The organism is Psychrobacter cryohalolentis K5, assembly GCF_000013905.1.
GTDB lineage: Bacteria > Pseudomonadota > Gammaproteobacteria > Pseudomonadales > Moraxellaceae > Psychrobacter > Psychrobacter cryohalolentis.
Genome location: NC_007969.1, coordinates 230,687 through 288,357, shown reverse-complemented (window position 1 = coordinate 288,357; position 57,671 = coordinate 230,687). Strand labels below are relative to the sequence as shown.

The 57,671-nt window shown below is 42.8% G+C and carries 52 protein-coding genes (2 of these 52 running past the window's edge); 28 read left to right on the top strand and 24 right to left on the bottom strand.

Annotation, left to right across the window (positions count from 1 at the left end; translation table 11 throughout):
* Positions 1–874, bottom strand: partial view of a 1-deoxy-D-xylulose-5-phosphate synthase gene (gene dxs, locus PCRYO_RS01275; RefSeq protein WP_011512617.1) — the start only. The gene continues 1,169 nt to the left of window position 1, outside the view; 874 of the gene's 2,043 nt are visible here — the first part of the coding sequence; it begins with the start codon at positions 872–874; the stop codon falls past the left edge of the window.
* A gap of 563 nt (positions 875–1,437) precedes the next feature.
* Here dxs and ribA point away from each other — a divergent pair.
* The 3 genes from ribA to PCRYO_RS01260 all read left to right on the top strand — a co-directional run bounded on the left by ribA (position 1,438) and on the right by PCRYO_RS01260 (position 4,186).
* Positions 1,438–2,112: a GTP cyclohydrolase II gene (ribA, locus tag PCRYO_RS01270; RefSeq protein ID WP_011512616.1), complete on the top strand. Its 675-nt coding sequence runs from the start codon at positions 1,438–1,440 to the stop codon at positions 2,110–2,112.
* 18 nt (positions 2,113–2,130) lie between these two features.
* Positions 2,131–3,141: an oxygen-dependent coproporphyrinogen oxidase gene (gene hemF / locus PCRYO_RS01265; RefSeq protein ID WP_011512615.1), complete on the top strand. Its 1,011-nt coding sequence runs from the start codon at positions 2,131–2,133 to the stop codon at positions 3,139–3,141.
* A gap of 574 nt (positions 3,142–3,715) precedes the next feature.
* Positions 3,716–4,186 carry a c-type cytochrome gene (locus tag PCRYO_RS01260; protein ID WP_011512614.1) on the top strand — a complete coding sequence of 157 codons (471 nt, stop codon included), beginning with the start codon at positions 3,716–3,718 and terminating at the stop codon, positions 4,184–4,186.
* A gap of 80 nt (positions 4,187–4,266) precedes the next feature.
* Here PCRYO_RS01260 and gloA read toward each other — a convergent pair whose 3' ends face one another.
* Positions 4,267–4,833, bottom strand: coding sequence for a lactoylglutathione lyase (gloA, locus tag PCRYO_RS01255; RefSeq protein ID WP_011512613.1), 567 nt, complete (start codon positions 4,831–4,833; stop codon positions 4,267–4,269).
* A 96-nt stretch (positions 4,834–4,929) separates the two neighbouring features.
* Positions 4,930–5,568 (bottom strand): carbonic anhydrase, encoded by a 639-nt coding sequence (locus PCRYO_RS01250; RefSeq protein ID WP_011512612.1) that lies wholly within the window; start codon positions 5,566–5,568, stop codon positions 4,930–4,932.
* Positions 5,569–6,017: 449 nt separating this feature from the next.
* Here PCRYO_RS01250 and potA point away from each other — a divergent pair, with 449 nt between their 5' ends.
* From potA to PCRYO_RS01230, 4 genes are all read left to right on the top strand, one after another.
* Positions 6,018–7,226, top strand: coding sequence for a spermidine/putrescine ABC transporter ATP-binding protein PotA (gene potA / locus PCRYO_RS01245; RefSeq protein WP_011512611.1), 1,209 nt, complete (start codon positions 6,018–6,020; stop codon positions 7,224–7,226).
* Positions 7,226–8,104 carry a spermidine/putrescine ABC transporter permease PotB gene (gene potB / locus PCRYO_RS01240; RefSeq protein ID WP_011512610.1) on the top strand — a complete coding sequence of 293 codons (879 nt, stop codon included), beginning with the start codon at positions 7,226–7,228 and terminating at the stop codon, positions 8,102–8,104. The genes potA and potB overlap by 1 nt, the downstream gene beginning before the upstream one ends.
* Positions 8,104–8,934 carry a spermidine/putrescine ABC transporter permease PotC gene (gene potC, locus PCRYO_RS01235; RefSeq protein WP_011512609.1) on the top strand — a complete coding sequence of 277 codons (831 nt, stop codon included), beginning with the start codon at positions 8,104–8,106 and terminating at the stop codon, positions 8,932–8,934. Before potB ends, potC begins: the two co-directional genes overlap by 1 nt.
* A gap of 133 nt (positions 8,935–9,067) precedes the next feature.
* Entirely contained in the window at positions 9,068–9,958 is an 891-nt protein-coding gene (locus PCRYO_RS01230) for a LysR family transcriptional regulator (protein ID WP_011512608.1), read from the top strand.
* Positions 9,959–10,031: 73 nt separating this feature from the next.
* On the opposite strand, the gene PCRYO_RS01225 is transcribed toward PCRYO_RS01230, so the two are convergent.
* From PCRYO_RS01225 to PCRYO_RS01210, 4 genes are all read right to left on the bottom strand, one after another.
* Positions 10,032–10,403 carry a CrcB family protein gene (locus PCRYO_RS01225; RefSeq protein WP_011512607.1) on the bottom strand — a complete coding sequence of 124 codons (372 nt, stop codon included), beginning with the start codon at positions 10,401–10,403 and terminating at the stop codon, positions 10,032–10,034.
* Between the two features lie 58 nt (positions 10,404–10,461).
* Positions 10,462–11,520 (bottom strand): tRNA (adenosine(37)-N6)-threonylcarbamoyltransferase complex transferase subunit TsaD, encoded by a 1,059-nt coding sequence (gene tsaD, locus PCRYO_RS01220; protein WP_011512606.1) that lies wholly within the window; start codon positions 11,518–11,520, stop codon positions 10,462–10,464.
* 96 nt (positions 11,521–11,616) lie between these two features.
* Positions 11,617–12,132: a c-type cytochrome gene (locus PCRYO_RS01215; protein WP_011512605.1), complete on the bottom strand. Its 516-nt coding sequence runs from the start codon at positions 12,130–12,132 to the stop codon at positions 11,617–11,619.
* 66 nt (positions 12,133–12,198) lie between these two features.
* Complete coding sequence (locus tag PCRYO_RS01210; protein ID WP_011512604.1) at positions 12,199–12,585, bottom strand: hypothetical protein; 387 nt, start codon at positions 12,583–12,585, stop codon at positions 12,199–12,201.
* A gap of 392 nt (positions 12,586–12,977) precedes the next feature.
* On the opposite strand from PCRYO_RS01210, the gene rpsU reads away from it, so the two are divergent.
* Complete coding sequence (gene rpsU, locus PCRYO_RS01205; protein WP_010195908.1) at positions 12,978–13,193, top strand: 30S ribosomal protein S21; 216 nt, start codon at positions 12,978–12,980, stop codon at positions 13,191–13,193.
* Between the two features lie 191 nt (positions 13,194–13,384).
* A complete protein-coding gene (locus PCRYO_RS01200) occupies positions 13,385–13,834 on the top strand; it encodes a GatB/YqeY domain-containing protein (protein WP_011512603.1) in 450 nt (149 codons plus the stop codon).
* Between the two features lie 74 nt (positions 13,835–13,908).
* On the opposite strand, the gene PCRYO_RS01195 is transcribed toward PCRYO_RS01200, so the two are convergent.
* Positions 13,909–15,570, bottom strand: a complete 1,662-nt coding sequence (locus tag PCRYO_RS01195; protein WP_011512602.1) for a M48 family metalloprotease — start codon at positions 15,568–15,570, stop codon at positions 13,909–13,911.
* A 409-nt stretch (positions 15,571–15,979) separates the two neighbouring features.
* Between PCRYO_RS01195 and PCRYO_RS01190 the strand changes: the two genes are divergently transcribed.
* The 4 genes from PCRYO_RS01190 to thiS all read left to right on the top strand — a co-directional run bounded on the left by PCRYO_RS01190 (position 15,980) and on the right by thiS (position 18,298).
* The gene (locus PCRYO_RS01190; RefSeq protein ID WP_041752920.1) at positions 15,980–16,447 is read left to right on the top strand and encodes a sulfurtransferase TusA family protein; all 468 of its coding nucleotides are present in this window, start codon (positions 15,980–15,982) and stop codon (positions 16,445–16,447) included.
* A 241-nt stretch (positions 16,448–16,688) separates the two neighbouring features.
* Positions 16,689–17,552, top strand: a complete 864-nt coding sequence (gene rpoH, locus PCRYO_RS01185; RefSeq protein ID WP_011512600.1) for an RNA polymerase sigma factor RpoH — start codon at positions 16,689–16,691, stop codon at positions 17,550–17,552.
* 65 nt (positions 17,553–17,617) lie between these two features.
* Complete coding sequence (locus PCRYO_RS01180) at positions 17,618–17,986, top strand: DUF423 domain-containing protein (protein ID WP_011512599.1); 369 nt, start codon at positions 17,618–17,620, stop codon at positions 17,984–17,986.
* A gap of 111 nt (positions 17,987–18,097) precedes the next feature.
* Complete coding sequence (thiS, locus tag PCRYO_RS01175) at positions 18,098–18,298, top strand: sulfur carrier protein ThiS (protein ID WP_011512598.1); 201 nt, start codon at positions 18,098–18,100, stop codon at positions 18,296–18,298.
* Positions 18,299–18,595: 297 nt separating this feature from the next.
* On the opposite strand, the gene hpf is transcribed toward thiS, so the two are convergent.
* Entirely contained in the window at positions 18,596–18,964 is a 369-nt protein-coding gene (gene hpf / locus PCRYO_RS01170; protein ID WP_011512597.1) for a ribosome hibernation-promoting factor, HPF/YfiA family, read from the bottom strand.
* 402 nt (positions 18,965–19,366) lie between these two features.
* Positions 19,367–21,094 carry an RNA polymerase factor sigma-54 gene (rpoN, locus tag PCRYO_RS01165; RefSeq protein ID WP_011512596.1) on the bottom strand — a complete coding sequence of 576 codons (1,728 nt, stop codon included), beginning with the start codon at positions 21,092–21,094 and terminating at the stop codon, positions 19,367–19,369.
* Between the two features lie 331 nt (positions 21,095–21,425).
* Between rpoN and PCRYO_RS01160 the strand changes: the two genes are divergently transcribed.
* The gene (locus tag PCRYO_RS01160; RefSeq protein ID WP_011512595.1) at positions 21,426–22,322 is read left to right on the top strand and encodes a carbon-nitrogen hydrolase family protein; all 897 of its coding nucleotides are present in this window, start codon (positions 21,426–21,428) and stop codon (positions 22,320–22,322) included.
* A 75-nt stretch (positions 22,323–22,397) separates the two neighbouring features.
* Here PCRYO_RS01160 and PCRYO_RS01155 read toward each other — a convergent pair whose 3' ends face one another.
* The 4 genes from PCRYO_RS01155 to PCRYO_RS01140 form a co-directional block, all read right to left on the bottom strand.
* On the bottom strand, positions 22,398–23,447 hold the full coding sequence (locus tag PCRYO_RS01155) for a tyrosine recombinase XerC (RefSeq protein ID WP_011512594.1): 1,050 nt from the start codon (positions 23,445–23,447) through the stop codon (positions 22,398–22,400).
* 57 nt (positions 23,448–23,504) lie between these two features.
* The gene (dapF, locus tag PCRYO_RS01150) at positions 23,505–24,392 is read right to left on the bottom strand and encodes a diaminopimelate epimerase (protein ID WP_011512593.1); all 888 of its coding nucleotides are present in this window, start codon (positions 24,390–24,392) and stop codon (positions 23,505–23,507) included.
* Positions 24,393–24,592: 200 nt separating this feature from the next.
* Complete coding sequence (gene lysA, locus PCRYO_RS01145; RefSeq protein ID WP_011512592.1) at positions 24,593–25,924, bottom strand: diaminopimelate decarboxylase; 1,332 nt, start codon at positions 25,922–25,924, stop codon at positions 24,593–24,595.
* Between the two features lie 95 nt (positions 25,925–26,019).
* Complete coding sequence (locus tag PCRYO_RS01140) at positions 26,020–26,331, bottom strand: LPS translocon maturation chaperone LptM (RefSeq protein WP_011512591.1); 312 nt, start codon at positions 26,329–26,331, stop codon at positions 26,020–26,022.
* Between the two features lie 601 nt (positions 26,332–26,932).
* On the opposite strand from PCRYO_RS01140, the gene PCRYO_RS01135 reads away from it, so the two are divergent.
* The 10 genes from PCRYO_RS01135 to PCRYO_RS01090 all read left to right on the top strand — a co-directional run bounded on the left by PCRYO_RS01135 (position 26,933) and on the right by PCRYO_RS01090 (position 38,185).
* Positions 26,933–28,165, top strand: a complete 1,233-nt coding sequence (locus PCRYO_RS01135) for an acetate/propionate family kinase (protein ID WP_011512590.1) — start codon at positions 26,933–26,935, stop codon at positions 28,163–28,165.
* 110 nt (positions 28,166–28,275) lie between these two features.
* On the top strand, positions 28,276–30,432 hold the full coding sequence (gene pta, locus PCRYO_RS01130; RefSeq protein ID WP_011512589.1) for a phosphate acetyltransferase: 2,157 nt from the start codon (positions 28,276–28,278) through the stop codon (positions 30,430–30,432).
* A gap of 218 nt (positions 30,433–30,650) precedes the next feature.
* Entirely contained in the window at positions 30,651–31,559 is a 909-nt protein-coding gene (locus PCRYO_RS01125; protein WP_011512588.1) for a nicotinate-nicotinamide nucleotide adenylyltransferase, read from the top strand.
* Positions 31,560–31,699: 140 nt separating this feature from the next.
* Positions 31,700–32,113, top strand: coding sequence for a ribosome silencing factor (gene rsfS / locus PCRYO_RS01120; RefSeq protein WP_011512587.1), 414 nt, complete (start codon positions 31,700–31,702; stop codon positions 32,111–32,113).
* A gap of 222 nt (positions 32,114–32,335) precedes the next feature.
* Positions 32,336–33,136: an MOSC domain-containing protein gene (locus PCRYO_RS01115; protein WP_011512586.1), complete on the top strand. Its 801-nt coding sequence runs from the start codon at positions 32,336–32,338 to the stop codon at positions 33,134–33,136.
* Positions 33,137–33,142: 6 nt separating this feature from the next.
* Positions 33,143–34,027 (top strand): N-acetylmuramoyl-L-alanine amidase, encoded by an 885-nt coding sequence (locus PCRYO_RS01110; protein ID WP_011512585.1) that lies wholly within the window; start codon positions 33,143–33,145, stop codon positions 34,025–34,027.
* Between the two features lie 29 nt (positions 34,028–34,056).
* Positions 34,057–34,251: a hypothetical protein gene (locus tag PCRYO_RS01105; protein ID WP_041752917.1), complete on the top strand. Its 195-nt coding sequence runs from the start codon at positions 34,057–34,059 to the stop codon at positions 34,249–34,251.
* A 362-nt stretch (positions 34,252–34,613) separates the two neighbouring features.
* Positions 34,614–35,750 carry a hypothetical protein gene (locus tag PCRYO_RS01100; RefSeq protein ID WP_011512584.1) on the top strand — a complete coding sequence of 379 codons (1,137 nt, stop codon included), beginning with the start codon at positions 34,614–34,616 and terminating at the stop codon, positions 35,748–35,750.
* Between the two features lie 6 nt (positions 35,751–35,756).
* A complete protein-coding gene (locus PCRYO_RS01095; protein ID WP_011512583.1) occupies positions 35,757–36,206 on the top strand; it encodes a three component ABC system middle component in 450 nt (149 codons plus the stop codon).
* Positions 36,203–38,185 (top strand): DUF3732 domain-containing protein, encoded by a 1,983-nt coding sequence (locus tag PCRYO_RS01090; protein ID WP_011512582.1) that lies wholly within the window; start codon positions 36,203–36,205, stop codon positions 38,183–38,185. Before PCRYO_RS01095 ends, PCRYO_RS01090 begins: the two co-directional genes overlap by 4 nt.
* Before the next feature lie 279 nt (positions 38,186–38,464).
* Here PCRYO_RS01090 and purL read toward each other — a convergent pair whose 3' ends face one another.
* On the bottom strand, positions 38,465–42,487 hold the full coding sequence (gene purL / locus PCRYO_RS01085; RefSeq protein ID WP_041752915.1) for a phosphoribosylformylglycinamidine synthase: 4,023 nt from the start codon (positions 42,485–42,487) through the stop codon (positions 38,465–38,467).
* 436 nt (positions 42,488–42,923) lie between these two features.
* On the opposite strand from purL, the gene PCRYO_RS01080 reads away from it, so the two are divergent.
* Entirely contained in the window at positions 42,924–43,418 is a 495-nt protein-coding gene (locus PCRYO_RS01080) for a pyridoxamine 5'-phosphate oxidase family protein (protein ID WP_011512580.1), read from the top strand.
* A gap of 147 nt (positions 43,419–43,565) precedes the next feature.
* Here the strand turns inward: PCRYO_RS01080 and pgsA are convergent, their stop codons facing one another.
* The 4 genes from pgsA to acs all read right to left on the bottom strand — a co-directional run bounded on the left by pgsA (position 43,566) and on the right by acs (position 48,861).
* Positions 43,566–44,246 carry a CDP-diacylglycerol--glycerol-3-phosphate 3-phosphatidyltransferase gene (gene pgsA / locus PCRYO_RS01075; RefSeq protein ID WP_011512579.1) on the bottom strand — a complete coding sequence of 227 codons (681 nt, stop codon included), beginning with the start codon at positions 44,244–44,246 and terminating at the stop codon, positions 43,566–43,568.
* A 591-nt stretch (positions 44,247–44,837) separates the two neighbouring features.
* The gene (locus tag PCRYO_RS01065; RefSeq protein WP_011512578.1) at positions 44,838–45,269 is read right to left on the bottom strand and encodes an MgtC/SapB family protein; all 432 of its coding nucleotides are present in this window, start codon (positions 45,267–45,269) and stop codon (positions 44,838–44,840) included.
* Between the two features lie 98 nt (positions 45,270–45,367).
* On the bottom strand, positions 45,368–46,537 hold the full coding sequence (locus PCRYO_RS01060; protein ID WP_011512577.1) for an NAD(P)/FAD-dependent oxidoreductase: 1,170 nt from the start codon (positions 46,535–46,537) through the stop codon (positions 45,368–45,370).
* Between the two features lie 356 nt (positions 46,538–46,893).
* Positions 46,894–48,861: an acetate--CoA ligase gene (gene acs / locus PCRYO_RS01055; RefSeq protein ID WP_011512576.1), complete on the bottom strand. Its 1,968-nt coding sequence runs from the start codon at positions 48,859–48,861 to the stop codon at positions 46,894–46,896.
* A 386-nt stretch (positions 48,862–49,247) separates the two neighbouring features.
* On the opposite strand from acs, the gene PCRYO_RS01050 reads away from it, so the two are divergent.
* The gene (locus PCRYO_RS01050; protein WP_011512575.1) at positions 49,248–50,549 is read left to right on the top strand and encodes an NAD(P)/FAD-dependent oxidoreductase; all 1,302 of its coding nucleotides are present in this window, start codon (positions 49,248–49,250) and stop codon (positions 50,547–50,549) included.
* 74 nt (positions 50,550–50,623) lie between these two features.
* Here PCRYO_RS01050 and PCRYO_RS01045 read toward each other — a convergent pair whose 3' ends face one another.
* The gene (locus PCRYO_RS01045) at positions 50,624–51,727 is read right to left on the bottom strand and encodes an alkene reductase (protein WP_011512574.1); all 1,104 of its coding nucleotides are present in this window, start codon (positions 51,725–51,727) and stop codon (positions 50,624–50,626) included.
* A gap of 234 nt (positions 51,728–51,961) precedes the next feature.
* On the opposite strand from PCRYO_RS01045, the gene PCRYO_RS01040 reads away from it, so the two are divergent.
* Positions 51,962–52,213, top strand: a complete 252-nt coding sequence (locus PCRYO_RS01040; protein ID WP_011512573.1) for a hypothetical protein — start codon at positions 51,962–51,964, stop codon at positions 52,211–52,213.
* A gap of 84 nt (positions 52,214–52,297) precedes the next feature.
* Here PCRYO_RS01040 and PCRYO_RS01035 read toward each other — a convergent pair whose 3' ends face one another.
* Positions 52,298–53,194 (bottom strand): DMT family transporter, encoded by an 897-nt coding sequence (locus PCRYO_RS01035; RefSeq protein ID WP_011512572.1) that lies wholly within the window; start codon positions 53,192–53,194, stop codon positions 52,298–52,300.
* Between the two features lie 100 nt (positions 53,195–53,294).
* Positions 53,295–54,521, bottom strand: coding sequence for a tryptophan synthase subunit beta (gene trpB, locus PCRYO_RS01030; RefSeq protein WP_011512571.1), 1,227 nt, complete (start codon positions 54,519–54,521; stop codon positions 53,295–53,297).
* 289 nt (positions 54,522–54,810) lie between these two features.
* On the opposite strand from trpB, the gene PCRYO_RS01025 reads away from it, so the two are divergent.
* Entirely contained in the window at positions 54,811–55,830 is a 1,020-nt protein-coding gene (locus PCRYO_RS01025) for a lipoate--protein ligase (RefSeq protein WP_011512570.1), read from the top strand.
* A gap of 47 nt (positions 55,831–55,877) precedes the next feature.
* Here the strand turns inward: PCRYO_RS01025 and PCRYO_RS01020 are convergent, their stop codons facing one another.
* The gene (locus PCRYO_RS01020; RefSeq protein ID WP_011512569.1) at positions 55,878–57,077 is read right to left on the bottom strand and encodes a serine hydrolase domain-containing protein; all 1,200 of its coding nucleotides are present in this window, start codon (positions 57,075–57,077) and stop codon (positions 55,878–55,880) included.
* Positions 57,078–57,212: 135 nt separating this feature from the next.
* Positions 57,213–57,671 carry the 3' portion of a hypothetical protein gene (locus tag PCRYO_RS01015; RefSeq protein ID WP_011512568.1) on the bottom strand. The gene runs 177 nt beyond the window's last position, so only the last 459 of its 636 coding nucleotides appear in the window; its start codon lies off the right edge, out of view; its stop codon occupies positions 57,213–57,215.

The following is a 57,671-nucleotide window of genomic DNA, read 5'->3' as shown; positions in this document are numbered from 1 at the left end:
GACCATCAAAAGGACCAAAATAGGTAAAGCCTATCGCCTTAAATAGATTGTCTTCTAGTTGCGGTACATCGCGCTGCTCTTTATGACGCTTACGTCGGTCAAAGGCTTGCATATCAGGGCGTTGACATAATATTGGCTCGCCTGCATCAGAGATATCAACTTGATACCCTGACTCCCAAAGCATTGCTAAATGCCGTGAAAAGCCACCGATCGAGCAGGATATAGACATGTCATTGTCATTCAAAATCACCATCAAATCAGCGTCTTGTTGCACCGCGTCATTCATCGCTTCAAACGCCATGCCACCTGTCATCGCCCCATCGCCGATAATACAGGCAACCGTCTGCGCGCGCCCTTGATAGCGTAGCGCTAAGCTCATGCCTAAACCGGCTGAGATGGACGTTGATGAATGCCCAACCCCAAAGGTATCATAGACAGATTCGGCACGTTCGGGAAAAGCCGTTAAGCCAGTTTTAGAGCGGATAGTACCTAACTGATCACGGCGACCTGTCAGTACTTTGTGCGCATACGCTTGGTGACCCACATCCCAAACGATCTGATCTTGTGGGGTGTCTAGCAAATAATGTAGCGCAATAGTCAATTCAATCACGCCTAAATTGGCACCGAAATGACCACCGCTTTGACCCGCTGAATACAATACAAACAGCCTTAGCTCATCGGCTAAAGTAATCAGCTCAGCACTGCTAAAAGTCTTGAGATCAGCAGGACTATCCACACTGTCGAGCAATGGCGTCTGCGGACGCTCACGTGGAATCACTGCATACGTTTGTTGCAGTTTTGATAGCGGTACAGCAGAATCAACAGCTGACGCAGATAATGACTGAGACTGTGGGGAATGAGGTGACTGCTGCATAAAACGTACGATACCTACCAATCTGCTGACCAGATGCTACCTTAGACAAGGTCTAGCAATAGCAATAGTCTAAGTGGCGTTAATAATAGCCATGCCATCCTTTGTATCATTGCTAATACAAGGGATGGCATCGACTATACAATTAGTGATACAGCTTTTATCGCTGCAATAACCCAAAATACGCTATTTGATATAAAGATAATAACGTTCAATGACAACCCTAAAGACTGCTCTAATAGCTGCCTCAAAGGTCATAATAATGGCTATTATGCCTTATTATTTTGTATCCATACCGGACGTTAGTGACGACATAGTAATGTAAGGGCAAAGACTTGTCACTGTATCCGTCAAAATAGTATGGCATAATAGCATTTATTTTTAATTGTCGCTTTAATCATCGTGCGCCGTCTGTGAACTTTGTGTGTTTTTATAATTTGTGGTTTTTATAATAAATATAATTAGCATACTATCTTGCAAACCCGCTAGCTTACAAGAACTTAGCTATTATAATAAAGCTATGTCAGACAGTGAGCGCCACGATGATCAGCTTATGCAGGGCATTAATGTCATATCAATTTATTACTAGCGCCAAATTGCCTACTCGTCACGGCGAGTTTGATATTCATATCTTTGAGAATGATGAGGGTCAAGAGCATGTGATGCTGACGGTAGGTCTGCCTGTGTTTGATCAAACGGATATTGCCGACAGCAGCTTAAATCAAAAAGATGATGCTTTATCAGAACGCCCTATTCCTTTAATAAGAATTCATTCTGAGTGCTTAACTGGTGACGCTTTTAGCTCCTTAAAATGTGATTGCGGCCCACAGCTAAATACCGCTATGGATGCGATACAAAAAACGGGCTGCGGGGCGATTTTATATCTGCGCCAAGAAGGGCGCGGCATCGGTCTGACCAATAAAATCCGTGCTTACGCCTTACAAGATCAAGGTCACGATACTCTAGATGCCAACCTTATGTTGGGGTTGCCTGCTGATGCGCGTATCTATGATATGTGCGGACCGATGCTTGCTCATGTAGGCGTTAATGCTGTGCGCCTTATCACCAATAATCCTAGTAAAGTCGCTTACTTAACCGAGCATGGTATCGATGTCATTGAGCGGGTGCCATTAGTCGTTGGGGTGAATGATATGAATGCTGAATATCTAGCGACCAAGCGCGATCGTATGGGTCATCTATTAGACACAGATTTTAATACCACCCTACACCTTAATAAATAGCAAATAATCAGATATTTTATGAGCATTCCAAATATAGATAACGATATCAATGTGTCGGCGACCGATACAACAACAACACCAAGCCATCATGACATCATGCGCGTGCGTGAATTTCTAGTCGATTTGCAAGCGCGTATCTGCCAAGCCCTAGAAGCGCAAGAAAGTGATGGCTGCACTGATGCACAGAAAGCCACTACCTTTGTCCCTGACGATTGGGAGCGCCCTGAAGGTGGTGGTGGTCGCTCGTGCGTGTTGGCAGACGGCGAAGTGATAGAAAAAGCCGGCGTTATGTTTAGTCATATACACGTCCAAAACCTGCCTGCTTCAGCAACTGCGCGTCATCCTGACATTGCTGGTCGTAAAGCACAGGCAATGGGCGTATCTCTTGTTGTGCACCCCAAAAACCCTCACGTTCCCACTAGTCATGCCAATGTACGCTTGTTTATTGCCGAAGCAGAAGGCAAAGACCCTATTTGGTGGTTTGGTGGCGGTTTTGATTTAACGCCATTTTATCCTGTGCTTGCTGACTGCGTGCATTGGCATCAAGTCTGTCATGACCTCTGTGCACCTTTTGGCGACAGTATTTATCCTGATTTCAAGCAATGGTGCGACGAGTATTTCCATTTGCGTCATCGTGATGAGCAGCGCGGTATCGGCGGCTTATTTTATGATGACGTCAATACTGAAAGTCGCGGTTGGGATTTTGAAACCTGCTTTAAATTTATGCAAGCGGTCGGTAATGGCTATCTTGAAGGTATGCTACCAATTTTTGAGCAGCGTAAAAATCTGTCCTATACTGAAGCAGAGCGTGAATTTCAGCTCTATCGCCGAGGTCGCTATGTTGAATACAACCTCGTTTATGACCGCGGCACTCTATTTGGTCTACAAAGTAATGGGCGTATTGAATCTATCTTGGTCAGTATGCCGCCGCTTGCCAGTTGGCACTATCGCTTTGAACCAGATCAGGGCACGCCTGAGTTTGAGTTGACTGACTTCTACCTAAAACCGCGTGATTGGTTGACTTTATAATCGGGATTGGCATAATAACTTACTAGTATTTATTGGTTTTGATATAAATCATTTTATTGTTCAAAAGGTCAGCTAATCATGCTGACCTTTTTTATTTTAAATAAAGCATTATTCAAAATAAGTAATGATAATTTTTAGGACGGCAATTTATATAGTCAGTCTTGAATAAAAGAAATACAAAAATTATAAGGTACTACTGGTATCAATTTTTCTTGCTTACTGTGCCTATGTAGACAGAGGCTGCGAATAATTAATCCCAGTAGCACTGTATTCTTTTAAAAGTGTATCTACTATAGCTTAACGAAAGCGATTATTTAAAACCAATTTATGAGAATATTTAATCTATTTTACAAAAACTCACGGTTTCGCCCTATGCTACTTAAGCTGCTTGCTGTTTAATATAGGATAGTACGTAATTTAAGCATCATGAAAAACAATATTTTCGAATGTTAATAAAGAAAATATATTAAAAATATCGGATAAAATTTATTTTAATAGTAGCCATTTAATCAGGTGACGAGCATGCATATGCTACGCCACCTTTTTATTAGCAACGTAAAAAGGAGCACTACTCATGACTCAGGTATCGAATCAAAAATCATTAAAATCTATCTTTGCTATTACTTTGATGGCAGCCACTTTAGGACTGACGGCTTGTAGTACACCAGTAGACCCTGATGTCAAAGCTCGTCAGGACATCATGAAGAACTTCGGTGATGCAATGAAGGTTATGGGTGGCATGGCAAAAGAGCCGGATACTTTTGATGCTGACGTTTTCAAAGAGCAGGCGGCATTTTTAGCAGAAGAGTCTAAAAATCCTTGGAGCCATTTTAATAATAAAGACGCCGCTGGCAATGCCAAAGCAGAGGTTTGGTCAAATGTTGATGGCTTTAAAGCTGAAGCAGAGAATTTCCAAAAGGTCACTGCTGAGCTAAGCGCTGCTGCACAGACAGCAACTAGCATTGACGATGTGATGCCAGCTTTTAAACCTGTTGGCGACAGCTGTAAATCTTGCCATACGGATTTCCAAGTCGAAAAAGACTAAATAAGAATCCTTTAGCAATATAAAAAGCCACCCTATCAAACAATAAGGTGGCTTTTTTATTCGCTTAACTTATGAATCAATTAAGCCATCAAGTCTGCTTGTACGATTTCAATCCAATAACCATCAACATCTTTAATAAAGACAATATTTTTCATGCTGCCTTCATCTGGACGTTTTTTGAATTCGACATTGTTTTCATCAAACCAAGCTACCGCTGCATTGAGATCAGGCACATTAAAACAAATATGACCAAACCCTTGTGGTTCTTGATTGCCATCATGATAGCTAAAGTCCACTTTTGTTTCGGTACCATAGTTATGAGTCAATTCCAAAATGCCACGCTGACGGAAGGCAAAAATCTCTAAATCATTACCTGACGGCAAGTTTTCACGTTCACTCTCAGTCAGCTTGGCTAAAAAGTACAAATCAAAACCCATGGCTGGGAATTTTTTGACTGCCAGTAACGTCATACCTAAGACACCAGTATAAAACGCTAAAGACTTCACAGGATCTTTAACACGCAGCATCGTATGGTTAAAGGTATAACCTGTCGTCTGCGCTGAGATAGGCTGTACGCCATTAGCCTTTACGCTGCTTTCAGGTTGCTCTTGTATTGAATGGTCGTTGTTAAAAGTATCATTACTCATGATTATTCCTATATGTAAATATTTTTAATCACTAATAGATTAAATGATCATACCTATAACACTTAGTCTTTCTAGCATAGCCTCTATAGAACACTATTAAGTATCTAAAAACCGCACTTTACCTGTTTCTAAGTCGTACTCGGCACCAACGATCAATAGCTGACCACTACTGGTTAAATCCTCTAACGCACGCGAGCCATGCTTTAATTGACTGACCGACATACGCACATTTGCACGTATAGAGCGATCAACCAGCTCGTCTGCATCCACATCTTGCCCATTGGCGGTCGCAAGTTCATGCAGATTATAGACACTTGGACGGATACGGTCGACGATAGATTGTAGATTGGGTGAGTAGTTTTGCTCAGGATTGATTAATGTTTCAACACAGGCGGTGACAGCGCCGCAGTGCGAATGTCCAAGCACCACGACCAGTTTAGTATTGAATTTTTCGGCAGCAAATTCTATCGAACCAATTTGTGAAGGAGCTACTACGTTACCTGCGACGCGTATGACAAATAAATCACCTAAACCTTGATCAAAAACGATCTCAACCGGTACCCGTGCGTCCGAACAACCCAAAATAATCGCTAAAGGGTCTTGATCTTTGATTAATTCTGGACGCCTTTGCATACAGGGATCGGTATTGGTCAAGCTGTCTACATAGCGTATATTACCTTGCTTAAGCAGCTCCAGTGCTTCCTGACCTGTTTTAGGGCGTGTATTGTTAGGCATAAGAAATCCTTGATAATTTAACGGGTTAACATAGTAAATTGCTCTATAACTATCCTGTCATAGAGTCTAAGTCTTCGATATCGTTTGGCGCTTTCAGCAAACCTCACTTAAGTTCTTACTTTTATAAATCACTCTATATTTATCATACGCAAACCAATTGTATAGGAATAAATTCAAAAAAATGGTAAAAATTATTTAATTTAAGGGTGGTTACTTGGTCTATTTAACAAAGCATAGACTCATCTCTAATCGCTATTTCAAGATAGCTATAGGGTCAACCAACCAACAAGGAACTTGCGCTAACTTATAGTGAAGGTTTGTTATAATAGCCTGCGACCAACCCCTGTTAAACTCATCGCTTTAACATACTAAATCATCATGTCTAACGTATACAGCGTTCAGACTGACACTGATATTTTAGTATGTATGTCGGTAATCTAGGAATCATTATGACCGAATCACTTTTAACGCCACTGACTACTCCTGCATCAGCAAACACTGATAAGGTATTGCTACAACTGACCGGTCTAAAGAAAACCTATGATAATACTGAGGTCTTAAAAGACATCAATCTTGATATCAAGCATGGCGAGTTTATTACCTTACTCGGTCCTTCAGGCTGCGGTAAAACTACCTTACTACGACTGATTGCAGGATTTGAGCAGCCAAGTGCAGGGGCGATTTATTTGGATGGCGTACAGATGGCAGGCTTGCCCGCTGATAAACGTCCAGTCAATACCGTGTTTCAGCAATATGCGCTGTTTCCGCATATGACCGTCGCGCAAAATGTGGCGTATGGTCTAAAGCTACGAAAAGTCCCTAAAGTTGAGATTCAAACGCGGGTACGTGAGATGCTAGCGATGGTACAGCTAGAACATTTAGCCAATCGTCGCCCGCAGGATTTATCCGGTGGGCAGCAGCAGCGCGTTGCGATTGCACGTGCAGTCATCAATCGTCCTAAATTACTATTGCTCGATGAGCCTTTATCGGCGCTCGATCATAAGCTGCGTCTACAAATGCAGTCTGAGCTCAAACGCCTGCAACGTGAGCTTGGCATTACTTTTGTCTTCGTTACCCATGATCAAGAAGAAGCGCTGTCGATGTCAGACCGCATTGCAGTGATGAAAGACGGCAGATTCCAACAAATTGGTACGCCTATTGAGATTTACGAAACCCCTGCCAATTTATTTACTGCTAAGTTTATTGGCGAGACCAATTTATTTAAAGCGGAAGTCAAAGGTGTTTATCCTGAGCAGCCAGATCGTGATGGTCGCGTGACCAATGGTCGTATTGAGGTTGAAGTCTGCGAAGCACAAGTTCAAGACGGACCAACGCCTGTGCGTAATCTGCGTCGACCCGATTTTGCCAACGATGTCCAAGTCGGCGATATCGTCAATTTATTGCTACGTCCGGAAGATTTGCGCATTTATGATCCCAATGATAAAGAGCATGGCGGCCTACTGGGGCGGGTAATTGAAAGTAATTATAAAGGCAGCACCTTAGACTCGATTATTGAGCTAACGAACGGTCATATTATTAAAGCATCAGAATTCTTTGATGAAGATGACCCAAGTTTTGACTATAAGCTTAATGAAGGTGTAAAAGTGTCGTGGGTCGATGGTTGGGAATGGGTATTGCCAGAAGAGGATATCCACTAATGGCACATACTGGCATCAGCAATAAAAGCCCTTTTCGTACGGCAACGCTATGGCTGATTTGGGGTTGGCTTCTTATCTTTGCGCTATTACCCAATATATTGGTCATTGCCGTCAGTTTTCTGACCCGTGATAGCACAGCTTTTATTAGTTTGCCGGTCACTATCGACAGCTACGTGCGCATGATTGACCCGCTTTATTTTGATGTCTTTGTGCATTCATTATGGATGGCGGGCATCACTACGGTCATCTGCTTATTACTCGGCTACCCCTTTGCTTGGTTTGTATCTCGAGTCAGTAAACGCTGGCAGCCACTGTTGATGCTCATGCTAATATTGCCATTTTGGACCAACTCTTTGGTACGAACTTATGCGCTAAAACTCTTATTTGCTAGTAACGGTTTGATTAACAAATCCTTATTAGCAATCGGCATCATTGATGCGCCCATTGATATTTTGTATACCCAAGGCGCAGTGATTGCTGGTTTAACGTATTTATTGTTTCCGTTTATGGTGCTGCCGCTATATGCCGTGTTTAGCGATTTGCGCAATGATATGCTGCTTGCCTCGCAGGATTTGGGCGCATCGAAACCGCAAACCTTTTGGCATGTGGTACTACCCTTAACCACACCTGGTATTATCTCAGGGGTGCTGTTGGTACTATTGCCAGCAATGGGTATGTTTTATGTTGCCGATATTTTGGGCGGTTCACGCAACTTACTCGTTGGTAATATTATCAAAAACCAGTTTTTAGATGCCCGTGATTGGCCATTTGGCGCGGCCGCCAGTGTGCTATTGACGCTTGCTATGGCGGTATTATTGCTTGCCTATCGCGCTAGTAGTCGCCGTATCGGCAAGACTGACTTTAGCGAGGTGGCCTAATGTCTGATAGTTCACTAAATGGCTCAACAAATAACAAATCGCCGAAAAACAAAAATCCCATAAGGTTTGGCAATATCGTCGCCAAAGGCTACCTTGGGCTGATTTATACTTTATTATATCTACCCATCATAGTATTGGTAGTGATGTCATTTAATAAGTCAAAAATTGGCTATAATTGGGGCGGCTTTAGTTTAAAGTGGTATGAGTCATTACTCAATAATCAGGCGATGTTAGATGCTTTTTGGCATTCGATTTTATTAGGTTTGGTTGCCGCTACAGTCTCAACCATCATCGGTACACTGACCGCACTGGCGTTACATCGCTATGACTTTCGTGGTAAAGGGCTGCTAAATGGCTTGTTATTTGTGCTAATGATGTCGCCTGAGATTGTCTTAGCGATATCGCTCCTGGCACTGTTTTTATTAATTGGGCTACAGCTGGGTTTTGTCTCGCTATTATTGGCGCACATTACGTTTTGCTTGCCGTTTGTCGTTATAACTGTCTTTGCGCGCTTAAGTAGTTTGGATGAGCGTTTAATGGAAGCGGCGCGAGATTTGGGTGCTAGCGAATCAACAATGGTACGGACAGTATTGATTCCGGTGATTTTCCCTGCGGTGATGGCAGGTTGGCTCCTTGCTTTTACCTTATCGCTCGATGATGTGGTGGTATCGACCTTTGTCACCGGTCCTAGCTATGAGATATTGCCGCTACGTATTTATTCTATGGTACGTGTGGGTCTTAAACCCGAGGTCAATGCCATTGGGACGATTTTACTCGTCGCTTCGTTAATTTTGGTGGTTATCTCGCAATTGCTCCTACGTCGGCGCTGATGTTAATTTTACTTTAATAACAGCTTTAACATCATATTAGATAAAAAGTTTTTAACAATTTTTCAGCCTTTATTTTTAGGCCTTTATAAGTCGCAACTTTTTATTTCTTTAACTTCAGTGGTTAGGTCATTTTATGCTAGAGCTTCGTCATCTTAATACGCTAACTGCGCTGCGAGCACATGGCTCATTGGCTGCTGCCGCCGATGAGCTGCATGTCACCGCCTCTGCGGTCTCCCATCAGTTAAAAGAGCTAGAGAATTATTACGATATTAGTTTGGTCAATAGGCGCACACGTCCGCTAACTTTTACGCCAGCTGGCAAAACGGTATTGGCACTCGCTGACAGCATTTTACCTCAGGTCACGCGCACCAAGTCAAACTTAAAACGCTTAGCCCATGGTCAAGCAGGCAGATTGCGCTTGGCGTCTGAATGTCATAGCTGCTTTGATTGGCTGATGCCGATTCTCAATCATTATCGCCGTGAGTGGTCAGATGTGGAGCTAGATTTTGCTACTGGTTTTGAGCCCGAGCCGCATCATTTATTGATGGAAGGTGATATTGATTTATTGATTACTACAAGTAATTTACCGATAGAAGGTATCAGCTATCAGCCATTATTTGAGTATGAAAGTCGTTTGGTACTGTCGCCGACTCATGACTTGGCTGAGCAACAATTTATTCATGCCAAAGACTTAGTCGATGAAACCTTGATTGCTTATCCAGTGGAAGCTAAGCGCCTTGATATTATTGCCAATTTTATGACCCCAGAGCAGGTCAGCTTTAAAAGTATGCGTACCACCGAGCTAACCGCTATGCTTATTCAGTTGGTTGCTAGTGAACGCGGGGTGGCAGCACTCCCCGACTGGGTGGTGGCTGAATATGAGAGAAAAGGTTGGGTAGTTTCACGTCCATTAGGTAGCGGCGTCTACTGTCAGCTGTATGCGGCAACGCGCACCTCGAGCCAAGAGATTGCCTATATGCAAGGGTTTGCGAGTTTATTAGAAGGTATCGTAAAACCTGTCTAGAAGTAATTATCACTAAAAAAAGAGCCGTATTAAAAAATTAATATGGCTCTTTTTTATTGCTGCATTTTTATTATTATAAAACCAACTTAAAGAAATAAAATCCAAGTGCCGTTGCTAATAACGTCAGCCCCACATGTAGCCCAATCAGTCCTAAGCCCGCAAGCAGTTTACCATTATGGATAAAGGTAAATACTTCGACGCTAAAGGTACTAAAAGTCGTCAAACCACCCAAAAAGCCAGTTATCACAAACAATCTAATATTGGGAGACAAGCCGCTGCCCACACGTTCAAACCACACCAAGGCCAGCCCTATCAATAGTCCACCTAAAACATTGGCGCCAAGCGTCCCAAGTGGTATCCAGTGGTGCATCGGGTTAAAACGCGCCAACCACCCTCGCAGGCAAGCGCCAATGGCAGCACCTAATCCAATCGCAAGCCACTGCATAAGTTATCCTTGAGTGATATAAAGTTTAATAAATTGGATACAAGCGACTTTCTAGCGCTTATACCGCTGGCAACTCGGTCATTGGCCAACGTGGCACGCAGCTGACAGCCAAATCATCTGCTTGACCCGCTTGCAAACGCTCGTAGCCCGCATACGCAATCATCGCACCATTATCGGTACATAAAGCAGGAGGTGCATAATGTACGGTCGCATTTATCTTAGCAAGCTCCCGCTCGAGAGTTTTACGCAAATGACTATTGGCACTGACACCGCCTGCGATAACCAATCGGCTCATATTCACTTGCTTAAGCGCTTTGACGCATTTTTTCACCAAGGTATCGACCACGGCATGCTGAAAACTGGCGGCAATATCAGCACGGACTTGCGGGTCGCTATCAGAGCCATTTCCTGAACCCCCTGAGCATGGGGTGTCCTTGATAAGATTATGTACGGCTGTTTTCATACCGCTAAAAGAGAAATCCAAACCACGATGTAACATTGGTCTTGGTAAACTATAAGCGTCCGAATTACCACTTTCCGCTAATTTAGCGATATTAGGACCACCCGGATATGGCAAGCCCAACATCTTCGCCGCTTTGTCAAAACACTCACCTGCCGCATCATCAATGGATTCGCCAAGGATTTCATATTGACCAATACCATGCGCAGCAATGAGTAGCGTATGCCCACCAGAAACAAGTAAGGAGACAAACGGAAACGCTGGTGGATTCGCACCCATCAGCGGTGCCAATAGATGCCCTTCCATATGATGAACACCAATCGCTGGAATATCTAACCCATAAGCCAAGCTACGACCAAACAATGCACCTGTCATCAAGGCGCCGATAAGCCCCGGACCCTTGGTATAAGCGACGGCATCAATCTCATCTTTAGTGATATTGCATTGCTGCAAAAGCTCATTAAATAAAGGCACTAACTTACGGATATGATCGCGACTAGCAAGCTCAGGCACCACGCCGCCATAAAGGGCGTGCAGCTCTATTTGTGAATACAATACTTGCCCAAGTAGACCTTTATTGTCGCTCGTTACCTGTTCGCTATCAAAAATCGCTAGACCCGTCTCATCGCAAGAGGTTTCTAATCCCAATACTTTCATCTATGTGCCTTTATATTTTGCCTTGTAGCGTGAATAAAAAACCGCCACTGTAAGCTTACAATGACGGTCAGTTTAGCAAATTTCAATCAATAATATTTAGCTAGCTGCAGCAACCATATAATCAACAGCCGCATGAACTTGCGCCTCACTGACTTCAGCGCTTGCCTGCGCAGGCATTTTGTTAAAGCCTTTGGCAGAGTGCATATGTAATGTATCGATACCTTTGGCGATTCGTGGTGCCCATGCTTCTTTATTACCGAATACTGGCGCGGCTAATAAACCTTTTTCATGACAGACTTTACATTGTTTTTCATACAATGCAGCACCTGCATCAGCAGCCAACACTTCAGGCTCAGCAGCGGCAGCACTTACTTCTTCCGCTTTTACTTCTGACACCTCAACTGTTTCTACCTCAACGACAGGCTCAGCTTCAGCAGGCGCTGCTGGCTCCACAACCACAGCTTCGGTTTCATTAACCACCGCAGGCTCATCAGTGGGAGCGTTATCACCACCGCTACAGGCGCTAAGTGTCAATAACACACTAAGACTTAGACCAGACAGCGCTAACTTAACAACTGATTTTTTCTTTATTACAGCTTGTTTAACAGTCATGGTTATTTCCTTATCTATAGATGGTTAGTGACACCGCTCATTATTGAATACTGCCTTCAAGCAGGATTAATTGGTTGCAGGTTCAGCTGAATCTGTCGCCGGCACTTCAGTACTATTGGCAGTATCGGCAGTCGCCACAGCGGTATCAGAACTATCGGCGCTTACCGTTGCATCAGCTGCTGTTTCCTCTACTGCGACAGCCCCTTCTTCAGTACTCATCGTCGCATCTGTTGTCGCATCAACTGCTGGCATTGGCGCTGTTGCTGGGAAATCTATCTTTTCTGCTGCAGGTGCATTCGCGCGAGCAATCTCTGCTGCCTCATCAACACGATCGACAGCTAAAATGTGATCTGACTCTTCACCTTCTTTCTCACTACTACAAGCACTGACACCAAAACCAAGAGCGACGATAAATGCTGTACTTAGCGCCGTATTGAGTACTGATTTTTTCATTCCAACATCCTTAATAAAGTGCACATAAAACGATTGATATTATGCAAATTATCATAGCATAAACTTGGCCTAAACCGTTATAGACAGTAGGGGGTTTATTTATACTGATGCTATTTATTAAATAACCCGTTTATCCTTCCTAAAGAACGTTTAGCTATAAATGACTTACGACCCTTATTACTGGCAGCAGTTTGCAACTTAATGATAGTTATAGATTAATAAGTAAAAGCCTTTGACTTTATTGCGATTTTTTATTAAAATAGGCGCCCTTGTGCTATTGCGCAAGATTGTCCTAGTTTGAGCTGATGCCAGTAATCTTGAGATATTACGGCTAAATACTAATACACAGCCAAACTAATGCCCTTATATCTCATCCTAATCGAGGAGTCTTCATGCCTGCAGTTAAGGTTAAAGAAAACGAACCAGTTGATATCGCTATCCGTCGTTTTAAACGTGCTTGTGAAAAAGCTGGCGTATTGTCAGATGTACGTAAGCGTGAATTTTATGAAAAACCAACGCAAGTACGCAAGCGCAAAAAAGCTGCTGCAGTAAAGCGTTATAAGAAAAAATTACAACGCGAAACTATTCGTACCACTCGTATGTACTAATCGATAAGTCGATTAGCTAAGTACCAGCGCTACACTAACGCCACTGTTATCCGATGATATCAGTGGCGTTTTTTATGCTACAATTTTTGTTATTACTATCATTGGTTCTAACACTTTCTATTATAAAGCTTGTTCTGATTAGTAGACTTTTTACACAAACTTTTTACCTATAATCATAAGGAATAACAACAATGAGCCAAATTAAACAGACGCTAACTGACACCATCAAAGTCTCTATGAAAGCACGTGAGATTGAACGGGTCAAAGTACTGCGTAACGTACAAGCGGTTATCAAACAAATTGAGATCGACCGTCGAATCGAGCTTGATGATGCCGAAGTTTTGGAGATATTACAAAAACAGCTCAAACAGCGCCATGAGTCATTGACTATTTTTACCGAAAACGGTCGTGATGACTTGGCAACCAAAGAGCAGTTTGAGATTGATATTATCAATGAATATATGCCAAAACAGATGGATGATGCGGAGATTACTGCCTTGGTAAACGCAGAAATCGCCGAGCAAGGCGCAACGTCAATGCGTGATATGGGTAGCGTGATGGGTATATTAAAAACGAAAACTGCGGGTCGTGCTGACCCTGCCTTAATCTCAAAGCTGGTCAAAGACGCGCTACAAGGTTAATCGCTACAGCATATTGATAAAATCAACGCTTTTTCTATATAGCGCTTTATAGCAGTTAATTATCAGAGAACCGCCTAAGGCTTAAAGTCTTTGGCGGTTTTTACGGCTTTGATTTCGGCGTTAATATTAGCAAGTAGAGGGCGAGCGCTATTAGCTTGAGCCGTATTTTGCAAATTTTCTGTCAATTTTTTGGCTTGCGTTAAAGAAGTCAGCGCGCGCTCGTAGCTTCCACTCCATAGTTGGTCATGACTGCGGTAGCGTAGTGCATTAATAGTAGCAATACTTTTTAGCGGTGCAGAATTGGTGGTCTTTGCCAATTTTTCATTGGCCAATTGCAAACTTTGCCAAGCATAACGGTCGCTTGGTTGCTGTTCAGTCAATGGCTTAAGCAATGCTTGGGCTTTAGTTGGCTGATTGCTATTGGTCAATGCTTCTGCCAGATAAAGTCGTAAGTCACGGCGCTCAGGATAGAGCCGCTGCTGGCTCTCTAATATTTCAGCAGCTTGTTGCCATTTATTTTGTTCCGTCAAAATCTGGCTTTGGGTAATGGACAATAATGGCTCTAGTACTTGGCGCTTTGCGACCGGCAATGCAGACAGCTCGGCAAATAAATCATTTGCCTCTTTAAAGCGCTGCTGCTCGCCATACCAATGCATCAGTGCAAGCTTTGCCCCGACGCTGTTTTTTGCTGCAGTCATCAAGGCGGTCTCTGAAGCATGCTTGCCGGTACTTTGTACGCGCCAATACAGCAGATCAAACAAAGCTTGATGACGCTGTTGCTGATTTAACGGCAGCGTATTATAACGCTGCGCACGGCTTTGAGATTCACTCAAGCGCTCATTGCTCAGTGGATGAGAGCGGATAAAGCTTGGCAAAAACTGATTGGCGGTTTGATTCATCTGACTTTTTTGATTCATGGTCGCAAAGAAGCGCGGCATCGCCCGTGGGTCATAGCCAGCTTGGTTCATGATTTGCATACCGACCCGATCAGCATCACGTTCATTATTACGACTAAACGCCATACTACTATTCATAGTGGCGGTTTGGCTACCCATCATCACTGCTGCTGCCGCATCACCATCGACGGTCGATGCAGCAATCGCGGCGAGCATGCCACCTATTTGCATCAGCAAGGCTTTTTTGCGCTCATCAGCGCCGCTTTCATAATGACGCTGACTGATGTGCGCAACCTCATGAGCCACAACGCTTGCCAGCTCATCCATGCTGTTTGCAGCCAATATAGTGCCGGTATTAAGACCAATTACGCCGCCTGGAGCCGCAAATGCATTAATACTTGGGTTATCGATAATGACCAAACCAAGCGGTGCTTGCTGGCGTGCTTGGGCATTGAGCCGCCATGTTAGTTCTTTGACCGTTTCTTGAATCCAAGGGTCATGCTCCATCTTTACACGACCATTGATGTTTCTTAATGACCATTCACCCAGCAATTTATTTTGATATTGCTCATCAAAGCTCAGCCCTTGCCCGCGTAAACTGGGCAAACTTAGCTCTTCTGTGTTAGTGGTTTGCCATGAATCATAGCTCAATGGCATCGCTTGGCTTTTGCTATAGGCGATGCTTGTACAGGCCAATAATATCGTTGACAGTGCTAATTTTATTGCAAATGATCGCGACAGATGATGGTTTATCTGCTTAGAGAATAACCCTGTCTGTACGCTTACATAGTGAGTGATAGCACGTTTATTCCGTGCATTTATTAGCGGCTTATCAAGCATTGATTGTCTTTTAGAATAATCCAAGTGCGTACCCTATATGCATAATCATAACGTGCTTTGACTATACGAGCTTGTCTATTGAACGTCAATTGCCGTCTGCCTGTCGCTACCAATAACTCCGCAGGGCGTCACTATTGCGCAACATGGTTATGTGAACCTATTAGATAAGTCTAATATAAAAATACGAAGATCAATACTACTCAGCTGTTCTGATTGATCAAACGCGATGATGACTATATTCAACTGCAATTGAATACAGGCAATTTGCTATAATGGTTGCTTATAAAACCGTCGGCGTCGCAGCACAATCGCCATATTGTATTAAGATAGTATTATCCATAAATATTGCAATGCTAAGCATTAGACTGAAACACAAGGTTTAATATTAGCCATGTTAAAGGTTTATTTTATGTCTGCTGATAGTCCATCCATCATGGTACGAGCCGCTTATCCAATATATCTGGGAGAGACTTTGTCTAAGAGCGAGCAGCAATCAATCAGGCAGCTCCTAGACTTATTACCAACAGATGACATCAACTTAAATCATAAAACAGATTTGAGTAAACCAGTACTTGTTATCAAAGATATGGTCGATGGTCGCGGACTTGCCTGCCCGATGCCACTGTTAAAAACTAAGGTCGCATTACGCAGTGTCGTCTCTGGGGAGTCATTGTACGTTGTGGCAACTGACCCAAATTCTCAAGCTGACATTATGGCTTTTTGTCAGCAAAGCTTACAAACAAAAGCCACGAACCCGCTATTGCTTAGTATTAATCAAGCCACCGTATCAGACAGTGGAGAACTGAGCGCTAGCCAATCTAAATATTCTGTTGATACAATATATCACTTTATCATTACCAAAACTGATAGCAACTAAGCGTCGCTATCCTTTACAATTACAACTATAAAGATTTTTATCTGACTGTTTGCTTATCTATTTAACCAAGGTCAAGAATATGGCTAATACCACTACTAACGCTGCAAATAACCGTAAAAAAGACAGCGCTGTTCCTGAAATAAACGAAGCGCGCGATGCAGCACTGAAAGCGGCAGCTGAGCGTCCGCCTTATGATGCCAGCGCGCTTGGCGATACCAGTACCCGTGATTTGGTACCTGCCATGCCGACGCATTTGTCCGCACCTGGGGTGAATTTGGGTGCTTATATTAATACCGTGCACCAAATCCCTATCTTGACTCCGACGCAAGAGCAAGAGCTTGCCCATCGCTATTATGATGAAGGCGATGTAGAAGCGGCGCGTTTACTGGTCATGTCGCATTTGCGTTTTGTCATTCATATTGCCCGCAGCTATTCAGGCTATGGGTTACCGCAAGCAGATTTGATCCAAGAAGGTAATTTGGGACTTATGAAGGCGGTAAAGCGTTTTGATCCTAACAAAGGCGTACGTCTAGTATCATTTGCAGTGCATTGGATCAAAGCAGAGATTCATGAATTTGTCATCCGTAACTGGCGTATTGTAAAAGTTGCTACAACCAAGGCGCATCGTAAACTGTTCTTTAACTTACGCAGTTTAAAAAAGACCAACAATCAGTTGACCCTCGAAGAAGCCGATGCGATTGCCAATGACTTAAACGTTACTCGTAAGCAAGTGCTTGAGATGGAGTCGCGCCTGACCTCTTATGATGCGTCATTTGAGGCGCAATCAAGTGACGATGACGATGGACGTTATGCGCCACAGCTATTTTTGGAAGATGGCATTGACCCTGCCGAAATCGTCGAAGAATCTGACTGGGAAGAAAATAATTCATCAGCCTTGATTGCTGCAATGGAAACCTTGGATGATCGCTCACGTGATATTGTCGAGCAGCGCTGGTTATCTGAGCAAAAATCAACCTTGCATGAGTTGGCAGCGGTCTACTCTATCTCTGCTGAGCGCGTACGCCAAATTGAGAAAAATGCCATGGATAAAATCCGTGAAGCGATGACCATCGACAGTGTGATTTTACCTGATGATATTCAATAAGTTGCTTATCGATAAGACAACTGTCTTTGCTTAGTAAGCATTTATTCAACAATACGAGTACAACCATGTTCAATTGGATAAGTATCGCGGCGATCAATATGGCTATCGCCGTTGCTTTAGGCGCGTTTGGCGCGCATGGTCTCAAAGATATGGTCAGCACTCAACAGCTAGAATGGTGGCAGACAGCAACCCTATATTGGTTCGTCCATTCGCTTGGATTATTACTTGTTGGTATCCTTATTCGCTTAAACTATGCAACCCAAACCGCCGCATGGTTATTACAAATTGGTGTCATTATTTTTGCGGGTAGTTTATACGCCATGACACTTGGTGCGCCACGTTGGTTCGGTGCCATTACGCCTATTGGCGGTGTGCTGATGATTGCAGGTTGGTTATGGCTTGCGCTATCTTCAGCACGCTTAACAAATAGCTGATTGATTGATTTTAGTAAGAAACAATCTTATTTTATTTAGCTACGTTAGTGCTAGTAGTAGTGAAAATAGTAAGGCTAAATAGGAATTTTGGATTATTAGGGAGTACGATTTATGAGCAATATTAGTGTCAATGGTAAGAAGTTACAGACGACTCATCAAACGGTACAATTGGTTGTCAATGAGCTTGGGCTTAGTAACGGTCGTTATGCGGTAGAAGTCGATGGTGAACTGATTCCTAAAAGTGAGCTTGATAAGCTACATATTGTTGAAGGCATGACTATTGAAGTAGTACAGGCTGTAGGCGGTGGCTAAGGTTTTTAACCATTGAAATAGATAGTCGTTTTTGATACATAGAATTTTAGAAAATCACACTGTAAAACCTAATGTTTACAACCCTTTCCTTTTAAAATTTATTATAAAAAAGACCTAAACGGTTATTCGTTTGAGGTCTTTTTTTACTTAGCGTCTTAGGCTTGCTGAATTGCTCATTTTTGAGCATGTCACGTATTCAAATTACTCAGGAATACTGTTCAATTTAATAACCGTGCTATTTGTGCATTTATTTATTGGCTAATAATTATTAAAATTTTATGACACAGCAAACTATCATTAAACTGCAGGCTCAGCTTCAGCCGTCATCAAATCTTCATAGCGAGAATCACGCCCTGCACCCTGTGTTTTTTTGCTCTCCATTTTTGTTTTATACTTGCGTACTTGTCTATCAAGTTTGTCTGCCATCTCATTTATGGCTTTATACATATCATCATCAAGAGCTTGGACAAACATCTCTTTACCCGAGACTCGCATGATAGCTTCAGCCTTATGGCTCTTTTTAGCACCGCTATTATCTAGCGATAGAATCACTTGAATACTTTGAATCTGATCAAAGTGACGCTCGACTTTTTCAAGTTTTTCGCGAACTGCGGTGTCCATGGCATCGGTAATACTGATATGGTGACCACTGATAGAAACATTCATATTATTGTCCTCTTATTAGTACTTACAATCAACAGATGAGGTCGCATCGCTGCTCTTATCATCCTGCCTTACCACAAAATAATCTTGTATCTTTATCCTCAACGTCTTTAATAGCAGCACTTTTAATAAAATATCGACGTATCCTTTTATCGTCTTTTTTATCTCATCCCTAATGACTGACTACATAAATTTGCTAAATCGACACTTTGATTTTGTTGTTGGTATGACTCTAATTTGTCATGAAAACCCGCTAGTAGCAAGGTTTTATATTGTAATTAAATGTAATAAAATCGGTTGTTTCTTTAATGTTTCTATATAATCAGAAAATTTTATTTTTTATATTTCCTATAGAATATTTTGATTATTAATCACCTCTTTAGATAACTTATTGAATTCAGACCATTAATATTTTTGTTTGCGCTGTGTAGATGAGCCAATATTCATTGCTTCACGATATTTGGCGACTGTTCTTCTGGCAATATCGATACCTTCTGCCAACAAATAATCTTTTATCTTACTATCAGACAATGGCTTTTTGGGCTCTTCATCAGCGATAAGCTGCTTAATCATCGCACTGATAGCAGTTGATGAGATATCGCCATCGCTGCTGCTAACATGTGATGAAAAGAAATGCTTGAGCGAAAACAGTCCTTGCGGTGTCAAAATGGTCTTGCTAGTGGTCAGGCGCGAGACCGTTGATTCATGTAAATCAACTTCGTCTGCAATCACCTTTAAAATAAGCGGTTGCATAGCAGTGGCGCCATACTGCAAAAAAGATTGCTGGTAGCGCACGATACTAGTGGCTACCTTTAAAAGGTTCTGATTACGCTCTTCGATACTGCGAATAAATAAGCGCGCATCAGTGAGATTTTCACGCAGATATTGATTATCAGGGCTATTATCGCCGCGCTTAACAAGGTTGGCATATTCTTGGTTGACTCGTAGTTTTGGCAAGGTTTCAGGGTTTAGACGTACCTGCCAGCCATCTTCTTGAGTAGATATGGTGGTGTTTTGATGAGCATCATGGCGACGGATAGGCGTCACCAATACATCAGGGATATCATAGCTGTCGGGCGACTGAGTATAATCCGGTTGGCGGCTTTGAAATAGCAATCCTGGTGAAGGATTTAAAGTACGCAACAGCGTAAGCGCAGGGGTAATCTCATGAGCCGCAAGTCCTGTGCGCTCAGTTAAGGCTTTAATATTATTACTGACCAGATGCTCACTGGCAGATAAGAGCGCTTGGGCTTGTTTTAGATAAGGCGTGTCAGTGTCGAGCTTAGATAGCTGAATCGCTAAGCATTCACTTAGATTTCGTGCGCCAACCCCAAGCGGATCACAGGATTGAATCATGCGCAGTACTGCCATTACTTCATCCTGCTCAACGCGCTGATCCCACTGATAAAAGCTCGCAATGGTATCAAAGCTCTGTAGCAACTCCTCGATATCGAGCCGTACAAAACCCATGTCGTCCATAGAATCCATCAAATACTCAGCGATAAGAGTATCTGTCTCTGAGAGACGTTTAAAATTCAGCTGCCAACGCACATGGTCTTGAATCGTCGCATTGGTACTGCCCTCATAGCGATCAAAGTCCTCAGAATCTGGACGCGCTGATATGCTGCCTGAACCAGTACTGGCGGTGTTAAAACCGTCATAATCTGCATTAGGGCTATCATAGTTTGAGCTTTCATAGTTTGAGCTTTCATAGTTTGAGCCTTCAAAGTCTTCAAGCGTATAACTGTCGATGGCATCCGTATCAAAACCGTCTTGCTGCAATTTATCTAGACTATCATTAGTAAGGCTATCGCTAGTACTGTCATCATAGTCAAATACATCTTCATTATTTGATGGAGGAGATATAGAAAACGTATCAGAAGCAGTACTCTGATTCCAACTGTCTAACGTTAGTGGCTCGCCAAACTCATCTAATGCGTCTTTATCCATACTTTCGTACTCATCTTCATCGTTTTCGATGCGTTCTAGTAATGGATTACTGTCCAGCTTCGCTTGAACCTCTTGCGCCAGCTCAAGACTAGAGAGCTGCAGCAATTTAATAGCTTGCTGCATTTGCGGGGTCAGTTTTTGTGAGGTGCTTAGCGTGGTCGCCAATCCGAACGACATACTCATGGGCAGTTTATTACACTCCAGTCTTGGTAATATTGTCTTTGTAATGCTGATTAATGAGCGGTTTACCCTTAACAGGACATGACGATAGCATTTTTTGCGACAATTTTGCTATGATAATTTATGCCCTTGCCAGATAAGTGAATGACAAACCTCTGTCCGTAGCTTTCTGGTAGCTTCTAAAGAATACTTTAATAAAAATTTATACCTGTGCATAGTTGCATAGTTGCATAGAATGACTTGCGGAGTAAGGTTCAAATAAACCATTAATAATGACAAACCTGAAAACGTTTTATAAGAGATATATAATATTAACAATATTGAGAAGCCTGCTATGAATGAACATATAAATAACATACAGCTGACCGTTGCTGCCATCCAAATGAATAGTCAGCAAAGCATTGAAGACAATCTGTCAGATATAAAATCTGCTATTATAGATGCTCGTGCACAAGGCGCGCAGCTTGTCGTACTACCAGAAAACTGCTGTAGCATGGGTAGACAGTTTGCGACAGCAGAGCGCTTTGATGCGCTGTCAGCGACGATAGCAGAGTATGCACGTACATATGGTATATACGTGCTAGCAGGCTCTCTGCCCTGCCCGTATCGCCCTGATGGTATGATTGTGCCTGATGGTAGATTGCGCCAAGTAAGCCTATTGTTTGCGCCGGATGGTACACAAGTGGCGCGCTATGACAAGATTCACTTATTCACCGCGACCGTCGCCGATAAGCAAGGCAGTTATAACGAAGCGGCGACGTTTGAGCCAGGTACGCAGACGGTCGTGGCAGCGCTCGAAGTAAATGATGATATTTATCAGCTCGGTATGATGGTTTGCTTTGATCTACGCTTTCCTGCATTGGCGCAGCGTCTGCGGCAAGCAGGCGCAGAACTATTAAGTGCGCCATCTGCTTTTACGTATCTAACAGGACAAGCCCATTGGTCGCTCTTACTGCAAGCGCGAGCTTTAGACAGTCAATGTATGGTAATTGGAGCAGCACAAGGCGGTGAGCATGCGTATAAAGACGGTCATACACGTCAGACGTGGGGACATACGACGATTAGCGCTTATGATGGAACTGTAATGAGCAGCTACAATAATAGCGAATTGACCCCATCTTTGAATAAAGACCATAAAAATTATGCTTTGGTCTTAGCGACGTTAGATAGACAAGCGCAAAATCAGGGACGACAAAAGATGCCTATCTTTGATTGTCATCGTTTGGCATAAAATAATTTTTATAAAAGCGTCTTGATAAAAGGTTTTTTTAATCAAAGCAATTTGCTATGAAAGACACTTTTAAAATTAAAGGGTTGAATCGCTGTCTTTGGATACGTGAGTGGCTCGAGGATGGGCACGGTCATAGACTTGGGTCAATTTAGCAAAATCGACATGGGTATAAATTTGCGTGGTACTGATATCGCTATGCCCAAGCATCTCTTGGACAGCGCGCAAGTCGCCACTTCCTGACAACATATGTGATGCAAAGCAATGGCGCAATAGATGCGGATACATGTTTTGAGCAATACCAGCACGAGTAGCAGCAACTTTAAGACGCTGCTGCACAGCCCGTGTTGATAAACGCGTACCCAGTTTTTCACTAATAAATAATGCTTGGTCCATCTGCTCTACCCACAGATTACGGTGCGGTAAATAACGACGAATGGCGTCAGCCGCTTTTATTCCTAAAGGTACTAGGCGTGTCTTATTACCTTTGCCGGTCACGCGTACGCGCAGATCAGCTAAGTCGACATCTACTATATCTAACGCGACGAGCTCACCGACACGTAGACCACTGCTATAAAGCAATTCAAACATCGCCTTATCACGTAGCCATAATCGCGCTTGTTCAGGTGTATCAGGTATTTCTTGGTCGAGCAATTGCGTCAATAAATCCACATCAGCGATAGAGGGTAATGGTCTAGGACTACGCTTAAGCTGATAGCCTGTGGTTGGATTAATACGTGCCAAATCCTCTTCTATCAGCCAGCCATAAAAATGACGAATAGCTGATAACTCTTGCTGAACGCTGGCGAGGGATAGTTTGTCTTCATCAAGGCGTTGGCTGATATGCTGGGCTAATTGGCGCTTATCACAACGTGTCCATGTCAGGCGTTTACCTCGCAGGAATAACGCCAACTGGTTTAAGCCAGCAAAATAAGCCGTCAATGTATGCGGTGAGTGATTGCGCACAGATAAGACATTTAGCCAACGATGCACAGGGGCTAATAATTCACTTAACGCGGCATCCGCTTCTATGGTGATTGCCAATTCTGCTGATAGCCATGACGGTGAAACGGATTGTTTATCAGATCGTGCGTCTATCACTTGAGATTTTTTATAAGACATCACCATATTGAAAACAACCCCATTACTTATCCAGTAAAAATAACTGTCACTTATGTTTTACTATTAACTTTCTGGATTGGGCTTGATACCGGCTTGTGCCATCAAGCCATCTGGACTAAAGACACCTTCATACACAAATGCGGTTGGTCCGGTCATCATGACCGAATAGCCCGGCTGCCATTTAATTACCATGCTGCCGCCATAGAGCTGAGCACGCACATCTTCACCTTCGTCAAGCCAACCTTCGCGTATACCGATGGCAACGGCTGCACAAGCGCCCGTACCACAGGCTTGCGTCTCACCGACACCACGTTCGAATACTCTTAGACGAATATGACGTTGATTCATTATTTGCATAAAACCGACATTGACACGTTCTGGAAACGCTGGATGCGATTCGATGGCTTTACCCAAGGTTTCAACGTCAGCATCAAGCACATCGTCAACTTTTATCACCGCATGCGGATTGCCCATATTGGCAACATAAAGCTGCACCGGCGTACCATTCACGTCCAGATGATAAGCATTTTGGATTTTGGTGATGGCTCTTGGGGTAAATGGAATCTCACTTGGCTCAAACTTGGGCTTGCCCATATCAACCTCTACCCAGCCATAACGATCGGTCGTGAGCGAAATAATGCCGCTTGCCGTCTCAACACGGAGACGTTGTTTAAAGGATAACTTGCGCGCTTGCACAAAACGGGCAAAACAGCGGGCGCCATTACCGCATTGCTCAACTTCTGTGCCATCCGTATTAAAAATACGATAACTAAAATCAACGTCGGGGCGCATCGGCGGCTCAACGACGAGCAATTGATCAAAACCAATACCTAAATGACGATCACCCAGTAACTGCACCAAATCCTTGGTCAAGTCCAAACGCTGAGTCACCAAATCGATGACCATAAAGTCATTGCCCAACCCATGCATCTTAGTAAATTCTATTAGCATATCCCTGATATCCTATCCTATTTTTATGTATGTCTTATATTAGCACGCTGTCAGTTACAATCATAACTATCACCGTTATCAAATGCCAAGTTATATTCCACACTTATTATTCAGGTGTTTGATCAAAATTTGCCATAAAAAAACCCACTAGCATTATGATAATGGGTTAGATTTTTGAGATACTTTATGCTGCTTAGCCGTTAACCTTGCCACAATACTTCGTCTGCATATAGCGCTTCAACGGTTTCGCGTTTGCGAATCAGCTGGTGGCGATCATCAGCTACCATGACTTCACTAGCTCGCGGGCGTGAATTATAGTTGCTACTCATAGTAAAGCCATAAGCACCAGCACCCGTGATCGCCAAGATATCGCCTGTTGAGAGCGACAACAAACGATCTTTTGCTAAGAAATCACCCGTTTCACAGATAGCGCCGACGATATCCCATGGCTCAGTACTTTCTGTATTAATACCATTACTAGGCAAAACGTTTGGAATTACTGCCATTTCTGCTTGATATAAAGCAGGGCGAATTAAGTCGTTCATTGCCGCGTCAACAATGGCAAAATTCTTATGCTCAGTTGGTTTGAGCACGTCAACCTTGGTCAATAATACCCCAGCATTTGCCACGATACTACGACCCGGCTCAAAGAATACCGTCAAGCCAAGCTCACTAAGTTTTGGTAATAACGCATTGGCAAATTCATCAATAGACACAGGCGTCTCATCAATATAACGCACACCCAGACCACCACCCAAATCGATATGACGCAGCTCAATACCTGCTTTACGTAAGCTATGCACCAGCTCAATCACTTTGTCCAATGCCGCAACGAATGGCGCAACTTCAGTCAACTGCGAGCCGATATGACAGTCAATACCAACGATATCGATATGAGACAATTTGGCGGCTTGTTGATAAACGACCAGCGCATCCTCGTGAGCAATACCGAATTTATTGTCTTTGAGACCTGTTGAAATATACGGATGGGTTTTGGCATCTACATCAGGATTGACACGTAGTGATATCGGCGCTGATTTATCAAGCTGCGCGGCTACTTCATTGATTAGAGTCAGCTCGCTAATCGACTCAACATTAAAGCAACCAATACCTTGGTTAAGCGCATATTCAATATCGCTATAGGTTTTGCCGACGCCTGAGAATACCACACGTGTAGCTTCGCCCCCTGCCGCCAATACCCGCATCAGCTCGCCACGTGAAACGATATCAAACCCTGCGCCTGCTTGCGCCAATACGCCAAGTACCGCAAGGTTTGAGTTTGCTTTTACCGCATAGCAAATCTGGTGAGTTAAGCTGGCAAAGCTATCGGTATAAGCTTGATAGACATCCAAAATGGCTTGCTTTGAGTACACATAACAAGGCGTACCATAGTGTTTAACCACTTCGGTAATACTGACTTGCTCCATATGTAGCGTATTATTTTGATAATGTAGTTCAGGCAAATGGGCGGTTAAGGCTTCAGGATTGATGTACAGGCCTTGCTCAGTTTGGGTCGTGACTGACTGACTCATATAAATATCTCTAATATAATCAAGGTAACAATAAAGTATTGGGCTTGCTCAAAAATCGTTTGAGCATTTACATTTTAAGAATTCATGATTACTTATTAGTAATCGTTAGGATCGTTACTCGGTTCAGGCAGCTGAAAATTCTCTGTATTTTGTTGGTCGCTGTCAATCTTAGCAAAGGCGGTATCTTGTGGATTACTGCCACTATCTAATATTGCCGTGCTATCTCGCACTGCTTTACTACCAGCGTCTACAAGGTATAGATCGCCTTTTTGTCCGCAGCCAACCAACAATGCCGCTGAAGCTATCGTGATCGACGTACCAAGCATGATGTTATACATATTATGGCGAATGGCGCTGCCCACTGTCTGAGAGTGCTTGGGTTTTGAGGTATATCGTGTTGTAAACATAGGGTAGATAACCTGTAATCTTGCAACGGTGTACGCGATAAAAATCACTATCAGCGAAAACAACCAAGGCTGCAATAGGGAAAATAGGAAGATTTTTTAATCATAGCATTATTCTATAAAGCTGTGCGCCTATAGAATATGTTTGCATAGTAAATTTGCTGAAATGTAGTGATAGTGAATCCAATATAAATATAAAATAATCTTATTGATCTAAAGCTAGACAAACTTACTTACAATTTTTATAAAGGCAAATTTTTACTTATTTTATCTAATAAGCCCTTACTGTCTTCGGTGTACACCTGTAACCATCAATCAAGGACTGGCTGATCAAAGCCTTAGAGTTATCGTGGTGTCACTGCCAAAATATGATACATTATAGTCAACCCTTGTAGCTATAAGGCAACGCTAGCAGGCGTTTGCTTTACATTGAACCTCTGTTAGACATAGGGATGGCTCAAGCATAACGAAAATCAGCGCGGCTATAGTTTATGTTTCCAAACCGTGCAACCTATACCAGCACCGATATCGCTGGTTTTCGTTTATTCAACAGGTGATCGTCAAGATGCGGCACCTTTTATAAAAGACAATCTAAGGATAGAGTATGAGCGCTGGCGTAAGCACCACTTTTGATGACAAACATTCTGAAGCATCGACCCTGACCAATCCTACTTTAGTATTGAACTGCGGCTCCTCTTCAATCAAATACGCCTTAATTAGTGAGGATGAAGGTACTCGTATCACAGGTCTTGCCGAAAACTTAGGTCTCGATACTGCCCGTATTAAACACACCACATTAAATGGTGAAAAGTTAGAAATTGCAATCGCTGGTGGTCGTCATGAACTTGCCTTACAGAAAATCCTTGAGCTACTTGAGCAGTATCACTTTATTGCTGTTGGGCATCGAGTGGTACATGGCGGTCGTGAATACTCAGAAGCGGTGCGTGTCGATGCGCATGTGTTAGCAGAAGTCAAACGTCTAAAAGTCCTCGCCCCATTACACAATCCGGCAAACGCACTGGGTATCGAAGCCGTACAAGCAATCTATCCTGATATTCCGCAAGTGGTGGTATTTGATACTGCCTTCCATCAGACCATGCCACCTGTTGCTTTCCGCTATCCGCTACCAAAGGCACTCTATTCAGAACACAAAATTCGTCGTTATGGCTTCCATGGTACCTCGCATGCTTATGTATCAGAACGCGCCAGCCACATTACCAGCGCAACAGGACCACATGGTTGGTTAACTGCGCATTTGGGCAACGGCTGTTCAGCAACGGCTGTCTACGACGGCAAAAGCCTTGATACCAGTATGGGTCTGACCCCGCTTGAAGGTCTTATGATGGGTACGCGTAGTGGTGATGTTGACCCAAGCTTACATATTCATCTCAAGCGCCAACTTGGTATGAGCTTAGAAGAAATCGACAAGATGCTCAATAGTGAAAGTGGTTTACTTGGTATTTCAGGCTTATCGAATGACTTGCGTACCATTGAGCAAGCGGCTAATGAAGGTCATGAAGACGCGAAGCTGGCTATCGAGATGTTCTGCTATCGTGTTGGTAAATACCTTGCCAGCTTAAGCTGCGCGCTCCCTGACTTTACTGGTATTGTCTTTACTGGTGGTATCGGCGAAAACTCTGTGACCACGCGGACGCGTATTTTAGAAGTCATGCGTCATTTTGGCATCAAAGTAGATGCCGATAAGAACGCTGGGTTGGTCGGTGGCAATGAAGGCAGTTTCCATGCTGACGATAGCAGTATTGAGCTGTGGGTTGTCCCAACTGATGAAGAATGCCGTATCGCTCAAGAGACTCGTGCAGCCTTGGGTCTAAAATAAAACTAGGTCTATAATAAGACTCATATGCCTGCGATAAGAATCACAAGTTGATTCTTATACGCTCAAGGATGACAATCTCTCTAAAAATATAATAAACAGTAGGATACATTATGCAAACTATTTTACTTGTGCCCATTAGCCGCGGTATCGGTGTGACGTCAGCGGCGTTAGGCTTGATTCGTGCTTTCGATTATAACGGTATCAAAGCGGGTTTTATGAAGCCGTTTTTACAAGACGATACGCTGGATAAGCAAAACAGTCTAGACAGCTCAAGCGCATTAGCCATGCATGCATTTGGACTAAAGCCACCTAAATCGATCAGCCGTCAACATGTTGAGCGTATGATTGGTGATGACAATCTTGATGACTTGATGGAAGAAGTGGTTGTTAACTACCATACTCTTGGTGATGATTACGATGTGGTGATTTGCGAAGGCTTAGTACCGACCACTGAAACTTCTTATGCCTCACAGATCAACCGTGCAATTGCTCATGCACTCGATGCCCGAATCATCTTTGTTAGCACCGCCGATACCAGTAAACCTGCCTATTTAGCCGATAAGCTTGATGTCCATGCGCGTGAATTTGGTGGTATGGCAAGTGATCGTACGCTTGGCTGTATCTTGATGCGTATGCATGACTTGCCGAATACGCAAAGCACCTTAGAAAATCAAATCGTTGCCCCTGGTGAAGCGATTGTGAGCTTGGATAGCGGCTTTATACAAGAAGTACAACGCTTATCGCCGCACTTTAATACCGAACAATTCCGCTTAATTGGTGTCGTACCATTTAGTGACTCATTATCCGTGCCTCGTACGTGGGATATCGCTGCTGAACTTGATGGTACTTGGCTCAACGTTGGTGAGGCAAAATCGCGCCGTATCAATCGCATCAGCTTGACTGCACGCTCAGTTGCACGTGTTGATGAAGTGTTCAAACGTGGTACGCTTATCGTGGTGCCGGGCGACCGTGACGATTTATTATTGGCGGCGGGTCTTGCCTGTATCAATGGTATTCCGCTAGCAGGATTGGTATTGACTGGCGGCGTTGTCCCTAGTCCAACCGTTGCTGAGCTTTGGCAATCTGCACTCAAAACTGGTATTCCTGTGATGAGTGTCGAAGATGACAGCTTTGAGACGGTACAAAGCCTATTACACATGAGTGCTGAGATTCCAAGTGATGACACCGAACGTGCTGAAGAAGTGGCTCGTTACGTCGCGGCGCATTTAGATTTGAGCTGGATTAAAGCATATTTTAGCCAAAATCATGAGCCACGCTTGTCACCTTCTGCTTTTCGTCATCAAGTGGTCAAAAAAGCGCAAATCGCCAAAAAACGTATCGTGCTGCCAGAAGGCTCTGAACCGCGTACGGTCGAAGCTGCTTGTATCTGTCAAAGCCGCGGTATTGCCAACTGTGTGCTACTCGCTAAGCGTGCTGATGTTGAACAAGTCGCCAAAAACCGCGATTTGGTATTACCTGAAGGGCTTGAAATCATCGATCCTGACAGCTTAGATATGAGCAAATATATCGCCGCTGTAGTCGAGCGTCGCAAAGGTAAAACCAGCGCAGAAGTGGCTGCTGAATATCTGCAAGATACCGTTTATTTAGGTACGACCATGCTACAGATGGACGAAGTTGATGGTCTGGTCTCTGGGGCAATTCATACCACGGCGAATACTGTCCGCCCAGCGTTTCAGTTGATTAAAACGGCTCCTGAGTATTCACTTGTATCGTCAGTCTTCTTTATGCTGTTGCCTGAGCAAGTGGTTGTCTACGGTGACTGCGCCATTAATCCTGATCCAAATGCAGAAGAATTGGCTGAGATTGCCATTCAGTCTGCGCAGTCTGCTGCCGCCTTTGGCATCGATCCAAAAGTGGCAATGATTAGCTACTCTACGGGCTCGTCAGGCACTGGCGCTGATGTCGAAAAAGTCGCCCGTGCGACCCAAATCGTCCGTGAACGTGCGCCGAATCTAAAAGTCGACGGACCGCTACAGTATGACGCGGCTTCTGTCATGAGCGTCGGCAAGCAAAAAGCGCCGGATTCGCCTGTTGCTGGGCAAGCAAACGTCTTTATTTTCCCAGACCTAAACACCGGTAACACGACTTATAAAGCGGTACAACGTAGCGCCAATGTGGTCAGTGTTGGACCGATGTTGCAAGGCTTAAACAAACCAGTCAATGACTTGTCACGTGGTGCCTTGGTCGATGATATTATCTATACCATCGCCCTCACTGCCATCCAAGCACATAGCGACGTTATTTAAGCATCTAAAGCTTCATTCAAAACACGTATTATTGAGCCGATTATCATAATGATGGTCGGCTTTTTTATGGCTTGTTTATGGCTTTTTTATGGCTTTTAAACGGTATAATTAAGCATAATAAAATCGATAGTCGGGATAAGTAAATAATCACATGCTATAGTCGATTTAAAATAAATCAACTACAACGCTCATCTGCATGAGTTTTTACTCACTCATTTATGTCAAATACTTCTGATAGTTATCAAAGCCAAAATACTAAGTCTGCCATCCGTGCTTATTTGGGCGGCTCATTTGATCCTGTGCATCAGGGTCATTTACAAATGGCGATGACCGTTTATCAAAGTTTGCTACCAATAGCACAGCAGCAACAGCGCGAACTGTACGTATCGTTGCTGCCCAATGCGCGCTCGCCTTTTAAAGAAGATAGCACCGATCCTAAGCATCGTCTGGCGATGCTAAAGCTGGCAACGCAACAGTCGCCCTTATACATTAACGAGCTTGAGCTGTGGCAAGCACCGCCTGTCTATACTATCGATAGTGTGCAGACACTGCGCACACGCTACCCGCATGACAGTCTGATATTTGTCATGGGGATGGACAGCGCGCGTAGTTTAGAACACTGGAAAAATGGGCTGCAACTGACTGATTATGTCAGTCTATGGGTGTTTGACCGTCAAGAAAATTTTGATAGCGATATAGATATTGATATCAAAATTGATAAAAACGTCTCTAAGACTGAGTTGCACCACTCTTTAACATCCCAACTTCCAAAACTGCTACAACCTTTAACCATCGATTCTATAACTGAATTATTAGCCGCTAACCCTCAATCTTTAACAAACAGCTTTTGTGTAAAAAATAGCCATCAAGGTCATATTTATATCGACCCACGCCCTGTGACAGCAATATCAAGCACACACATACGTCAGCAGCTTTATCAACAACTGCCGCAAGCACCTCAATCATTAAATATAACGCACAGCACTGACATGCAAATTGCATCTTTACAACCAATAAATGATATCATAGGCAATACTGCACCCAATTCATTAGCTAAATGGCTAAATCCTGCTGTTTATCAATATATTATCGCCCATCAGCTATATTCTGCTGCTCAATTCCGTTAAAATCGCCTTATACTTTTAATTTTGCCCACTTTGATCATTTTTCCTCAAAAAACGTCTGCCTCTATCTGGCTCGTTAGAGAATGCATTGTGACGATTTACCATTTTATTTTTAATATTTACGATTCAAGAGATTAAAATTTATGACCAACACCATGACTGACGAACGTTTACAAGAATGTTTGACCCTTGTTCAAACCGCGCTAGACGATATGAAAGCTAAGAACATCACCGTAATGGATGTAGCAGCATTGACAGACGTAATGGAGCGTATCATCATCGCTGACGGTACCTCAAAGCGCCATGTACGTGCAATGGCTGACAGTGTCGGCGCTGAAGCCAAACTGGGTGGCTTTATGCCACTAGGTCGTGAAGGCGGTATCGATTCTGACTGGACATTGATTGATTTGGGCGCTGTTGTCGTGCATATGATGACGCCACAAGCCCGTGAGTTCTATGACCTAGAAGGTCTATGGTCATCGCCTGAACAATTGGCTGAGCTGGTTGCTGTACCGCGTGAGAAGAAAACAGCTGGTCGTCGTAATAAAAATAAATAATCTTATTTATTGCCAAAGCTGCTTAAGAAAAAGACCAGATATCTATTCTGGTCTTTTTTTGTCTAAAATTTACTGTGCTAATAAAATTCAAAATACGGTTAAATTTTAAACGGCTGAATTCTTACCATTAGAGGAATGATTAAGCTAAGATAATACGCATTATTAATACCAATATCGATATAACCTCTCCCCTAATAAATCCCTATAGATTAGGAATGACTTATGAACTTAGAACCTATGAACATACAACCTATAAACTCAAAAACGATAGCATCTTCTAGCCAAAAAAATACTGCTGACTTTAACCAAACCTTGCCGCTCCATATCGCTACCCTCACCTGCGTTCGCGCTGGCAAAGCCATGCCATTTACCCGTGAAGAAATGAGCGCCATCGATAAAGCACCAATCAAAGCACACGTCGCTGTCAACTTTATGGGTCTCACAACTGATGAGCAAGCCGATAGACGTCATCATGGTGGTCCACTAAAAGCAGTACATCAACTAGCGACGGCGACTTATGACAAGATTAATGCAGAGTTTAGCTTGAAAGTGCGTGTTGGCACATTGGGTGAAAACCTCACTACAGAAGCAGTAAATGGTTTGCTAGAAATGACGGAAGCGACAGTTTGTATTGGTGACGTTTTTCAGTATGGTCAAGATGAAAGCATTGATGGGAATGGTGGCGACAGCGTGCAATTACGTATCGTCCAACCGCGCCGCCCCTGCTACAAAATCAATGACCAAATCGGACAATTTACCAAAGTGCCAAATATTGCGTCTTGGGTCAGCAAACAAGGCATCGCTGGTTGGTATTTTCAAGTCGTTCGTGATGGCATGATCAGCGCTGATTTACCGGTATATTTAATCGAACGCCCCTATCCTTTTGCGACACTTGAGAAACTGTGGCAGTTATCAAACTCAAAAGAGAAATTTGCCGCAGAAGTTATTGAACCTTGGCTTGCGATTGAGTGTTTGGAAGAGAGTTGGAAGAAGGTTTTGGCAAAGAAGATTAAAAAGGGTTAGCATTTCATGGCAAAAAATATCTTTTTAGCATTAGCATGTGCCTTAACGCTGCCTTTAGTTGGCTGCGTGACCACTAATAACACCCAAATAGCGAATACTGAACCCTTCGTTATTGATAGCGAAACCTATCAAGCCACTGGCAAAAGCGAGCGGATTAAATCCATAGTCCTGCACTACACCGTCTCAGATAATGCCAGATCTATAAAAACACTGACCACTGGAAATGTGAGCGCCCACTATCTGATCTTGGATAATAACGATAATAAAATTTATAACTTAGTGCCTGAAAGCGAACGTGCTTGGCATGCTGGCGCGGGCGGCTTTGCTGGTAGAACGATACTCAACGATACCTCTATCGGCATCGAGATTGTCAATGCAGGCATTAAGCCTAAATATCGAGACGCCTTAAAAAACGGCGCGCTCGACTATCATCCTTATGAGCATTATGTTGAATTTAATGAATTACAGATTAAGAAAGTGGCGCAGCTGGTGCAAGACTTGGCAAAAAGATATAATATCTCAGCAAAGAATATAATCGGTCATGCGGATATGGCACCCTCGCGTAAAATCGATTCCGGTGCAAAATTTCCTTGGCAGCGACTGTATTTCGATTACGGCATTGGCGCTTGGTATGATGAATTTGATAAGCAATACTTTATGAATCAAGACGAGTTTGCAGCGGTAACGATACCTGAGATTAAGCAAGCGTTTCGCGATTACGGTTATCAAATCAATGACACAGACGCATGGGATAAAGCCAGTCGCAATGTCGTGTATGCTTTTCAATTGCATTTTAGACCACAGCAGCCAACGGGCGAGCTAGATTTAGAAACTTATGCAATATTAAAGGCACTCAATAAGAAGTATGCTGGTCGTGATGACTTTTATTAATCGATAAAAAATATTAGGAGACATAAGCCATGAGCAACTCTCAATACAACGAGCAAAATGAGCAAGACGAGCTACAGAAGTATCTAGAAGAAAAAGCCAAACAGGAGCAAGAAAAAGAGCAGGAAGCCGAGCCGCTCTCTGCGTATGAGGCTTGTGTACTAAAAGAAAGCGCGAAGATTCATGAGTTGATTGCTGAGGCTAAGGAGGTTTTGAAGAGTGAATAGTTTTAATACCTCCGCTCATTTTTAAATTATGGTTGACGATGCTATTAGCAGATATTTAATTTATATAGCAGTTATGCATAATTTGAGATAATCTTGATTATGAGCGGACAGATCTATAGATATTAATTCCAAACGTAGACGATAAAAAATTGTAGGTCTGTGTCGAGGGACGAGACCCAGTACATTATTGATTCAAGTTATCACCTTAGTATTTCTATAAGTCGCAAGCTCTATCTATTTTATGTACTGAGTAAATTCATCTACTATAAGTTAGTCTAAACATTAGTTGTAAAGTATGACATCTAAGTGCTAAGCTTAATTTCATCTAAAACTTATGATTTAAATTTAAACGCGGTATCATAATGAATTCAACTAAAAACAGTGTACTACCTACTTTACGAGGGTTTCACTATCAGATTTTACTTGGTATTAAAAAGTGTTTTGAGTTGAATGAAGGTCAGTCAATTTGGTTTGAAAGTGATGGTGATATAAGTATACGTGGCAATGAATTAGAAAATAATGAACAAATAGAAAGTAAACATTACGATCAAACGGACTTTCTTACTGACGGTCACGCTAATTTTTGGAATACACTGAATAATTGGCTTAAAGATGATTTTGATCATACACAGTATGCTTTTTTAATTCTTCATACAACTCAGCCTACATCAAAAACAAGCCAACTCAATGGTTGGAACTCCAAAACTCCTGATGAAAAACTAGCTATCATAAGAAGTATTTATGATAAAAGAACTGGTGCCGAAAAAATAAAGAAAGACGCTAAAGGTGTTTTGAAATTTCAGCAAATTATCTTTAGTGATTCTAATAGTGCAAGAATCAAAGATATATTAGGTAAGATGCTAATTAATGACAGCGCAGATGATATAGATAGTTTGAAGATGAAACTAATTAACAAACTAGTGGGGATTCCTGATGATAATATAGATCAATACTTCGAAGGGATTGTTGGTTGGGTTTACGAAAAAATGGATAAAGATAGCTGGTTCATAAATCAGCATGATTTTAAAGATAGGCTTGAAGACTTAACGAGTAAATATAGTAGAGGAAAGTTTTCTTTTCCTCCCTTTACTGGAGCACTAGCAACAGACGTTGACTTATTAAAGCATAATGAATCACTTTTCGTTCAAAAGATAAAAGATATAGAGCATTATGACGAAATTCCTGAAGCTGTAGGAAACTACGCTGAATTTACGAATACCTTATTGGATGAGTCAGTACGATCACCTAAATATAGAGAAATAACTAAAACATATAAGAGTGATTTGATAAGGAAATTTAAAAGGAAATATCAAAATGCTTCGCTTTTATATCCAAATCACCCAAGGATAGATTGTGCAAAAATTCTATATAATGAGTTCATTGACGAGCCAGCAGAACAAGTTCAAGAGTGTGAAATGACTCCAAAACCATATAAAAACGGCTTAATTCATAACTCTATGGATGATGAAAATGATGAGTTAAAATGGGAGATAGACTAAGTGGATATGATTGACGCCGTTCACACCTACTACTACAACCCCTTCAAGTATGGAAGTCACATTGTATCATTCTACAACTCATTGGAAGAAGTAGAGCAAAACATATTACTACTTCCACTTATTATACCGATATGTAGTCATCCTGAACTGTCTAAAAAGTTAGATACGGTGAGATTATCTGGCAAAAGTCGTTCAACCTTTTTTACCAAGTTCGATAATCCCAAAGAATTTTATGATTTACAAGAGCGATTTGACGCTTTAAAACGTTTATCTGCACAAAGCTTAAGTTATTGCATAGTTAATGATTGGATGACTGTTGACGAATCTTCTTTAAGAATTATCGCTAACGAAAACTACGATAAAAAACAAATACATAAGCAGGCTACAAATTTAGGAAAATTATTTAGTGGTTTATCCATTACTGAAATTTATAAAGGATTGAGGGTGAACCCATGAGATCAATGATTTATGAAATAGGTATAATAGATGATAGTGATAAAAAACATCCAGTTTATTTTAAAGCTGGACTAAATATTGTCACAGGAGCATCTTCAACAGGTAAAAGTGCGTTAATCGAAATATTCGACTATTGCTTAGGAAGCTCGGAAGACACTATTCCTGAAGGTGTAATTACTGACAACGCTCAAATTTACTATGTTTGTATGGCAATCTCGAATCAAATATATGTTTTCGGTAGAAAACCTAAAAGTAATAGGGTTTATACTAGAACTATAGAGAAACATAGAAAAAGTATAATCAATATAGAATTTTTCGAAGATAGGTTTGCTATCAGTAAATTCAAGGAGTATATGAGAAATGAGCTTTTAGATATAGATAGCATTGACGAATCTACAATAGATACATTTTATAAAGGCCAAAAAGAGAGTCGCCCAACAATACGTAGTTATATGTCGTTCTTACTTCAACATCAAAATTTAATAGCAAATAAGCACGCTTTATTCTATCGGTTTGATCAAAAAGAAAAGCGTGAACAAGTTATTAAACATACTAAGTTTTTTTTAGGATTTGTAAACCAAGACTATTTTCTACAGATGAAAAATAAAGAAGCTATTGAGATAGAAATAAAGAAACTAAAAAAAGAGAAAGAAGTGCTTAATTATTACAAGGAAAAGCAAGAGCTAGAGCTAGAGCCCGAACTGAAAAACATGTATGCACTGATGAGGTTTCCTAAAGAACCTATTAAATTGAAAAGTATTATATCTAACCCTGTAGAAAGTAAAAATAGACTTCATGTCATATTGCATCCTGATAACTTTGACTCTTCATCAGATATATTCCATCAGCGTTATGTAGCTATTTCAGAATCTCATGCCGAAAAAATTGTTGAACTAAACCATACAAAGAATAAAATAACTTCAATTAAAAACTCATTAAATCAAGAGGATAAATTACTAACCTCAGAAAAACTTGTTGATCAAGAAGCGGTTAAAGTTTTTGATGCCACCTGTCCTTTATGTGAGACTAAGCATAGCGAGTTACCTAAATCGGCTATACAGCTTAAAACAGCGATTGAAAAACTTAACCAAACACTTAGACTAACAGAAAAAATGCGCGCTCCTCTTCAGACACTATTAGCAGATACTGAAAGACACGCTGAAAAACTTACTAAACAGGTTAAAAGCTTACAAGCAGAAAAGAAGGAACTTGAAAGTATTAATGAAGTGATTAGAGAAAGAAAAGATTTTTCCGAAGCAATATATAATCAGAAATACAAGCTATTTAGTATTATTGACTTAATTAACCCTTCTAGTGATACCAAAATTGATTCGCAACTTATAGAGCTTAGGAAAGACTTGCAAGCTATAACAGGCGAGCTTAAAAAATATAATATTATTAACTTTATAGAAGAAGCGGAGAAAACCATAAATGAATATATGTATGATATCGGCAATGAGTTTGACTTCGAAAAAACTTATGATCCAATAAATTTGAAATTCTCTTTGAATAGTTTTGACTTGTACCATGATGATACTGATAAGAATAAAAAAATATACTTGAGGTCAATGGGTAGTGGTGCTAATTGGTTATATACTCATTTAACATTATTTCTTTCATTACATAAATATTTTGTCTCTTTAGGCGAAGACTGCTTAATCCCTTCTATATTATTCTTAGACCAACCAACTCAAGTTTATTTCCCAAATTTTAGCCGTGACACGAAGGAGAACTTCTCAACAGAAGATATTAAAAGGGTTGAAGGACTAGAAGATAAAAAGCTTGACGAAGATATGAAATCTGTTACAAATATCTTCAATCAACTAAATAGCTATTGTATTTCTCTGAATGAAGAGTTTGGATTTTCACCTCAAATAATTGTAACTGACCATGTAGATAACTTAGCTCTTGAGAACGGTGACTTTGAATCGTTGGTAAATGGAAATAGGTGGAGAACTAGAAAACTTATGAATTTCTAATAGTGCATTTGAGTTAAATGGTAGGCGCGGTTTAGCCCCGACTGTAGCGGTATCCTGCTGGTTTGGGCGAGTTGCGGTGGCTAGAGATTGAGGTGGTGTCGAGGCAACAGCAACATCTCAACTTGTGTCACCGCCTCGCCCAGACTGGCAGATACAAGCGTAAGGCGGGATTAGCTCCCCTACTTCTTAAAAACCCAAACCCCAAATACAAAAAAGGTGAGCCGAAGCCCACCTTTTTTTATGTTTAAAACAATGATTTAAAACAGCTTAACCTATATCTTAACGCAACCAAGCGCGAGCGTTACGGAACATACGCATCCACGCGCCGTCCTCGTCCCACTCTTCTGGCTTCCAGCTATGATTGTAGGCACGTAGCGTACGCTCAGGGTGCGGCATCATGATGGTGACGCGACCGTCGGTGCTACATAGACCCGTGACACCGCCGAGCGAACCGTTTGGATTGAGCGGATAAGTCTCGGTTGGATGACCTTGGCTATCGACGAAGCGCATGGCGAGCTGACCGTGTTTTGCCATACCGTCGATCTCGGTATTGTCCAGCGTGGCATAGCCTTCACCGTGCGCGACAGCGATTGGTAAGATACTGTCTTGCATACCTTTGAACAAGATAGACTTGGTACGCTCAACTTTGACGTTAACCGTACGCGCTTCAAAACGAGCCGACTTATTGGCGATAAAGCGTGGGAAGTTTTCCGCGCCTGGGATGAGGTCTTTTAACTGGGCCATCATCTGACAACCGTTACAGACACCGAGTGAGAAGGTATCTGGACGGGCAAAGAAGCGCACAAACTGCATGCGCAATTCGTCATGGAACAAGATAGAGTTTGCCCAGCCCGAGCCTGCGCCGAGTACGTCACCGTAACTAAAGCCACCACAAGCGACCAGACCGTCAAAGTCACGCAGATTAATGCGACCTTCTAGCAGGTCGCTCATGTGGACGTCGACCGCTTCAAAGCCAGCTTGGGTAAAGCCTGCCGCCATTTCGGTCTGACCGTTGACGCCTTGCTCACGCAGGATGGCGACTCTTGGTTTAGTGTCACGGCTGTTTAAGTACGGCTCTTCAACCTTTTGATTGAGGTCAAAGTTTGGTGCGGCGATAAGACCTTTATGGCTAGCATCGCTAATCAAGTCATATTCTTGCTGTACACACGCTGGGTTGTCACGACGACGGGCGATCTGATAGCTGACCTGACTCCATTCTTGTTGTAGCTCAGAACGCTCAAAGCGTAGAGTGCTATCAGCCATGTGCAAAGGCGTTTGAATGATTAAGCTGTCTTCTTCTGAGCTTTGACCGACGAGGCTCATCATTTCGCTGACGTTAAATTCTTCTGCCAATTGCATGAGAGCAGCGACGTTTTCTGGTAAGACTTGAATGACCGCGCCCAGCTCTTCACTGAATAATTGACCGAGTAGGTTTTTATCGTCCAATGACAGCTTGATACCTTGTCGGCTGGTAAATTGCATCTCTGCAATCGTCGCCAGCAAACCACCATCACCGATATCGTGATAAGCGCTAATGACGCCTTGGGCATTACCCGCTTGGATGAAGTTAAAGAAGTCGACCAAGTCGCTTGGTTGCGCTAAATCTGGGCAGTCATTACCTAATTGGCTGAGCGTTTGTGCAAGGATTGAACCGCCTAGACGCAATTGACCTTTAGATAAATCAATACGATAAAACGCGCTATCACCATTGATTAGCTCAGGTGTTAAGGTTTTTGCCACATCAACAACAGGTGCAAAAGCAGTAATAACCAAGCTCATTGGTGAAACGACTGATTTATCCGTGCTGCCGTTCTCGTCTTCGTCCGTCCAGTTGGCGCGCATCGATAGTGAGTCTTTACCAACGGGGATAGCAATACCAAGTGCTGGACATAATTCTTCGCCAACAGTATGTACGGCATCAAATAATGCCGCGTCTTCTACGTCTTCGCCACATGCTGCCATCCAGTTTGCCGACATCGTGATATCAGATAACTGAGCAATACGTGCGCCAGCGATGTTAGTAATCGCTTCACCAACGGCAAGGCGTGCTGAGGCTTTTGGATTAATCAAAGCTACTGGCGTACGTTCACCCACACTCATCGCTTCACCGCTCATTGCCTGACCATCTAGGGCAACCAAGCCTGATGCTGTAACGGCGCAATCAGCAACCGGAACTTGGTAGCGACCCACATACTGATCACGGACGACCATACCCGTAATAGAGCGGTCACCAATGCTAATGAGGAATGATTTGCTAGCAACGGTCGGATGACGTAGCACATCTTTGATTGATTCAGCTAAATTGACGTCGCCTAACTCTAAAGCTGGTAAGATAATTTCTTGACGCTCAAAACTACGCTTCATCTGTGGTGTACCGCCAAGCAATACTTGCATCGGCATATCGACTGGTTGCTCAGGGAGCAATTCATCATTCACAACAAGCTGACGTACTTCAGTGGCTTCACCTAAGATGGCATACGGGCAGCGCTCACGAGCACAGATGGCATCGAATTGATCCTTGCTCTCAGGGCGAATCGCTAGCACATAACGCTCTTGCGCTTCGTTTGACCAGATAGCCATTGGCGACATGCCAGCTTCTAGCGACGGAATTTTACGTAGATTTAGCACCGCGCCCATTTCATGGTCATTGACCAATTCTGGCATCGCATTAGACAGACCACCTGCACCGACATCATGCAATGAGACGATTGGGTTGCCATCTTTACCATTATTGCTTGCATCAACGTCATTACCAGCTAGCGCCCAGCAGCGATCCATCACTTCTTGACAGCGACGCTCCATCTCAGCGTTATCACGCTGTACAGAAGCAAAGTCCAAGCCTTCATCGAGTGAACCACTATCGACAGAAGATGCCGCACCGCCGCCTAAACCGATTTGCATCGCAGGACCACCAAGGACGATTAATAAATCACCTTGTTGAATGGCATTTTTTTCAATGAGGTTGCGTTTGATATTGCCGTAACCACCGGCAAGCATGATTGGCTTATGATAGCCGCGCATTTGGCTGCCATCTTTTGCCGCTGAAGTATCCAATTGGAAACTACGGAAATAACCGCATAAATTTGGACGACCAAATTCGTTAGAGAAATTAGCTGAGCCTAATGGTGCTTCGGTCATAATCTCAAGACTGGTTGCCATACGATCTGGCGTACCATAATCCTGTGTACTTAATTGACCTGACTGCTCCCATTTTTCTGCAAGCTCTGGAATGTGAAGATGCGACACATGGAAGCCAGTTAAACCGGCTTTTGGCTTACCGCCACGACCAGTTGCACCTTCGTCACGAATCTCACCGCCCGCACCTGTCGCTGCACCCGCATACGGGGCAATAGCCGTTGGATGGTTATGAGTTTCGACCTTCATTAAGATATCGATTTCTTCTTGATGGAAATCGTAAATATGAGCAGAGTTGGCGTCAGCGGCATTATCAGTATTAGAAACAGGAATCGGGTAAAAACGCATCCCTTTAGAGCCTGCCATCACTGCCGCGTTATCTTTATAAGCCGATAAGATGCCTTGCGGATTGGCTTTATAAGTATTCTTAATCATTTGGAACAGTGACTTTGGCTGAACTGCACCATCTACCGTCCATTCAGCGTTAAAGATTTTATGACGGCAATGCTCTGAGTTTGCCTGTGCAAACATCATCAGCTCAACGTCCGTTGGATTACGCTTGAGCTCATTAACATAGGCATTCATCAGATAATCGATATCTTCACTCGATAACGCAAAGCCAAATTCTTTATTAGCTGATTCTAGCGCCGACTGACCTTGTCCAATCACATCGATATGATTCAGTGATGCCGGCTTTTCATCGTCAAACAGTTTATTTACGTCATTTAAATCATAGACCAAGCTTTGCGTCATACGGTCAAATAATAGTTGCTCAGCGGCTTTAGGTAGCGTTGCATTCACTTCGCCGTCTGCTTTTCCATCGACGGTTAGCGTATAAACAATGACACGCTCAACACGATTAATGGCAATTTCACAGTTATTAAAAATATCGGTCGCTTTACTTGCCCATGGCGATATCGTACCAAAACGTGGACCAACGATAACTTGTAGTTGATTGCTATTTGGGGCTTCAAGGACAGTGCCACTGTCGACAGCAAGTAAGTCTAGCGCTTTTTTATGCTCATCACCTTCGAGTTCTCGTGATAACACATACACTTGCTGGGTATGAATTTGGCTGACATTTAGCTCGGTTTTTTGCTGAAACTGACTGATGAGTTGCTGCGTCTGAAAATCGGTAAGAAACGGTTGTCCGGCGATGGTCATCATAAAGGCATATTCCATAGGATATAGGCAATAACAGGCATCTCTGCCATGCTAAGTAAATGGTTCGCGTATTATAACAAGAAGCCCTGTAATAAGCAGGACAAAACCAAGATAAATTGCCAATTGCTTCGGTAATATTATGCTAAAGCATCGAGCAAATACTGACGATTTGCTATCAAAACAGCAAGGCTGACGGCACAGCGTCACAATTTTTACCTAAAGCTTATAATCCTTACAAACCCTCACATCGCCTTACGGGCAACCTATATAAATAGCCCAGCAGAAATCGCTATTCTAGATAGCAGTTCTTGACCAGCCAGTTTTTATAAAGCCAGCTTTTATGAAATAAACGGTTTGTCTACACTAACCTGTTAATAATTATTTCCCTAACAACTATAAATTCATAATTTATTTACAATAATGAAAAAGGATATCCACCATGAGTAACCAAGAGCATCTCGATAAAATCCAAGCCGTCATCAAAGACGTGAAATTTGCCATGATGAGTACCAGCAATAAAAAAGGCGATATTCATGCGTGGCCAATGACCACAAGTGAAGTCAACCTTGATAATAAAGAGATCTGGTTTATCGGCGATAAAAAATCAGATGTCGTCAAAGATATTCAGGATGATGCAAGAATCGGGCTGACTTATGCCACTCAAGATGAAAAGAATTTTGTTTCTATCAGTGCTAACGCTGAATTACCGACAGACAAAGCCAAATTGGACGAGCTTTGGTCGCCAGTTTACAATGCCTTTTTTGAGCATGGTAAAGAAGATGAAAACGTACAATTGATTAAAGTAGTTCCTCATGGTGCAGAATGCTGGCTTAGCGGTAGTACAGTGGTGAATATGTTTAAGATGGCAGCGGCAGCCGTACAAGACGGCAAAACTGCTGAAGATATGGGCGAGACCTTTTCCGTTTCTTTATAATTTATTATTAAACTATCAAGTAGATAAAAACAAAATTTTTATCATAAAAAACGCCAGTGGCTGATGCGACTGGCGTTTTTTGTTGACTGGGCTTTATAGTTTTAGAATAAAAGTATAAGATTTAACCGCTATCTACTTAGCTACCTTTTACCCACTTTGTTTTAAATACGGCCACGCAGCTTTAAGATAAATCATCATCGACCATAAGGTCAAAATCACTGCCGCTACCATCAATACATAGCCGATGGTTTCAAGCGATTCCCAATTTAACAAAAGCACCGTAATCGCTATCATCTGAAAGGTGGTTTTGAGCTTACCTACATAAGACACCGCCACACTGGTACTTTTACCCAGTTCTGCCATCCATTCACGCAATGCCGATACGGCGATTTCACGCGAGATAATCACAATTGCTGCTATCGCCATGATGATATTGGGATGCCATTGCACTAAGATAATAAGCGCGGCTGCTACCATCAGCTTATCAGCGACTGGGTCTAAAAATCGACCAAAGGCTGATACCACATTGAGCTTACGGGCAAAATAGCCATCAAGCCAATCGGTAATGGCTGCTAGGATAAAAACGCCTGTTAATAACAAGTGACGCAATAGACTGTCGCTAAAGTCACTCATACCAACCTTTGCAATCACGTTATCAGAGATTGCGGGCATGCCGATCCCCATAGCAGGTGGCCAATAGGCAATCGCAACAAATAGCGGAATCATCAAGATACGCGCAATCGTCAGGTTATTGGGCAAATTAAAAATACTTTTGTTATTCTGCGTACTTGACGGCTCCTGCGGATGCAAATGCGTGCTCTCAGTCATGGCAAACCCAGTTTAATATTGACCTAATAATGACGGATAGCTTAGCATTTTTCAGCCAAGTCGTCATGCCCTCTATGTAGGTATCGTTTATGCCAAGCGTATATTTTTCTAATCGAGCAATTTTTATCCTAGATGTGGCGTATTTAGCCACTTTAATGAGTGATATCTGTTTTTTATCACTATTCTTTATCGCTATTTTTTGCAAAAACACCTCAATACTGTTGAATGCCTAGATATATCCATACATACACCGTCTAAAACGTAATAACATGTAAGCAAGCTTAGGAAAATAGCTGAATGTCGGTTATCATGAGCCGATGATATCGATACACTTGTACACTAAAAATTGTAAGCAGATGTAAGAGTCTCTTGAACTGTCTCTTTTCAACCAAATATAAATAATAAGAACAACCCCTAGTAATAATAAATTTGTATCAATTTATTTGTGGCTCATGATTTTTCATTTGATCGCATAATAAGTTTTCCTCAGTCCACGGTATCTCCTCCGTGGGCTCTTTTTTTGTCTGCTATTTAGTCGTTTTATTCGCTGGGTGTCCTTTATACATCGCCTCGCAGTATTTTTATTGGTTTCTACAGCTTTTCTTTTGACTTAAACGGCTCAGAGAATTGCAAGATCAAAAAACCAACCACAGACAAGATAATCGCAATTTCATAACGCCCATAAGCTACTGAAATACCGATAGCGCCGGTATTCCAAAGGCTTGCTGCCGTTGCTGTGCCTTTTGATCCTTGTTCATTTTTAAATATCGCACCGCCACCGATAAAACCCATGCCGGTGATGATGGCATACATGATTCTCGCCTCACCAGTCGCATCATAAATATCCATACCAACGAGCATAAAAGCACAGGAAGCAATGGTCACTAAAGGAAAGGTTCTAAGCCCTGCGCCGTTGTCTTTCATCTCGCGGTTGAGTGCAATCGGTAAGGAAAGAATAAAGGCAATTCCTAATTGAAAAAAATGAAATTGCATCAGCTCCATATCGATATCAAATCCAGACATAGCGTTCTACCTCCTCTTATAACGATAAACGTTTTAATTTTTAGTGTTGGTTATGAGCTTGTTTACCGTTTTAAAAAACACACTTTCAGTCATCGTTTTTAACTGATTTGGTCAGCGCAGATTTTTGCTACGGTTTGTTTTGCCATCTGATAGCAGCTTTCGATGTTACCTTGTCCACACCAGTCGCCACTGACAATCCATTGACGCGGCTCATCAACTAAAATACCAAACTCTGTATTATCAAGCTGTTTAAGAGTTGCAGCATAACGCCAGCGATGACAATCGATTTGGCTTGGCGTACTATTTTCATCCCAACTCAACGCTTGCTTTGCTGCTTGTAGCAAGGTTGCTTTTACAGTTTCTATATCGTCATCGACATGCTGCTCCGACCAATCGTTGCGAGCGTGAATAGTGATACTGGGTAATAGACTGCTATGGTCAGGTTTTTGATGTTCAATAAAGATACGATCGAGCACCGAATCCTGCACATAAGCCACATCCCATAAAGGGGGTGACGTGTTTAATGCAGGAGGTAAAAGCTGCTCTTTATCCCACCCAAGCATCAAGGTATAACAGGCCTGCATCTGTGCTTCGCTAATTTTTGCAAGCTCTTTAAAATTGCTATCCGCCATCAGCTCTACAGCTTGACCATTGGGCGCTGTACAAATTACCCAATCATAGCTGCCAAGGCTGTTGCCATTCTCATCAAACAGCTCAGTTTTGTTATTAGTCTCATTTTGTTCTACAAAACCTTCTTTGTGTAATGGTGCCACACGAGTTTTAAAGTTTATAGTTGTATACTTTAGTTCATCAGCCAAGGCACGACCCCAACTGGTCATTTTGGGCGTGCTGATATAACGCGCTTGGGTACTGCTCCATTGCTCCTTGGCTTGTATGTCAGCATTCTGAGCGGCATCGTCAGAAGGTATTAAATCCACCACATTGGCACACCACGGCTGTAATAATTTGCTCTGTATCCAAGGCTTGATAAACTGCTGAAAGTCAGCACTTTTGGCAGTAAAAAACTGCGCGCCAAATGCCCATTGCCAGTTTTTATGCGTTGCGCTGTCCATGCGATAGCGTGTCGCTAAACGACCAACGCTACGGGATTTCTCAAAAATAGTAATTTTAGGTGATACTGATTTACCGTTTGCTTCAATAAAAATGCGCTCCAATAACGTAGCCGTAAATAAGCCAGTCAAACCCCCGCCAATAATCGCAATTTTTGGTATGGATTGTTCAGTCGTATGCAAAGTAGAATCAGTCATAATGACAATAAACCTTATAAAATATTTAGCAAAATAGTAAGTAGTCAGGTGAAAGTAAGGGGGTTATTCTAAAAAATATTGAACCTCTAAAGCCTGCTAATATAGTTAATCCATTTTTAAAAGGGTACAGAACTACTAGGGTTAATTATTTGCAGCCTCTGTCTGCGCAGGCACAGCAAGCAAGAAAAATTAACCCCAGTAGTACTTTATAATGTTTGTATTTCTTTTATTTAGGACCGACTATATCCATGATATCTCGGTAAAAAGCCATGCTACTTTTATAGCATGGCTTTTTACCTCAGCTTCCAATCATTTTTAAGCATTGACCCTATTCAAATTTTATTGATATTGAACAATCAATGTGATTTTGCCCGTTCGGTTTTAACCACTTCGACCAGCTCGTTAATAACTGAGCTGTCAGCTAGGGTAGATAAATCACCCAATCCAACATACTGTCCTGCCGCTAGACTACGCAAAATACGGCGCATGATTTTACCAGAGCGGGTTTTAGGTAGTACATTAACCATATAGATGGCATCTAGATTGGCAATCGGACCAATCTCAGAGCGCACATGGCGGTTTAACTCCGATTTTAGTGATTCAGTTGCCGTCTCACTCGACTTTAAGATAACAAAGGCGCAAATTCCCATGCCACGTATATCGTGTGGCATTCCTACGACAGCTGCCTCTGCCGTCGCTGGGTGTGCAACGATCGAGCTTTCAATTTCTGCTGTGCCCAGTCTATGTCCTGACACATTGAGCACATCGTCGACACGACCGGTAATCCAATAGTGACCATCTTCATCACGCTGTACCCCATCACCGGTAAAATAATAGCCGGGATATTCGGTAAAATACGTCGTTAAAAAGCGCGCGTGGTCTTGATAAATGGTACGCATCTGACCGGGCCAGCTACTATTAATTACCAAATTACCCTCAGCAGCACCTTCAAGCGCAACGCCGTCAGTATCAATGACTTCAGGGACGATACCATATAGAGGATTCATCGCCGCGCCCGGCTTCATTGCGACCGTCCCCGGTATTGGCGCGAGCATAATACCGCCCGTTTCTGTCTGCCACCAAGTATCGACAACCGGACACTTGCTGCCACCGACGACATGATAGTACCAGTCCCATGCTTCAGGATTAATTGGCTCACCAACCGTCCCAAGTAAGCGCAAACTTGAGCGATCCGATTCACGTACAAAGGTATCGCCCTCTTTCATCATGGCGCGGATAGCGGTCGGTGCAGTATACAAGACAGTAATTTGGTGCTTATCGATGATATGCCCAATGCGTGCCCATGTCGGATACTCTGGCACGCCCTCAAACATAACGGTCGTGGTGCCATTAGCAAGCGGTGCGTAAGTGGCATAAGTATGACCTGTCACCCAACCGACGTCTGCGGTACACCAATACACATCATCCTCTTTGATATCAAAAACATCACGAAACGTGGACAGCGCATAAGTGATATAACCGCCTGTGGTGTGCAACACGCCTTTGGGCTTGCCTGTTGAACCAGAGGTATATAATAAAAACAGTGGGTCTTCTGCATTCATAACTTCAGGTTCGCAGTGCTGCGACTCACCATCGACCAAGCTGTGATACCAGATATCACGGCGACCACTCATCGGTACTGAATTGCCTGTACGATGGACGACGATGACATTACTGACACTGTCAGTGCCATCCATATCTAGCGCGCGATCGACATTAGCCTTGAGTGGCGTACGCTTGTTACCACGAATACCTTCATCAGCGGTAATGACCAGCTTAGACTGACTATCAATGATACGATTACCCAAGCTCTCAGCGGAAAAACCGCCAAAGACCACCGAATGCACGGCGCCAATACGCGTACACGCCAGCATGGCAACCATCGCTTCCGGTATCATCGGCATATATAAGGTAACGCGGTCGCCCTTTTTGACCCCAAGCTTGCGCATGGCATTACCTAAGCGACAAACGGCTTCATGCAGTTCTTTAAATGATATGATTTTATGCAAGGAAGGATGATCGCCTTCCCAAATAATGGCAGGCTTATAGGGATTATTTCTGACGTGGCGATCCAGACAGTTGACTGAAATATTCAGCTCGCCATCCTCAAACCATTTAATGCGAAAGTCTTCTAAGTCGTAGCTGACGTCGCTGATTTTGGTGGGCTTTTTTATCCAATCAATCAGCTCGGCACGCTCCGCCCAAAAGGCATCTGTCGCCTCAGGTGACGCAATTGATTGCTTATATTGTTCAGCATACTGTTCGGCGGTAATATTGGCTGCGGCGAGGAATTCAGGCGCAATGGGAAATGATTTTTGAGTCATGAGCTTCATCCTTTTTTAATTATTATGACCTGTAGCAAACATCGCTGATAGTGAGGATTGGCACAGGCAATAAGGGTCATCTTCCATAATGGTGACACTCAAAGACAGTTTGACAAATATGCTGAATGGTTGCAAGGCATCAACCACTAATCACAACAATTGTATAGCACGCCAGTATGTTTAAGATTGCAGATTATATGGCTGGTATTTTTTACCGCTATTTTTTTAAATGCAGTTGCAACAATGCTATTTAATCCTTGTAACCTGTTATAAAACATGGACAATAGCAACCTGATATCAAGCGCTATAATTGATATCGCCATTCTTTATATGATAATAGGCTCTATGAGCCTTATTTGCTCTTTTAAAATCAGGAACTACCGACCATGGACAAGCACTGTACTGCCTCACAATACTCGCATTATGATGTCATCATCATTGGTGCTGGTGCGTCAGGGTTATATTGCGCATTAACCGCCGGTCGCCGTGGTCGCCGTGTATTGGTATTGGACCACGCCAATAAAGCTGGCAAAAAAATCCTTATGTCTGGTGGCGGGCGCTGTAACTTTACCAATTATTTTGTGGAGCCTGAGCATTTTATCGGTAGCAACCCGCATTTTTGTAAATCAGCGCTTAGTCGATATCCGAGTTGGGAGTTTATCGGTATGGTTGAGCAGCATAAAATACCCTACCATGAGCGCGAGCATGGTCAGCTATTCTGCGATGATTCGGCGCAAGACATCTTGACGATGCTGCTCGATGAATGTGCCGCTGTCGGTGTACAAGTCAGGCTCAACAGTCAAGTCGACAGCATGCAAGCACTCGAAAACGATAAGAAGGCACGCTTTCAATTATTGACCAGTAAAGCGCTGAGCAAAAAAGAGAAGCAAGAGAAAAAAGAGGCTCTAGAGAACGCTAAGTCTATGCAAACAGGCTTTCGCTGTGAGTCACTGGTCGTGGCAACGGGCGGACTGTCCATTCCTACCATGGGTGCAAGCGGTTTGGGCTATGAGTTGGCGCAGCAATTTGGTCATAGTCTAATAACGACTGATGCCAGCTTGGTACCTTTCACTTTTACTGATAAAACTGGCGAGCTGATTCGCACGCTTGCTGGTATTAGTCTCCCTGTGATTGCCAGCAATGATCGCATCTCATTTAAATTACCACTACTATTTACCCATCGCGGACTCTCTGGTCCTGCCATGTTGCAGCTGTCCAACTACTGGCATACAGGCGAAACCATCAGTATCAATCTCCTCCCCAATATCGATATAACCACCCTATTGCTTGCACATAAAAAAACGCATCCAAGACAGCTTATCCGTACGGTATTGACGGATTATACAGACAATGCATTACCCAAAAAATTGCTTGTGGCGCTACAAACGACTCTTTGGGATGATATTAAAGACAAAGAGCTTGCCAATATTAAAGATGAGCGTTTAATTGAACTTGGCATAACGCTCAATGGCTGGCAGCTTAAACCCTCTGGTACCGAAGGCTATCGCACTGCTGAGGTCACGCGTGGCGGCATCAAGACTGATGAAGTCTCATCAAAGACTATGCAAAGTAATTATCAAGATGGTCTGTATTTTATTGGTGAAGTGCTGGATGTCACAGGCTGGCTCGGTGGTTATAACTTCCAATGGGCGTGGGCAAGTGGTTTTGTCTGCGGTGAGATAGTTTAAATCATATTGACCAAATCATAAAAAGCCACCTTGCTAATCATAGCAAGGTGGCTTTTTTATTGACCGTCAAACCATTATGCTTGGTTTAAAAACGGATAATCGGTATAGCCTTTTGTGCCGCCACCATAAAAGCTCTCTGGATGTTGTTCATTTAGCGGCGCGCCTTCACGAATACGCTCAGCCAAATCAGGATTGGCGATATAATCACGGCCAAACGCCACGGCATCGATATAGCCTGACTTGATGTTTCTTTCAGCCTTTTCCGCTGTATAACCACCTGCGGCAATGATTGTCTGATCAAAGGCATCGCGAACACGCTGACGGAACGCATCGCTATAAGGCGTTCCACCTGCCCAATCAGGCTCAGATAAATGCAAATACATAATAGCGCGTTGATTGATTTGCTCAATCAGCCAAATGTTTTCATCTTCGTTATATCCAGCTTCCACATTATTAAACGTACCAAGTGGTGAAATACGAATACCGACATGGTCCGCATCCCATGCGTCGACACAAGCATCAATCACAGCCAGCATTAAGCGCGCACGGTTCTCACGGCTACCGCCATATTCATCAGTGCGCTGATTGGTATGCTCAGCCCAAAATTGATGTAATAGATAGCCATGTGCACCATGAATTTCCACTCCATCAAAACCCGCCTCTTTAGCGTTTTTGGTCGCAAGACCGAAATCAGCAATAACTTGCTCTATCTCTTCCAGTGTCGCAGGACGCGGTGTGGTCGCTTCAACTCGAATGGCTTGGTTGTTGCTATCGCGCAGTGAAGTACGTACTCCCACATGAACATCGGAGGCAGAGATCGGCGCCTTACCATCAGGCTGAACGCTTTCGTGCGCTACCAGACCAGTGTGCCAGAGCTGTACTACTATCTTGCCGCCTTTTGCATGGACATTGTCGACAATGGTTTTCCACGCTGTCGTCTGATCTTCGGTATGGATACCAGGCGCGCCCGCATAGCCTTTTGCCTGAAAAGAAACCTGTGTCGCTTCAGCAATGACAAGCCCAGCACCGCTACGCTGTGAGTAGTACTCGCCAGCAAGCGCTGTAGGGACATCACCGGGCTCGACAGAGCGCAAGCGCGTCAAAGGTGCCATAATAATGCGATTTTTTAGGGTTTGGGTGCCCATTTTGACGGTTTCGAATAAATTATCATGTGCCATAAAAAGCCTTATTTGCTGTTATAAAAATACGGTTATAGAATTTGTTAATGATGAATAATTCACACTTAATATTACGTCTAAAACGCATTAAGCACGCTATTCATAAGCCGTGTTCTTTATAGGGCGTAGATACGGTAATTCCAAGGAAAAATTACAAACAAAAATATCAATATGGCATGATATCGGTATTGATAATACTCATTATTCAAAGCCTCTTATTAGCATATTAAGCGAATGACTTTAATCAGATTGACTGATTATTTCATTAAGCCTTTATCCAGCGGATGGCAACAGACAATCAAGATATCTTTTGAAGCGCTGCTGCCCATTACCACTACTTTTGAAGAGCTGGTCGAACGGGCGGTATTTTGGGAAGATTATGGGCAACGTTATCCCAATGGCTACGCGGTAAAAAAAGCCAAATTTTTATTGGATGTATATCGCAATGCGATTTTCTTCGATTTGGCGTGCCGATGGCGACAATAGGGAGTGCTTAGAAGGGCTATTTTGCCAAAATAAACTTTATTTTACACAGGTTTTTTTATATGAAATTTAAAAATAGTAAATATTTTATGATTTGAGCATCTTTTTAAAAGACAAATTCAAAGACAAATAAGTACCAAATAATATCACTATTGAACCAATGATCGCGGGTGTATCCAATGCCTCGCCAAGCAGCAGATAGCCTAAAATAATGGCAAAAATCGGAATCACCAAAGTAATACTGGTTGCTCGTACTGGCCCGATACTTTTGATCAACTGATTCATAAAAATCAGCGCGATGGCAGTCGAAAACACACCGATACAAATGACAGAAATCCAAGCGGTGAGACTGATGCTCTTACCATAAGGAAACTCATAAACCGCCACAGGCAACATAATCACACTGGCAATGATAAGCGAGCCTGCGGTAATCGCTACTGGTGAAACATTTTCCAAGTAATTTCGAGTGATATTTGCCCCAAGCGCGTAGCCAACACAGGCCAATAATGCGTAGCCCATCGGTAATAAACCAGAACCTGACCCAGCGCCCTGCCCGCCAAATAAGTTCTCGCTCATTAGAATCATCACGCCGATCACACCGATCACCAAACCGAGAATTTGCTTTTTTGACAGTCTGTCTTTAAAAAATACACTGGCAATAAAGCCGCTTATCATTGGCACAGATGCATTAAGTACTGCCAATACGCCAGCGTTTACCGAGCGCGCTGAAAATGCAAACAGGATAAAGGGCACTGCTGCGGAGAAAAGCCCAACCAACGTTAATACTTTCCAATTTTCACGAATGCCTACTCTGTTTTTCTTTTTTAGTATTACAAACACCAACATCGTCAGTCCAGCCAAGACCACACGTAGGCTGGCAAAAGCTAACGAGCCAAATTCAGGCACGCCAATACGATAAAAAATGAAAGACAGCGACCACATAAAAGATAAGGTGATAAAAATAATGAGGTCGCGGTTAGACATGAGATGATCCTATCGAGCATTAGACAGTAAAAAAACCTCGATGATAACTGGTTCAGCGCTCAATAGGTATTGTATTTTCTGTACTTATCACAGATTTATTTTATAAATCCACCTTGTCCAAAATAAAATCGATGTCTTTATCGCCACGCCCTGACAAATTGACCAAAATCGTCTCATCCGCTGACATATCCTTGGCGATTTTCATCGCATAAGCGATGGCATGTGCCGACTCTAAAGCAGGAATAATACCCTCAAGGCGCGACAATGCCATAAACGCTTCTAGACATTCAGCATCAGTCGCCGACTCATAAGTGGCCAGTTTTAAATCTCGCAGATGTGAGTGCTGTGGTCCAACCCCAGGATAATCAAGACCGGAGGCAATCGAATGTACGGGAGCTGGCTCGCCTTTTTCATCGAGCAGCACATAGCATTTAAAACCATGAATCTCACCTTTCACGCCGAGCGACATTGTCGCCGCATGATTAGGAGTATCCAGACCTTCGCCTGCGGGTTCCACGCCTATTTTTTCTACATCTTTATCATCAAAAAAGCCGCTAAACATACCGATAGCATTAGAGCCGCCGCCAATACAAGCAACCACTTTATTAGGTAGCTTACCCGTCGTCGCTAAGAACTGCGCCCGCGCTTCATGACCAACCACTGACTGAAAATAGCTGACCATTTCAGGGTAGGGCGCAGGTCCCAGTGCCGAGCCAATCGCGAACATACTGCTATCAAGCTCATCCAAATAAGTCTCAAAAGCACTATCAACCGCTTCTTTTAGCGTACCAGCACCGCGCGAGACTGGCACGATATTGGCACCCAAAATCTTCATACGACTGACGTTTGGATGCTCTTTTTTAATATCGACCACACCCATGTGAATCTCACATTCCAAGCCCATCAATGCCGCTGCCGTTGCCAATGCTACGCCATGTTGCCCCGCGCCCGTTTCGGCAATCACTTTGGTTTTGCCTAATTTCTTGGCTAATAATACTTCACCCAAACAGTGATTAATCTTATGCGCACCCGTATGATTTAAATCTTCACGCTTAAAATAAATCTGCGCGCCTCCGCAATGCTCGGTCAAACGCTGTGCATGATAAATAGGACTTGGACGACCAACATAGGTCTCACGCAAGCGCTTCATCTCAGCGATAAAATCGTCATTTTTAATGATTTCACGAAAGCCCACTTCGATTTCTGCCATGGCTTTGGCAAGCTCAGGATGACCGATTTTGCCACCGAACTCACCATATAGACCATCGTCATTGGGCAAAATTGATTGATGTAAACCGTAGCCAGTGGCGGTATTTTGCGTTGTCATAGTTAAGCCTTATTATTTTAAAATGAGTATTAGCATTAATATTTTTGCCAAATTATTTAGCATTTTTGATGATAAAAATATTTTATATGTATTTACGTTCTAGTACATTGAAACAAGATGATAAGCGAAATTCCCTATTTGGTCAAGTCTGTACATTGATGGTTGTCAGCTTCAATCGTCAATCCTCCCTACCACACAGCCATTGAATTCCAAACTCGCATCGGCAACAATGACAGTATCTATTTATGACACTCAATCTATAAAAACTATTCGAAAAAAAGGATAAATAATGAAACTGCGCATCTTAAAGTCTGCCGTGACTAACCCTTGGTTTAACCTCGCGACCGAAGATTGGATATTTAATACCCTCAATCCCGACTCGCACACGCTATTTTTATGGCGCAATAGCGAGACCGTGGTCATTGGGCGCTCGCAAAACCCATGGGTGGAATGCAAAATCGATAAGATGGAAGCCGACGATGTGTTTTTAGCAAGACGTCAGAGTGGCGGTGGTGCGGTATTTCATGATTTAGGCAATACCAACTTTACCTTTTTATCACCCAAAGACGATTACGACCAAGCAGCGAACTTTACCATTATTATCAATGCGCTAAAGAAGTTGGGCATAGACGCGGATTTATCTGGGCGTAACGACATGCAAGTCGGTGATAAGAAGATATCAGGTAGCGCCTTTAAACATACAGCAGATCGCAGCTTTCATCATGGCACATTACTAGTCAATGCCAATATGCAAAAGCTGGGCGATTATCTCAATCCGCATCCGCTAAAGCTGAAAGCCAAAGGCATTAAGTCCGTCCGTGCGCGCGTTGCTAATTTGGTTGAGTTTAATGAAGACATCAATCACGAGACGTTATCTGATGCAATTATCGAAGCGTTTCGCGAATACTATCGCGACACGGATTATGGCGACACCGCGCCAGTCGAAGAATTGGATGAAGCCAGTCTCGCCAAGCAACCTAACCTTAATAAATATTATCAACAAATGGCAGATTGGGATTGGCGCTTTGGCAAGACGCCTGAGTTCACCCATCACATTGAGACGCGCTTTAATTGGGGCATTATTGATTTGCACCTTGATGTGAAGCAAGCAGCGATACGCGAAGTGGTCATCTTCTCTGATGCGCTAAACGTTGAGTTGATTGATCTGTTAAAAGAATCACTGGCAGATGTTAAGTACGACAAGCATGATATTAAAGCTAAGTTTGATGAGCTAAACAGAGCGCATCCTGAATTGGCAGCGCAGATTGACGATGTGTCGGAGTGGCTAATTGGAGAGATGGAAGGTTAAAGCCTTGCGGTTGCAAGTGAAATAAATATTTGCAACCGCTCCTATTTTTATTCTAAGCCATCCAAAATCATTTTCACCTCCGTCACATATTGACCCAAATCTGGCTCTAAATGAAATCCCTCTACTGGTGTGGGCAAACCTTTCTGCTTGCCCAATCTGACGATGATTGCATTCTCTTCAGGCAACACTAATACTCTCTGACCTAAATGACCAAGCATTGCATAAAACGGAATCGGACTCTCCATATCCGTCCACACTGAATGTCCATAAACTTGCGCCTGCCCTTCTGCAAATGCACCCGCGTTTGGCGTAATCATAAAATCAACATGCGCTTTGCTAAGCAGTTGCTCACCTTGCCACTCGCCACCGTTCAATAATAACTGCCCAAATTTAGCAAAATCCAGCGCACTAGCGTTTAGACAGCAATATACTTTTTCGATGCTCTCTGAGCCATCAAGCGACCAATAGGCGTCGCCTTGCATCCCTAAAGGTTGCCAAAACCTCTCTTCCAAATAGCTAGAAAGTGTATAGCCATGAGGTTCTAACGCACGTGATAGAGCAATACCGAGCATTTGCGTATCACCTGATGAGTATTCGAACTGACCGCCACACGCCTCTACGAAATCTCGATTGACCATTTGCTTAACTAAGTCATGACCATAGTAGGATTCTGCGGTGGGATTAATTGGGAAGTAGTAATCCTCCGTCCAATCATAGCCTGAGGTCATCGCTGATAAATCCGCGAGGGTACAGTTTTGCGCATATTGCTTGTCCGCATATTCAGGTAACCACTTGGTAATCGGCTCATCAACGCTACCGATATAGCCGTCCTCCACCGCTTTGAGATAGAGCATAGTCGTGACGGTTTTTGCCATCGAAAAGCTGTTGGTGTGCGAATCGCTGCCATAACCTTGCCAGTAGTTTTCGTACAGTAGCTTGCCGTCTTTGATAATAGCAAAGGCCACTGTTTGGTCTGTATCTAAAGCATTCTGCAACGTTGTGGTGAGTTTGACTTGCTCAAAATTGGAATCTTTTTCCCATTCGATAGCGTCTTTTGCACGGATAGTCCGATTGTCAAAATCGATATAATCATCAATATTGGCAGTGGCTTCACCTTTCAAATAAGTGAGCTGTAAACCGCGAAAGATATAAGCATTACCGGTCACTACTAAGCCCAAGCTGATAATAATGAGTAGCGCTAAAATAGGCAAAACGATCCATTTAAACAGTGTTTTTAGCACTACCATTATAAAATCCTTTTTTATGGTGTGATTGATAGATATGAATATCGTTGATAGGGTTTAATTTAGCATGGATAGGGAGGCTTGGGAGGGGGTTTCTAGGTGGCGATTGTATAATATAGGCTGGGCCTGAAAATTGAGTCATTTTTTTGACTGGTACAAAACTTCATTACTATATGTTAATAGCGTCTCTTCTAAGATACTAAGCATTTCATTAAAACAAGAAACAGCTTCAATCCAACTTTCTTCTGGAAAGTATAAATCATCCGCTCTTATATCAAAGCTAACTTTACCTAAGCTTCCGTCACCCATAGACTTGATAGAATCGAAAAGCTGTTTTTCTGAAAAGTGTACATAACCTGAAGTATACTTATAGACCTCCGTTACCCACGGATATTGTTTAGCCATTTTTTCAATAAGATACCTATCTTGTAGTTTATGACCATCTCTGCACTTAAATTTGTTTAGCGGTACGCCACTAATAACTTCTTTTGCAAGCTCTGATGGCTCTGATACATAAGTATAGGCTAAAAGACGGCTTATAGTATCTAACTGCATCCTTATCATTGCCCTTATGCATGTCATATTTTTGCTAACTAC

Bases quoted from the DNA above. Each gene is read 5' to 3' on its own strand.
- ribA (WP_011512616.1), top strand. From the start codon at position 1,438: ATGTCATATCAATTTATTACTAGCGCCAAATTGCCTACTCGTCACGGC.
- hemF (WP_011512615.1), top strand. From the start codon at position 2,131: ATGAGCATTCCAAATATAGATAACGATATCAATGTGTCGGCGACCGAT.
- PCRYO_RS01260 (WP_011512614.1), top strand. From the start codon at position 3,716: ATGACTCAGGTATCGAATCAAAAATCATTAAAATCTATCTTTGCTATT.
- gloA (WP_011512613.1), bottom strand. From the start codon at position 4,833: ATGAGTAATGATACTTTTAACAACGACCATTCAATACAAGAGCAACCT.
- PCRYO_RS01250 (WP_011512612.1), bottom strand. From the start codon at position 5,568: ATGCCTAACAATACACGCCCTAAAACAGGTCAGGAAGCACTGGAGCTG.
- potA (WP_011512611.1), top strand. From the start codon at position 6,018: ATGACCGAATCACTTTTAACGCCACTGACTACTCCTGCATCAGCAAAC.
- potB (WP_011512610.1), top strand. From the start codon at position 7,226: ATGGCACATACTGGCATCAGCAATAAAAGCCCTTTTCGTACGGCAACG.
- potC (WP_011512609.1), top strand. From the start codon at position 8,104: ATGTCTGATAGTTCACTAAATGGCTCAACAAATAACAAATCGCCGAAA.
- PCRYO_RS01230 (WP_011512608.1), top strand. From the start codon at position 9,068: ATGCTAGAGCTTCGTCATCTTAATACGCTAACTGCGCTGCGAGCACAT.
- PCRYO_RS01225 (WP_011512607.1), bottom strand. From the start codon at position 10,403: ATGCAGTGGCTTGCGATTGGATTAGGTGCTGCCATTGGCGCTTGCCTG.
- tsaD (WP_011512606.1), bottom strand. From the start codon at position 11,520: ATGAAAGTATTGGGATTAGAAACCTCTTGCGATGAGACGGGTCTAGCG.
- PCRYO_RS01215 (WP_011512605.1), bottom strand. From the start codon at position 12,132: ATGACTGTTAAACAAGCTGTAATAAAGAAAAAATCAGTTGTTAAGTTA.
- PCRYO_RS01210 (WP_011512604.1), bottom strand. From the start codon at position 12,585: ATGAAAAAATCAGTACTCAATACGGCGCTAAGTACAGCATTTATCGTC.
- rpsU (WP_010195908.1), top strand. From the start codon at position 12,978: ATGCCTGCAGTTAAGGTTAAAGAAAACGAACCAGTTGATATCGCTATC.
- PCRYO_RS01200 (WP_011512603.1), top strand. From the start codon at position 13,385: ATGAGCCAAATTAAACAGACGCTAACTGACACCATCAAAGTCTCTATG.
- PCRYO_RS01195 (WP_011512602.1), bottom strand. From the start codon at position 15,570: ATGCTTGATAAGCCGCTAATAAATGCACGGAATAAACGTGCTATCACT.
- PCRYO_RS01190 (WP_041752920.1), top strand. From the start codon at position 15,980: ATGTCTGCTGATAGTCCATCCATCATGGTACGAGCCGCTTATCCAATA.
- rpoH (WP_011512600.1), top strand. From the start codon at position 16,689: ATGCCGACGCATTTGTCCGCACCTGGGGTGAATTTGGGTGCTTATATT.
- PCRYO_RS01180 (WP_011512599.1), top strand. From the start codon at position 17,618: ATGTTCAATTGGATAAGTATCGCGGCGATCAATATGGCTATCGCCGTT.
- thiS (WP_011512598.1), top strand. From the start codon at position 18,098: ATGAGCAATATTAGTGTCAATGGTAAGAAGTTACAGACGACTCATCAA.
- hpf (WP_011512597.1), bottom strand. From the start codon at position 18,964: ATGAATGTTTCTATCAGTGGTCACCATATCAGTATTACCGATGCCATG.
- rpoN (WP_011512596.1), bottom strand. From the start codon at position 21,094: ATGAGTATGTCGTTCGGATTGGCGACCACGCTAAGCACCTCACAAAAA.
- PCRYO_RS01160 (WP_011512595.1), top strand. From the start codon at position 21,426: ATGAATGAACATATAAATAACATACAGCTGACCGTTGCTGCCATCCAA.
- PCRYO_RS01155 (WP_011512594.1), bottom strand. From the start codon at position 23,447: ATGGTGATGTCTTATAAAAAATCTCAAGTGATAGACGCACGATCTGAT.
- dapF (WP_011512593.1), bottom strand. From the start codon at position 24,392: ATGCTAATAGAATTTACTAAGATGCATGGGTTGGGCAATGACTTTATG.
- lysA (WP_011512592.1), bottom strand. From the start codon at position 25,924: ATGAGTCAGTCAGTCACGACCCAAACTGAGCAAGGCCTGTACATCAAT.
- PCRYO_RS01140 (WP_011512591.1), bottom strand. From the start codon at position 26,331: ATGTTTACAACACGATATACCTCAAAACCCAAGCACTCTCAGACAGTG.
- PCRYO_RS01135 (WP_011512590.1), top strand. From the start codon at position 26,933: ATGAGCGCTGGCGTAAGCACCACTTTTGATGACAAACATTCTGAAGCA.
- pta (WP_011512589.1), top strand. From the start codon at position 28,276: ATGCAAACTATTTTACTTGTGCCCATTAGCCGCGGTATCGGTGTGACG.
- PCRYO_RS01125 (WP_011512588.1), top strand. From the start codon at position 30,651: ATGTCAAATACTTCTGATAGTTATCAAAGCCAAAATACTAAGTCTGCC.
- rsfS (WP_011512587.1), top strand. From the start codon at position 31,700: ATGACCAACACCATGACTGACGAACGTTTACAAGAATGTTTGACCCTT.
- PCRYO_RS01115 (WP_011512586.1), top strand. From the start codon at position 32,336: ATGAACTTAGAACCTATGAACATACAACCTATAAACTCAAAAACGATA.
- PCRYO_RS01110 (WP_011512585.1), top strand. From the start codon at position 33,143: ATGGCAAAAAATATCTTTTTAGCATTAGCATGTGCCTTAACGCTGCCT.
- PCRYO_RS01105 (WP_041752917.1), top strand. From the start codon at position 34,057: ATGAGCAACTCTCAATACAACGAGCAAAATGAGCAAGACGAGCTACAG.
- PCRYO_RS01100 (WP_011512584.1), top strand. From the start codon at position 34,614: ATGAATTCAACTAAAAACAGTGTACTACCTACTTTACGAGGGTTTCAC.
- PCRYO_RS01095 (WP_011512583.1), top strand. From the start codon at position 35,757: ATGATTGACGCCGTTCACACCTACTACTACAACCCCTTCAAGTATGGA.
- PCRYO_RS01090 (WP_011512582.1), top strand. From the start codon at position 36,203: ATGAGATCAATGATTTATGAAATAGGTATAATAGATGATAGTGATAAA.
- purL (WP_041752915.1), bottom strand. From the start codon at position 42,487: ATGATGACCATCGCCGGACAACCGTTTCTTACCGATTTTCAGACGCAG.
- PCRYO_RS01080 (WP_011512580.1), top strand. From the start codon at position 42,924: ATGAGTAACCAAGAGCATCTCGATAAAATCCAAGCCGTCATCAAAGAC.
- pgsA (WP_011512579.1), bottom strand. From the start codon at position 44,246: ATGACTGAGAGCACGCATTTGCATCCGCAGGAGCCGTCAAGTACGCAG.
- PCRYO_RS01065 (WP_011512578.1), bottom strand. From the start codon at position 45,269: ATGTCTGGATTTGATATCGATATGGAGCTGATGCAATTTCATTTTTTT.
- PCRYO_RS01060 (WP_011512577.1), bottom strand. From the start codon at position 46,537: ATGACTGATTCTACTTTGCATACGACTGAACAATCCATACCAAAAATT.
- acs (WP_011512576.1), bottom strand. From the start codon at position 48,861: ATGACTCAAAAATCATTTCCCATTGCGCCTGAATTCCTCGCCGCAGCC.
- PCRYO_RS01050 (WP_011512575.1), top strand. From the start codon at position 49,248: ATGGACAAGCACTGTACTGCCTCACAATACTCGCATTATGATGTCATC.
- PCRYO_RS01045 (WP_011512574.1), bottom strand. From the start codon at position 51,727: ATGGCACATGATAATTTATTCGAAACCGTCAAAATGGGCACCCAAACC.
- PCRYO_RS01040 (WP_011512573.1), top strand. From the start codon at position 51,962: ATGACTTTAATCAGATTGACTGATTATTTCATTAAGCCTTTATCCAGC.
- PCRYO_RS01035 (WP_011512572.1), bottom strand. From the start codon at position 53,194: ATGTCTAACCGCGACCTCATTATTTTTATCACCTTATCTTTTATGTGG.
- trpB (WP_011512571.1), bottom strand. From the start codon at position 54,521: ATGACAACGCAAAATACCGCCACTGGCTACGGTTTACATCAATCAATT.
- PCRYO_RS01025 (WP_011512570.1), top strand. From the start codon at position 54,811: ATGAAACTGCGCATCTTAAAGTCTGCCGTGACTAACCCTTGGTTTAAC.
- PCRYO_RS01020 (WP_011512569.1), bottom strand. From the start codon at position 57,077: ATGGTAGTGCTAAAAACACTGTTTAAATGGATCGTTTTGCCTATTTTA.